This window comes from Aeromonas sp. s7(2024) (genome assembly GCF_040907825.1).
Classification (GTDB): Bacteria; Pseudomonadota; Gammaproteobacteria; order Enterobacterales; family Aeromonadaceae; genus Aeromonas; species Aeromonas veronii.
Genome location: NZ_JBFOCM010000015.1, coordinates 1 through 42,495 on the forward strand (window position 1 = coordinate 1; position 42,495 = coordinate 42,495).

General features: G+C 60.6%; 43 protein-coding genes. 25 read left to right on the forward strand and 18 right to left on the reverse strand.

The window, feature by feature from the left end; translation table 11 throughout:
* Positions 1-316 precede the first annotated feature (316 nt).
* Positions 317-2,899: a bifunctional acetate--CoA ligase family protein/GNAT family N-acetyltransferase gene (locus tag AB5Y73_RS04860; protein ID WP_107683386.1), complete on the reverse strand. Its 2,583-nt coding sequence runs from the start codon at positions 2,897-2,899 to the stop codon at positions 317-319.
* 73 nt (positions 2,900-2,972) lie between these two features.
* A complete protein-coding gene (locus tag AB5Y73_RS04865; RefSeq protein WP_005339486.1) occupies positions 2,973-3,164 on the reverse strand; it encodes a hypothetical protein in 192 nt (63 codons plus the stop codon).
* Between the two features lie 192 nt (positions 3,165-3,356).
* On the opposite strand from AB5Y73_RS04865, the gene AB5Y73_RS04870 reads away from it, so the two are divergent.
* A complete protein-coding gene (locus AB5Y73_RS04870; protein ID WP_107683388.1) occupies positions 3,357-4,217 on the forward strand; it encodes an ABC transporter substrate-binding protein in 861 nt (286 codons plus the stop codon).
* Here AB5Y73_RS04870 and ilvY read toward each other — a convergent pair.
* A complete protein-coding gene (gene ilvY / locus AB5Y73_RS04875) occupies positions 4,206-5,099 on the reverse strand; it encodes an HTH-type transcriptional activator IlvY (RefSeq protein ID WP_107683385.1) in 894 nt (297 codons plus the stop codon). The genes AB5Y73_RS04870 and ilvY overlap by 12 nt on opposite strands.
* A gap of 255 nt (positions 5,100-5,354) precedes the next feature.
* Here ilvY and ilvC point away from each other — a divergent pair, with 255 nt between their 5' ends.
* Complete coding sequence (gene ilvC, locus AB5Y73_RS04880) at positions 5,355-6,836, forward strand: ketol-acid reductoisomerase (protein ID WP_041210772.1); 1,482 nt, start codon at positions 5,355-5,357, stop codon at positions 6,834-6,836.
* Positions 6,837-6,992: 156 nt separating this feature from the next.
* Here ilvC and pgi read toward each other — a convergent pair whose 3' ends face one another.
* The 5 genes from pgi to coaBC form a co-directional block, all read right to left on the reverse strand.
* Positions 6,993-8,642, reverse strand: a complete 1,650-nt coding sequence (pgi, locus tag AB5Y73_RS04885) for a glucose-6-phosphate isomerase (RefSeq protein ID WP_005339491.1) — start codon at positions 8,640-8,642, stop codon at positions 6,993-6,995.
* Positions 8,643-8,989: 347 nt separating this feature from the next.
* Positions 8,990-9,826 carry a mechanosensitive ion channel domain-containing protein gene (locus AB5Y73_RS04890; RefSeq protein ID WP_005339493.1) on the reverse strand — a complete coding sequence of 279 codons (837 nt, stop codon included), beginning with the start codon at positions 9,824-9,826 and terminating at the stop codon, positions 8,990-8,992.
* Positions 9,827-9,991: 165 nt separating this feature from the next.
* Entirely contained in the window at positions 9,992-10,588 is a 597-nt protein-coding gene (gene slmA / locus AB5Y73_RS04895) for a nucleoid occlusion factor SlmA (RefSeq protein ID WP_005339495.1), read from the reverse strand.
* 68 nt (positions 10,589-10,656) lie between these two features.
* A complete protein-coding gene (dut, locus tag AB5Y73_RS04900) occupies positions 10,657-11,115 on the reverse strand; it encodes a dUTP diphosphatase (RefSeq protein WP_005339498.1) in 459 nt (152 codons plus the stop codon).
* 80 nt (positions 11,116-11,195) lie between these two features.
* Positions 11,196-12,398 carry a bifunctional phosphopantothenoylcysteine decarboxylase/phosphopantothenate--cysteine ligase CoaBC gene (coaBC, locus tag AB5Y73_RS04905; protein ID WP_107683356.1) on the reverse strand — a complete coding sequence of 401 codons (1,203 nt, stop codon included), beginning with the start codon at positions 12,396-12,398 and terminating at the stop codon, positions 11,196-11,198.
* A gap of 147 nt (positions 12,399-12,545) precedes the next feature.
* Here coaBC and radC point away from each other — a divergent pair, with 147 nt between their 5' ends.
* The 6 genes from radC to AB5Y73_RS04935 all read left to right on the forward strand — a co-directional run bounded on the left by radC (position 12,546) and on the right by AB5Y73_RS04935 (position 16,208).
* The gene (gene radC, locus AB5Y73_RS04910; protein WP_005339502.1) at positions 12,546-13,220 is read left to right on the forward strand and encodes a DNA repair protein RadC; all 675 of its coding nucleotides are present in this window, start codon (positions 12,546-12,548) and stop codon (positions 13,218-13,220) included.
* Between the two features lie 136 nt (positions 13,221-13,356).
* Positions 13,357-13,593 (forward strand): 50S ribosomal protein L28, encoded by a 237-nt coding sequence (gene rpmB / locus AB5Y73_RS04915; protein ID WP_005307492.1) that lies wholly within the window; start codon positions 13,357-13,359, stop codon positions 13,591-13,593.
* Positions 13,594-13,604: 11 nt separating this feature from the next.
* Positions 13,605-13,772: a 50S ribosomal protein L33 gene (gene rpmG, locus AB5Y73_RS04920; protein ID WP_005307500.1), complete on the forward strand. Its 168-nt coding sequence runs from the start codon at positions 13,605-13,607 to the stop codon at positions 13,770-13,772.
* Between the two features lie 93 nt (positions 13,773-13,865).
* Positions 13,866-14,321, forward strand: a complete 456-nt coding sequence (locus AB5Y73_RS04925; protein ID WP_107683355.1) for a hypothetical protein — start codon at positions 13,866-13,868, stop codon at positions 14,319-14,321.
* 24 nt (positions 14,322-14,345) lie between these two features.
* Entirely contained in the window at positions 14,346-15,158 is an 813-nt protein-coding gene (gene mutM / locus AB5Y73_RS04930; protein ID WP_005357390.1) for a bifunctional DNA-formamidopyrimidine glycosylase/DNA-(apurinic or apyrimidinic site) lyase, read from the forward strand.
* 177 nt (positions 15,159-15,335) lie between these two features.
* Positions 15,336-16,208 carry a VirK/YbjX family protein gene (locus tag AB5Y73_RS04935; RefSeq protein ID WP_058057065.1) on the forward strand — a complete coding sequence of 291 codons (873 nt, stop codon included), beginning with the start codon at positions 15,336-15,338 and terminating at the stop codon, positions 16,206-16,208.
* A 92-nt stretch (positions 16,209-16,300) separates the two neighbouring features.
* Here the strand turns inward: AB5Y73_RS04935 and coaD are convergent, their stop codons facing one another.
* Positions 16,301-16,786 carry a pantetheine-phosphate adenylyltransferase gene (coaD, locus tag AB5Y73_RS04940; RefSeq protein WP_107683354.1) on the reverse strand — a complete coding sequence of 162 codons (486 nt, stop codon included), beginning with the start codon at positions 16,784-16,786 and terminating at the stop codon, positions 16,301-16,303.
* Between the two features lie 134 nt (positions 16,787-16,920).
* Between coaD and AB5Y73_RS04945 the strand changes: the two genes are divergently transcribed.
* Positions 16,921-17,958, forward strand: a complete 1,038-nt coding sequence (locus tag AB5Y73_RS04945; RefSeq protein WP_005357394.1) for a glycosyltransferase family 9 protein — start codon at positions 16,921-16,923, stop codon at positions 17,956-17,958.
* 51 nt (positions 17,959-18,009) lie between these two features.
* Here AB5Y73_RS04945 and AB5Y73_RS04950 read toward each other — a convergent pair whose 3' ends face one another.
* Complete coding sequence (locus AB5Y73_RS04950; protein WP_005357395.1) at positions 18,010-18,786, reverse strand: glycosyltransferase family 2 protein; 777 nt, start codon at positions 18,784-18,786, stop codon at positions 18,010-18,012.
* A 276-nt stretch (positions 18,787-19,062) separates the two neighbouring features.
* Here AB5Y73_RS04950 and waaF point away from each other — a divergent pair, with 276 nt between their 5' ends.
* The 5 genes from waaF (at position 19,063) to AB5Y73_RS04975 (ending at position 23,108) form a co-directional block, all read left to right on the forward strand.
* The gene (gene waaF, locus AB5Y73_RS04955) at positions 19,063-20,097 is read left to right on the forward strand and encodes a lipopolysaccharide heptosyltransferase II (protein ID WP_111901320.1); all 1,035 of its coding nucleotides are present in this window, start codon (positions 19,063-19,065) and stop codon (positions 20,095-20,097) included.
* Between the two features lies 1 nt (position 20,098).
* Positions 20,099-21,364: a lipid IV(A) 3-deoxy-D-manno-octulosonic acid transferase gene (waaA, locus tag AB5Y73_RS04960; protein WP_107683352.1), complete on the forward strand. Its 1,266-nt coding sequence runs from the start codon at positions 20,099-20,101 to the stop codon at positions 21,362-21,364.
* A gap of 93 nt (positions 21,365-21,457) precedes the next feature.
* On the forward strand, positions 21,458-22,438 hold the full coding sequence (locus tag AB5Y73_RS04965; protein WP_181497686.1) for an MDR family oxidoreductase: 981 nt from the start codon (positions 21,458-21,460) through the stop codon (positions 22,436-22,438).
* Between the two features lie 74 nt (positions 22,439-22,512).
* Positions 22,513-22,638, forward strand: coding sequence for a hypothetical protein (locus AB5Y73_RS04970; protein ID WP_005339521.1), 126 nt, complete (start codon positions 22,513-22,515; stop codon positions 22,636-22,638).
* A 137-nt stretch (positions 22,639-22,775) separates the two neighbouring features.
* Positions 22,776-23,108, forward strand: coding sequence for a DUF2799 domain-containing protein (locus AB5Y73_RS04975; protein ID WP_064335097.1), 333 nt, complete (start codon positions 22,776-22,778; stop codon positions 23,106-23,108).
* A gap of 20 nt (positions 23,109-23,128) precedes the next feature.
* On the opposite strand, the gene AB5Y73_RS04980 is transcribed toward AB5Y73_RS04975, so the two are convergent.
* Positions 23,129-23,293 carry a hypothetical protein gene (locus AB5Y73_RS04980; protein ID WP_005339525.1) on the reverse strand — a complete coding sequence of 55 codons (165 nt, stop codon included), beginning with the start codon at positions 23,291-23,293 and terminating at the stop codon, positions 23,129-23,131.
* Positions 23,294-23,405: 112 nt separating this feature from the next.
* On the reverse strand, positions 23,406-23,840 hold the full coding sequence (locus AB5Y73_RS04985; protein WP_005339527.1) for a flagellar basal body-associated protein FliL: 435 nt from the start codon (positions 23,838-23,840) through the stop codon (positions 23,406-23,408).
* A 145-nt stretch (positions 23,841-23,985) separates the two neighbouring features.
* Here AB5Y73_RS04985 and AB5Y73_RS04990 point away from each other — a divergent pair, with 145 nt between their 5' ends.
* Positions 23,986-24,522: a chorismate lyase gene (locus AB5Y73_RS04990; RefSeq protein WP_005339534.1), complete on the forward strand. Its 537-nt coding sequence runs from the start codon at positions 23,986-23,988 to the stop codon at positions 24,520-24,522.
* Positions 24,519-25,388 (forward strand): 4-hydroxybenzoate octaprenyltransferase, encoded by an 870-nt coding sequence (gene ubiA / locus AB5Y73_RS04995; protein ID WP_005339536.1) that lies wholly within the window; start codon positions 24,519-24,521, stop codon positions 25,386-25,388. Before AB5Y73_RS04990 ends, ubiA begins: the two co-directional genes overlap by 4 nt.
* Before the next feature lie 68 nt (positions 25,389-25,456).
* On the opposite strand, the gene plsB is transcribed toward ubiA, so the two are convergent.
* Complete coding sequence (gene plsB, locus AB5Y73_RS05000) at positions 25,457-27,880, reverse strand: glycerol-3-phosphate 1-O-acyltransferase PlsB (RefSeq protein ID WP_181497685.1); 2,424 nt, start codon at positions 27,878-27,880, stop codon at positions 25,457-25,459.
* A gap of 204 nt (positions 27,881-28,084) precedes the next feature.
* Here plsB and lexA point away from each other — a divergent pair, with 204 nt between their 5' ends.
* The 4 genes from lexA to dinF all read left to right on the forward strand — a co-directional run bounded on the left by lexA (position 28,085) and on the right by dinF (position 31,609).
* Positions 28,085-28,708, forward strand: coding sequence for a transcriptional repressor LexA (lexA, locus tag AB5Y73_RS05005; protein WP_005339540.1), 624 nt, complete (start codon positions 28,085-28,087; stop codon positions 28,706-28,708).
* A 484-nt stretch (positions 28,709-29,192) separates the two neighbouring features.
* Complete coding sequence (locus AB5Y73_RS05010; protein ID WP_019446524.1) at positions 29,193-29,408, forward strand: hypothetical protein; 216 nt, start codon at positions 29,193-29,195, stop codon at positions 29,406-29,408.
* A 210-nt stretch (positions 29,409-29,618) separates the two neighbouring features.
* Positions 29,619-30,245: an SCO family protein gene (locus tag AB5Y73_RS05015; protein ID WP_107683347.1), complete on the forward strand. Its 627-nt coding sequence runs from the start codon at positions 29,619-29,621 to the stop codon at positions 30,243-30,245.
* Between the two features lie 2 nt (positions 30,246-30,247).
* Complete coding sequence (gene dinF, locus AB5Y73_RS05020) at positions 30,248-31,609, forward strand: MATE family efflux transporter DinF (RefSeq protein ID WP_107683346.1); 1,362 nt, start codon at positions 30,248-30,250, stop codon at positions 31,607-31,609.
* Between the two features lie 13 nt (positions 31,610-31,622).
* Here dinF and trmL read toward each other — a convergent pair whose 3' ends face one another.
* From trmL to AB5Y73_RS05035, 3 genes are all read right to left on the reverse strand, one after another.
* Complete coding sequence (trmL, locus tag AB5Y73_RS05025) at positions 31,623-32,087, reverse strand: tRNA (uridine(34)/cytosine(34)/5-carboxymethylaminomethyluridine(34)-2'-O)-methyltransferase TrmL (protein WP_005339545.1); 465 nt, start codon at positions 32,085-32,087, stop codon at positions 31,623-31,625.
* Between the two features lie 74 nt (positions 32,088-32,161).
* A complete protein-coding gene (locus AB5Y73_RS05030; RefSeq protein ID WP_205422032.1) occupies positions 32,162-33,532 on the reverse strand; it encodes an ATP-binding protein in 1,371 nt (456 codons plus the stop codon).
* Positions 33,514-34,209: a response regulator gene (locus AB5Y73_RS05035; protein ID WP_005339549.1), complete on the reverse strand. Its 696-nt coding sequence runs from the start codon at positions 34,207-34,209 to the stop codon at positions 33,514-33,516. Before AB5Y73_RS05035 ends, AB5Y73_RS05030 begins: the two co-directional genes overlap by 19 nt.
* 85 nt (positions 34,210-34,294) lie before the next feature.
* Between AB5Y73_RS05035 and AB5Y73_RS05040 the strand changes: the two genes are divergently transcribed.
* The 4 genes from AB5Y73_RS05040 (at position 34,295) to AB5Y73_RS05055 (ending at position 37,751) form a co-directional block, all read left to right on the forward strand.
* Positions 34,295-35,206, forward strand: coding sequence for a cation diffusion facilitator family transporter (locus AB5Y73_RS05040; protein ID WP_107683344.1), 912 nt, complete (start codon positions 34,295-34,297; stop codon positions 35,204-35,206).
* Between the two features lie 8 nt (positions 35,207-35,214).
* Positions 35,215-35,994: a serine O-acetyltransferase gene (cysE, locus tag AB5Y73_RS05045; RefSeq protein ID WP_005339552.1), complete on the forward strand. Its 780-nt coding sequence runs from the start codon at positions 35,215-35,217 to the stop codon at positions 35,992-35,994.
* A 20-nt stretch (positions 35,995-36,014) separates the two neighbouring features.
* Positions 36,015-37,295, forward strand: coding sequence for a hypothetical protein (locus AB5Y73_RS05050; protein ID WP_058059070.1), 1,281 nt, complete (start codon positions 36,015-36,017; stop codon positions 37,293-37,295).
* A 246-nt stretch (positions 37,296-37,541) separates the two neighbouring features.
* Complete coding sequence (locus tag AB5Y73_RS05055) at positions 37,542-37,751, forward strand: cell division protein ZapB (protein WP_005339554.1); 210 nt, start codon at positions 37,542-37,544, stop codon at positions 37,749-37,751.
* Positions 37,752-37,823: 72 nt separating this feature from the next.
* Here the strand turns inward: AB5Y73_RS05055 and elbB are convergent, their stop codons facing one another.
* Positions 37,824-38,474 carry an isoprenoid biosynthesis glyoxalase ElbB gene (gene elbB, locus AB5Y73_RS05060; RefSeq protein WP_058059069.1) on the reverse strand — a complete coding sequence of 217 codons (651 nt, stop codon included), beginning with the start codon at positions 38,472-38,474 and terminating at the stop codon, positions 37,824-37,826.
* Positions 38,475-38,874: 400 nt separating this feature from the next.
* Between elbB and polA the strand changes: the two genes are divergently transcribed.
* Complete coding sequence (polA, locus tag AB5Y73_RS05065; RefSeq protein ID WP_058059068.1) at positions 38,875-41,640, forward strand: DNA polymerase I; 2,766 nt, start codon at positions 38,875-38,877, stop codon at positions 41,638-41,640.
* Positions 41,641-41,728: 88 nt separating this feature from the next.
* On the opposite strand, the gene AB5Y73_RS05070 is transcribed toward polA, so the two are convergent.
* Positions 41,729-42,268, reverse strand: coding sequence for a gamma carbonic anhydrase family protein (locus tag AB5Y73_RS05070; RefSeq protein WP_058057072.1), 540 nt, complete (start codon positions 42,266-42,268; stop codon positions 41,729-41,731).
* Between the last annotated feature and the right edge of the window lie 227 nt (positions 42,269-42,495).

Consider the following 42,495-nt stretch of genomic DNA (forward strand, 5'->3'; position numbering starts at 1 on the left):
GGCCTGTCACGCCGGGGGTCGCGGGTTCGAGTCCCGTCCGCTCCGCCACTAATTTGAAGGCCTTCCCGATTGGGAAGGCCTTTTTGCTATGGGCGTTTTTGTCCATAAGACCCACAGGTTTGCATACCAGAACGAATACAAAAGCCCGGCTTCACGACCGGGCTTTTGTATTTTTAGCGCCTTAAACCACCAATATCTGGCTTTTCCCTGCCAAGTAAGAGTGCCAGATAGCCGGTTATTTCTACCATTTTCTGGCTATATCAGAGTCTTATCAGTTTCATTCACAGCAATTTGAACGACTCTGCAGGTGGTCAAATCAGGCTTCTGTCGCTTGCTGGCTACAGAGCAGTTCCATATTGACCACCCCCTCTTCCATTTGCACATCGATCTTGAAGCCAAGCCGTTTGGCAAGGTTGACCATGCCACGATTGCTGGGCATGGTCATGCCGGATAACTGGCCAATCCCCTGCTCTTTGGCGTAACGGATGATCTTCTCCATCATCAATTTGCCGAGCCCCACCCCTTTCAAGTCCGATCGCACCAGAATGGCAAACTCGGCATCGCTCAGGTCCGGGGTCGAGATAGCGCGTACCACGCCGAGGATTTGATCCTGCAGCTCGCCATCTTGCCCCACAGCCACGAAGGCCATCTCCCGGTCGTAATCGATCTGGGTCATGCGAGCCAGCTCTTCATGGCCCAGCTCGCCTACATCGGCGAAGAAGCGTTTGTACCTGTCTTCATCGGAGACCTGCAGCACGAACTGCTTGTGAGCAGGTTCATCTTCCGGCCGGATTGGGCGCAGCAGGATATGGCGCTGATCTTTAAGCCAGGCACCCTCCTCCAGTTCGGTAGGATAGGGGCGGATCGCCAGTCGGTTGCTGGTCGGGATGGCGGGGTCAGCCAGTGTGAGGCTGGCATCCAGCACCACCATCTCTGCGCCGAACGCTTGCAGCGGGTGCAGGTCCAGCTCCTGAATCTCAGGAAAGGCGAGCAATAGCTCGGAGAGCTGGCAGAGCACTTGACCGAGGGCATCGATATCCAGTCGTTCCGGTGTGGCCTGCTCACGGATCTTGCGGCTCTTGAGGGCTCCTATGATCTGGTAACGAGCCAGCGCCTGATTGAGCGGTGGCAAGGCTGCCACCATCTCCTGCGGTTCTGCGCCTGATTCCCCCAGCAGAATGACGGGGCCAAAGATGGCGTCTTGCTGGATACGTACCCTCAACTCCAGGCCGCCGCTGCGGCGAGCCATCCGCTGCACCAGCAAGCCTTCGATGCGGGCGCCCGGATCATGCTGTTTGACCCTGTCCAGAATGGCATCTGCAGCTTGCGCCACTTCGGCCGAGGTGCGCAGATTGAGCACCACCCCGTGTACGGCAGACTTGTGCAGGATATCGGGCGAGCGCAGTTTTACCGCCACCGGATAGCCGATCTGCTCGGCGGTCAGGGTCGCCTCGATGGCGTCGGTGACGATCCAGGTTGGCAGGGTCGAGAGACCTGCGGCTTGTAAAATCGGGTGCACCAGATGGGTATCCAATCTTAGCTGTTTGCGCTCCTGTGCTTGGCGGATCAGCTGCTGGCACAGCTCGCCATTGAGCTGGTTGCCATGCAGGGATGCCGGGGTCTCCATCAACTGCTTCTGGTTGCGGCGGTATTCCACCATGTGCATGAAGGCGGCCATGGCGCTTTCCGGCGTGCGGTAGGTCGGGAAACCCGCCTCGGTAAAGAGTTTTCGCCCCTCCTGCGCCGAGTATTCGCCCGCCCAGTTGGTGAGGATATTGAAACGGCGCGCTCTGGGATGCTGTTTCAGATGGGCGATTAGATGGCTGGCCAGCGGCGCGCTCGGTGCCGTGAGCGAGGGGGCGTGGATGATCAGGATGGCGTCGATGCCATCCTCCTGCAACACGTTGTCCAGCGCTTCCTGATAGGTGGTGATGGTGGCATCGCTGCCGATATCGAGCGGCGGACGAGCCAGCTTGCCGCCCCGCTCCAGCAGTACATCCACTGCCATATTAGCCAGCCCGCGACCGTTGGAGATGATGGCAAGCCGCTCCCCCTTGAGGGTCATGGAGTGGCTGAGGGTTTCCACCGCGGCAAACAGTTCGTGGGTATCCCGTACCCGCAGCATGCCGGCACGGCGGATGGCCGCATCGTAGACATTGTCGAGACCGTGGGCCGGTTCGTGGCGCCCGCTTTTCAGCACCAGGATCGGCTTGTTGCGCGAGGCTGCCCGCGCAGCCGAGAGAAAGTGGCGGGCGTCGTGCAGCTTGTCCATGTAGATCAAGATGGCGCGGGTGACGCTGTCGCGGGAGAGTTGATCCAGCAGCTGGCCGAAGTCGATATCGCAGTGATCACCAAGGGAGATGAAGGCGGAGAAGCCCAGCTCATGCTGCTTGGCCCAATCCAGAATAGTGGTGCTGACGGCGGCGGATTGCGAGAGAAAGGCGACCTGCCCCGGCTTGGCAGCAATGGGGGAAAAGCTGGCGTTGATCCCCTGGCCGGGCAGCAGCATCCCCATGCTGTTGGGACCGAGCAGGCGAATGCCGTATTGTTGGCAGACCCGTTTCAGCTCCAGCCGCTCCTCGGGGGAAAAGTCGGCGGCCAGTATGATGGCCGCCCCCGCACCCTTCTGGCCGAGCGCTTCCAACAACGGCAAGACCCGCTCCCGCCTGGTGCAGATGATGGCGAGATCCGGGGTTAGCGGCAGGCTGCTGATATCGGGATAGGCCAGCACGCCGGCGATGGCTTTGTTGCGCGGGGTTACCGGGAGGATAGGCCCTTTGAACTGGCCCGCCAGCAGGTGGCGCACGATTACGTGACCCGCCTTGAGCGGGTCGGTCGAGGCGCCGATCACGGCGATTGAGTGGGGTTTGAACAGCCGATCCAGACCGCTTGCTTTCATGGGCACTCCCGACAAAAGGGGGAAGATACCAGTCTAATACGCCTTTGCTGCGGGTTCTGTGACCGGATCCTGATCACCGTTTGTTCAGGGCATTGGCACGCAGATAAAAGCGCAGTTCGCCTTGCACCCGGCGAATGGCTCCCAGGTGGCGTTCCTGCAGATAGATATCCTGCTCCCGGTCAAGCGCCGTGCTGGGCACGCCCATGCTTTGCAGATACTCGTCAAACAGGGTTGAACCCTTGATCTCTACCAGATGCTGTTTCATGGCTCTCCTCCCTGCGCCTTGGCGTGTGTTGATGAACGCCCAGTCTGCGATGACCTGCCGGGTTTGCCTATTGTCACTTTTGACACGAGATTTGACACGAGAGCGCTCACACATCTTTCAGAGAGGGCGCCGTTGAGGTGCTGGCTGACGTTATAGTATGGCGAGGAGCATTAGGCACGGATGGTGCACGGGATGATCAGAGTCTGGTGGTGGTGCATGGCATTGTGGGCGGTTGGCGTACCGGCGGCCGAGCAGCCTATCCGCGCCTGGAATCTGTTGCTGGATCATCCCAACCCCGCCGTCGTCCAGTTGCTGCGCCTCTCCCTCGATCTCACCGCGCCCGAATATGGCCCCTACCAGCTGGTCTCCAGCCCGCAGATGGAGCAGGGGCGGGCGGTGAAGGAGCTGCGCAGCGGCGAGCTGGTTCAGGTCGGTGTCTTTGCCCCGGATGGTCAGCGAGAACGGGAGTTGCTGGCAATCCACATTCCGCTGGCCAAGGGGCTGCTGGGGTGGCGGGTGTGTCTGGTTCGGCGGGGGGATGAGGGGCGTTTTGCCGCGATCGGGTCGTTGGCGGACTGGCATCGCGCCGGGCTTTCCATCGGTCAGCACAGATCCTGGCCAGACACCCAGTTGCTGCGGGCTAACGGCCTCAAGGTGACGGTGGGCAATCTTTATGAGGCGCTCTTCAACATGCTGCGCAAGAAGCGCTTTGACTGCTTCCTGCGCTCGGTCATCGAGGTCGAGGATGAACTAAGGCAGCATCCGGATCTCGCCATCGAGCCCCGTCTGGTATTTCGCTATCCGCTGGCGCTGCTCTTCTTTGTCTCGCCAAAATATCCGGAGCTGGCCCAGCGCATCGAGCTTGGCCTGCTGCGGGCGCGGCAGTCTGGTGCTTTTGACCGGGTCTTTGAAGAGGGATTTGGCAGCACCATTCGGCGGCTGAAACTGGATGAGCGGGTGCGCCTCGAGCTGCACAACCCCGACTTGCCGCTGCCCAGCCGCATCATGATGGCCGATCCGGCCCTTATCTATAATCCGGTGTCAGCGCAGTGAACCCTGATTCTGCGCGGTATCCCAGAAGGCGCGGATCAGCGGTTCCTCCAGCCGCTTCTTGAGCACCCCGATCCCCACATCAAATGGCTTGAAGGCGGGTTTGAGGTCGATGATCCGCACCTTGTCACCGAGCGGGCTATGGTCGATTACCGCCGCCGGCACCAGCCCCACGCCGCAACCGAGCGCCACCATGGCGACGATTCCCTCGTTGCCCGCCACTTCGGCATAGATGTTGGGCGCTATCCCCTTGTTGCGAAACCACTGATCGCTGCGTTTGCGGGCCAGTCCCTGCTCGGAGAGGATGACTGGCAGCTGATCCCAGTCCGGCTCGCCCTGGCGGAACCACTGGTTCAGCTGTGGGGCATTGCGCGGCGCAATAAAGACCAGCGGCACCAGCTGCAGGCTGGCGAACTCCAGCTTGGCGGGCAGAGCATCGGGGCGGGCGGCGATGGCGAGATCGGCTTCGTCGGCCAGGATCTTGTCCACTGCCAGCGCCGGGTCGCCGGTCTCCAGCTTGATCTCCAGCTGGGGGTAGCGGCGGCGAAAGCGCTCCAGCACCTCGGGCAGCAGAAAGTAACTGGCGGTGACCGAGCAGAAGACCCGCAGCCGTCCCTGCAGCGGTTCATCGCTGCGTTTGAGCTCCTGTTTGAGCTGACGCCACTCCTGCAACAGGCCGCCGCCGAATTCGCGCAGCTTCTCGCCGGCGGGGGTGAGCCGTACCGAGCGGTTGTCCCGCTCGAACAGGATGCAGCCGGTCTCCTGCTCCAGTCGCTGGATGGCGCGACTCAGGGTGGAAGGGCTGACCGCCATGGCATCGGCGCTTTTGCCGAAATGAAGGGAGTCGGCGAGGTGGAGAAACAGCTCGAGATTGCGAAGGTCCATTGATCACTTCCTGCTGCAGTCAGGGCATAAATTCATGTCGTACCGTCCGGTTCCGGCAACCGCATCCCCGCACAATTCAGCGGCAATATTGTCGAAACGGGGGGGCGTGCATGGGGCGCAATTGCCAAGAATCATCTTTCAATTATTGCAACGTACTGTTTCGAATATATCAGTTCAGGCAATAAGTGTCCCGCGCTATAGTGGTTCAGACAACGCCGCTATCCGGCATGGAATCAATCGAACGGAGCAATCACCATGGCTAACTATTTCAACACCTTGAACCTGCGTCAGCAGTTGGCCCAACTGGGCAAGTGTCGTTTCATGCAGCGCGAAGAGTTCGCGGACGGCTGCAACGTGCTGAAGGGCAAGAAGGTGGTGATTGTGGGCTGTGGTGCCCAGGGTCTGAACCAGGGTCTGAACATGCGTGACTCCGGGCTGGATATCTCCTACGCCCTGCGCAAGGCCGCCATCACCGAGAAGCGCGCCTCCTGGCAGAAAGCCACCGACAACGGCTTCGCGGTCGGTACCTATGAAGAGCTGATCCCGACCGCCGATCTGGTGCTGAACCTGACTCCGGACAAGCAGCACTCCGACGTGGTGAAAACCGTGATGCCGCTGATGAAGCAGGGCGCTGCGCTGGGCTACTCCCACGGCTTCAACGTGGTGGAAGAGGGTCAGCAGATCCGTTCCGACATCACGGTCGTGATGGTGGCGCCCAAGTGCCCGGGTACCGAAGTGCGTGAAGAGTACAAGCGTGGCTTTGGTGTACCGACCCTGATCGCCGTTCACCCGGAAAATGACCCGAAAGGTGAAGGCATGGCCATCGCCAAGGCGTGGGCCTCTGCCACCGGCGGCGACCGTGCTGGCGTGCTGGAGTCCTCCTTTGTGGCGGAAGTGAAATCCGACCTGATGGGCGAGCAGACCATCCTCTGCGGCATGCTGCAGGCCGGTTCTCTGCTCTGCTACGACAAGCTGGTTGCCGAAGGCACAGACCCGGCCTATGCCGGCAAGCTGATCCAGTTCGGCTGGGAGACCATCACCGAAGCCCTGAAACAGGGTGGCATCAGCCTGATGATGGATCGCCTCTCCAACCCGGCCAAGCTGCGCGCCTTCGAGCTCTCCGAGCAGCTCAAGACCCTGATGCGCCCGCTTTTCGAGAAGCATATGGACGACATCATCGCTGGTGAGTTCTCCCGCGGCATGATGGCCGACTGGGCCGAAGACGATGCCAAGCTGTTCGGCTGGCGCGAAGAGACCGGCAAATCTGCCTTCGAAAACGCCCCGGCGTTCGCTGGCAAGATTGCCGAGCAGGAGTACTTCGACAATGGCGTGGTGATGGTGGCCATGGTCAAGGCGGGTGTCGAGCTGGCATTCGAGACCATGGTGGCCTCCGGTATCTACGAGGAGTCCGCCTACTACGAATCCCTGCACGAGCTGCCGCTGATCGCCAACACCGTTGCTCGCAAGCGTCTGTACGAGATGAACGTGGTCATCTCCGATACCGCCGAGTACGGTAACTACCTGTTCGCCAACGCTGCAGTGCCGTTGCTGCGCGAGCACTTCATGCCGACCCTGAAAGCGGGCGATCTGGGTGCCAGCAAGGCGGAAGGGCAGAGCGTGGATAACCTGGCGCTGCTGGCGGCCAACGAAGCGACCCGTAACCACCCGATCGAGAAAATCGGCCAGGTACTGCGTGGTTATATGAAAGACATGAAACGCATCGCCGTTGGCGGTTAAGCCCGCATCGGGCTGGATGATGAAGGGGCGTGGATGACGATCCCCGTCGCCGGTCGGACTGGACACCCGCTCGGCCAGCCAGAAAACTCAGCCTGACAGTCATAAAAAAGCCCCGCTCATCGAGCGGGGCTTTTGCATTCAGAAAGGCTGGATAAATCAGGCTTTCCACGCTTTCCAGGTGTTGATCAGACCGTTGGTGGAGCAGTCGTGGCTGGTGACAGCCTCGTTGTTGCCCAGCTCCGGCAGGATCTTGTTGGCCAGCTGTTTGCCCAGCTCGACACCCCACTGGTCGAAGCTGAAGATGTTCCAGATTGCGCCCTGTACGAAGATCTTGTGTTCGTACATGGCGATCAGGGCACCCAGGGTTTTCGGGGTCAGGCTCTTGAACAGGATGGAGTTGGTCGGGCGGTTGCCTTCGAACACCTTGAACGGCACCAGATCCTTGACCTGCTCCAGGGTTTTGCCAGCCGCCAGGAACTCGGCTTCAACCTCTTCCTTGCTCTTGCCGAAGGCCAGCGCCTCGGTCTGGGCGAAGAAGTTGGCCAGCAGTTTCGGATGGTGGTCACCGATCGGGTTGTGGCTGATGGCTGGCGCCAGGAAGTCACAGGGGATCAGCTTGGTGCCCTGATGGATCAGCTGGTAGAAGGCGTGCTGGCCGTTGGTACCAGGCTCGCCCCAGATGATGGGGCCGGTCTGGTAGTCAACCGGCTTGCCGTTGCGATCCACGTACTTGCCGTTGGATTCCATGTTGCCTTGCTGGAAGTAGGCAGGGAAGCGGTGCATGTACTGGTCGTACGGCAGAATGGCTTCGGACTCGGCACCGTAGAAGTTGTTGTACCACAGGCCGATCAGCGCCAGCAGCACCGGCACGTTCTGCTCATAGGAGGCAGTGGCGAAGTGCATGTCCATCTCGAAGGCGCCTTGCAGCAGGGCTTCGAAGTTCTCGAAACCGACAGACAGGGCGATGGGCATGCCGATGGCAGACCAGGAGGAGTAGCGGCCGCCAACCCAGTCCCAGAACTCGAACATGTTGTTGGTGTCGATGCCGAACTCGGCCACGGCCTTGCCGTTGGTGGAGAGGGCAGCGAAGTGCTTGGCAACGTGGGCCTTGTCACCGGCGATATTGATAAACCAGTCGCGGGCGGTCAGGGCGTTGGTCATGGTCTCCTGGGTGGTGAAGGTCTTGGAGGCCACCAGGAACAGGGTGGTTTCCGGATCGATCTTCTTCAGGGTCTCGGCGATGTGGGTGCCATCGACGTTGGAGACGAAGTGCATCTGCAGGTGGTTTTTGTAGGGACGCAGTGCCTCGGTGATCATTACCGGGCCCAGATCTGAGCCACCGATACCGATATTGACCACGTGCTGGATCGCTTTACCGGTGTAGCCTTTCCACTCGCCGGAGATGATTTTCTCGCAGAAGCCTTTCATCTTGGCCAGTACGGCGTTCACTTCCGGCATCACGTCCTTACCGTCGCACTCGATGGGGCGGTCGGAGCGGTTGCGCAGGGCCACGTGCAGTACGGAGCGCCCTTCGGTCATGTTGATCTTGTCGCCATTGAACATGGCATCGATCGCGCTGCGAAGATCGGTCTCTTTGGCCAGATCAACCAGCAACTTGAGGGTTTCTTCGGTGATCAGGTTCTTCGAGTAATCAACCAGGATGTCGCCGCCGAAGGTAAGGGAAAACTTGTCAAAGCGCTTCGGGTCCTGCGCGAACAGATCCTTGAGTCGGGTCTCTTTGTTTGCTGCAAAGTGGGCTTCCAGTGCCTGCCAGGCCTGGGTTTGGGTTGGATTGATATTTTTCATAGGATTCCTGAAATGCCAAGTTGTGTTTGAACCTTGCAGGCAAGGTCCCGCCAAACCTTATTATTCGAGCATTATAGCGAGCCGAACGGGCGGCCCGTGTAACAGATTTTTACCGATTGTCTTTTACCGCAATGGGTCACTGCCGGGAGCATACAACCAGAACATTGGGATTATGTGTCACGAAAGCAAGGCGGATCTTGCGCTTGCTCATGATTGGGGCCACCCCGATAGCCTGAAATTGTTTTCATCCGGTTGGCGTGGTTATACACCGACATGACCATGGGCTGGGGCCAGAAACGACAATGCCAGCCCGAAGGCTGGCATTGTCTGTTGCAGCAGAACCGCGATCACGCCTGCGGTTTTTGCATGTGCATCACCATCTGCGGGAAGGGGATCTCGATGCCTTCAGCATCAAAGGTCAGTTTCACCTTCTCGTGGAAGTCGAACCAGACACCCCAATAGTCAGCGGTTTTCACCCAGGGGCGCACCACGATATTGACCGAGGAGTCGGCCAGCGCGGCAACGGCGATGGTAGCGGCCGGATCTTTCAGGATGCGCGGCTCTTCGCTTACCAGACGCTCGAGGATCTGTTTGGCCTTGCGCAGGTCAGAGCCGTAGCCGATGCCAAAGGTCATGTCGACGCGGCGGGTATCCATGCGCGAGTAGTTGACGATGGTGCCGTTGAGGATGGCGGAGTTCGGTACTACCACCATCTTGTTGTCACCGGAGGTGAGGGTAGTGGTAAAGAGCTGAACGGACTGCACCACACCCGCGGTGCCAGCCACTTCGATAAACTCGCCCGCCTTGATGGGGCGGAAGATGATCAGCAGGAAGCCGGCAGCGAAGTTGGAGAGCGAGCCTTGCAGCGCCAGACCGATGGCCAGACCGGCGGCACCGATAATGGCGACGAAGGAGGCGGTCTGCACCCCGACACGGCCCAGCGCGGCGATCACTACGAACACCAGAATGGCGTATTTGAGGATGCTGCCGACGAAGTGGGTGACTGTGGTGTCCAGCTTGCGGGCCTGCATCACCTTGACCACGCCACCGCTGATGAGGTTGGCGGCGATATAGCCGACCAGCAGGGTCAGCAGGGCGGCGGCGATATTGACGCCGTATTCGATCAGCAGTCCCTGATTATTGACCAGCCAGGTCTGCGCTTCGGTAATGATTTCGGGTTCCATAGGATGTCCTGTCAGGTTCTAAAAGGTTTATGGTGGATAAATCTAACACCGCAGCGCGACAGTACGGGTCGCATCTGGTACTTCTTTTCTGCCATAAAAACCTGACACAAAAAAGAAGGGAGGCCAAAGCCTCCCTTCTTTTTGCTGGATGATGCGAAAAAACCATCAGCTCTGCAGCAGCTGGCTGCGGATAAATTGCCACTGATCTTCAAAACCGGCGGTCGGCTTGAGCTTGAACTCGGAGCGCACGAACTGGCTGATGCGGCCTTCGGTGTAGGCCAGCAGCAGATTGGCCAGCATGGTCTCGTCGAGCTGGAAGCCTTGCCCCTCACGCAGCCGCTTCTCGCGCAGCACCTGTTTGATCTGGGTCTCCAGCTTGTCGAACAGGATGCTGATGCGATCCCGCAGCCGATCGTGCTCACCCAGCAGGGCGTCGCCGTTGAGGATGCGGGTGATGCCGGGATTGCGCTCGGCGAACACCAGCAGCAGCTGCAGGATATGGTGACAGCGCGCCATGGTGTCCTTCTCTTCCGCCATGATCAGATTGACCCGTGACAGCAGGGAATCCTCGATAAAGTCGATCAGCCCCTCGAACATCCGCGCCTTGCTGGGAAAATGTCGATAGAGGGCTGCTTCAGAGACGCCGACCTCGGCCGCCAGACGGGCCGTGGTGATGCGCTGACCCGGACTGGTTTCCAGCATATGGGCGAGCGCCTGCAGGATCTGATCGCGCCGACTCTGTTTCTGATTACTGCTTGCCATGGATTCCCCTAAAAAAACAATGGCTTGATTCTATTATTAGGCACCGCCCATCGGGTTGGTGTGGTCTGTTATTGGCGACCAGAAGAACCAAAACCGCCTTCACCCCGTTCGCTCTGATTGAACTCATCGACCAGTTGGAAGCTGGCCTGAACTACCGGCATGATCACCAGCTGGGCGATGCGCTCGCCGGGTTGCATGGTGAACTCATCCTTGCCGCGGTTCCAGACCGAAACCATCAGCTGACCCTGATAATCGGAATCGATCAGACCGACCAGGTTGCCCAGCACGATGCCGTGCTTATGGCCGAGGCCGGAGCGGGGCAGGATGGTGGCACACAGACCCGGATCCTGGATGTGAATGGCCAGACCGGTCGGCACCAGGGTGGTATCACCCGGAGCCAGAGTCAGCGGCGCATCCAGCAGTGCGCGCAGATCCATGCCGGCAGAGCCGGGAGTGGCGTAGGCGGGCAGTGGGTACTCGGTACCGATACGGGCATCCAGAATCTTCAGTTCAATTTGTGTAGTCATGAATCGCTTTTTCAGTTGGATCTTGTATTGGCGTCCCTCTTGGCAGGCGGGGCGCCGTGAGTCTTGTTCTTTCGGGACGCTCAGTGCCGGTAGTGGCGTGCAATCAGGGCGATCAGGTGACGGGCCAGCGTCAGCTTGTCGGCCAGCGGCAGCGGGGCCTGGCCCCCTTGCCAGAACACGGTCAGGGCGTTGTCATCGGCGTTGAAGCCTTGCCCCTCGCGGGACACATCGTTGGCGGCGATCATGTCCAGCCGCTTACGCTGCAACTTGTCGAGGGCGTATTGTTCCACATCCACGGTTTCGGCGGCAAATCCGACGGTGAAGGGTTTGTCTGAAAGGGCACCAACGGCCGCGATGATGTCGGGGTTTTTCACCAGCTTCACCACCATCTGGTCGTTGTCGCCGGTCTTCTTGATCTTCTGGCTGGCCACCTGTTCGGGGCGGTAGTCGGCCACTGCCGCGCAACCGATGAAGAGGTCGCACTCGCCCACCCGGCTCATCACAGCCTGATGCATCTGCTCGGCGCTCTCGACATCGATGCGGGTAACGCCCGCAGGCGTCGCCAGCGTCACCGGCCCGCTCACCAGCGTCACTTCGGCACCCGCTTCACGGGCAGCTCGGGCGATGGCGTAGCCCATCTTGCCGGAGCTGTGGTTGCTGATGTAGCGCACCGGATCGAGCGCCTCGCGGGTTGGACCTGCGGTGAGCAGCAGCTTGACGCCCGCCAGCAAGGGCTCTGCGGCCAGCTGCTGGCAGCAGCGATCCACCAGTTCGAGGGGATCCAGCATCCGGCCCGGGCCCACATCGCCACAGGCCTGACTGCCGGCATCCGGCCCCCACAGCAGAATGCCGCGGCTGGCCAGGGTCTTGAGGTTGGCTTGGGTCGCGGCGTTGAGATACATCTGCTGATTCATTGCTGGTGCCAGCGCGATGGGCGCCGGAGTGGCCAGACAGAGGGTGGTCAGCAGTTCGTCGGCCATGCCTGCAGCCATCCGCGCCATCAGGTTGGCGCTGGCGGGGGAGATCAGTACCAGATCGGCCCACTTGGCCAGCTCGATATGGCCCATGCCCGCTTCGGCAGAGGGGTCCAGCAGGCTGTAGGCCACCGGATGACCGGAGACCGCCTGCAGGGTCAGCGGGGTGATGAACTCCTTGGCGGAGCGGGTCATCACCACCCGCACTTCGGCGCCCTGATCTTTCAGGCGGCGTACCAGCTCGGCACTCTTGTAGGCGGCGATCCCGCCACTGACACCCAACAGGATGCGTTTATCGGCCAATCTCATCTGCTGTTTCTCTATCCGGCTCATTCTGACTGGTCGGCTAAGATACCACAGGCAATGGATGACGACAGGGGTTGGCATCAAGGGGTGTGGTCGGGCGCGCGCAATTTTTTGCTATGTTTTTTCTCAACAGGGATGAGGGAGAGACAAATGAGCATCAAAGAGTGGCCGGAAGATGAACGCCCCAGAGAGAAGCTGCTGCGTCAGGGGCCCGCGGCGCTCTCCGATGCCGAGCTGCTCGCCATCTTTCTGCGCACTGGCGTCAATGGCCTGAGTGCAGTGGATCTTTCACGTAATCTATTGAATCAATTCGGCTCTTTGCGCAGCTTGCTGGGGGCGGATCAACGGGCATTCTGCGAGGCGCACGGCCTTGGCCCGGCCAAATATGCCCAGTTGCAGGCGGTGCTGGAGATGGCCAGACGCCATCTGGCCGAGCAGCTGCAACGGGGTGATGCGCTCACCTCGCCCCAGCTGACCCGCGACTATCTGCAGGCCCAACTGCGGGATCGGCCGAGGGAAGTGTTTGCCCTGCTGTTGCTCGACAATCAGCACAGAGTCATTCAATTTGTTGAGCTTTTTTTCGGCACAATCGATTCGGCGAGCGTCTGGCCAAGAGAAATCGTGCAGATCGCGCTCAAACATAATGCAGCCGCGGTGATTCTGGCGCATAATCACCCGTCCGGCGTCGCCGAGCCCAGTAGGGCCGACCGCCAGATCACGGATCGGATCACGGCCGCCTTGGCCCTGATCGATATCAGAGTGCTGGATCACTTGGTGATCGGTGATGGCATCACGGTTTCTTTTGCCGAGCGCGGTTGGCTATAACTGTGCTCTGGCACCGTATTAGTTGATCTTTGATCACGGATGCTGTATAAAATGCCGCCTTCTGTTTGCCCCGCAATCGAAGGCCAGCGGGGCAGATATTTGCTCGAGCAATGAAGTAAGATTTGGAGAGACTGACATGTCTAGAGTATGCCAAGTAACCGGCAAGCGCCCGGCAGTTGGTAACAACCGTTCGCACGCTAACAACGCCACCAAGCGTCGTTTCCTGCCGAACCTGCACACTCACCGTTTCTGGGTTGAGAGTGAAAAACGCTTCGTAAGCCTGCGCGTATCCGCAAAAGGCATGCGTATTATCGACAAGCGTGGCGTTGAAGTGGTTCTGGCTGAACTGCGCGCCAGCGGTGTTAAGGTATAAGGAATTAGATCATGGCTAAAGGTATTCGCGAGAAAATTCGCCTGAACTCCAGCGCCGGTACTGGTCACTTCTATACCACTACCAAAAACAAGCGCACCATGCCCGAAAAAATGGAGATCAAAAAGTTTGATCCCGTTGTTCGTCAGCATGTGATCTACAAGGAAGGCAAAATCAAGTAATTACTTGATGCTGCATTCCCAAAAACCCGGCTTCGTGCCGGGTTTTTTTATGCGCCGAATTCAGTACACTGCCGGTTCAAAGGGAGGCTTGCCATGTTCAAATTGAGCCGCAAAGGCTGGAATAACGTGATCATTGTGGTGGTGCTGATCGTGATCACCCTGTTGCATCGTATGGAGACTGCCCAGCAGGAGAACAGCGCCAAGCGGGCTCGCCCCTTGCTGCCGGATGCGGCCGTGGTGCTCACTTGGCAGGGGCCGAGCTGGCAGATTGAGCGGATTGGTCAGGGCTGGCGCAGCGTGCCGGATCTGGGGCTCGACACGGCTCAGCTGGATGCCCGTCTGGCGCGCTGGCAGAGCTGGTTGCTGCCCCCCGGCGAGGTGGTGCGCGGCACCTCGGTGCCCATCAAGGTGTGGATTGCCGGCCAGAACGATCCGGTCGAGATCGGCCTCTATCAGAACAGCGGCCAATATGGCGCTCAGCTGCCCTCCGGTCTCTGGCTCGCCCTCACTGCCGAGCAGTATCGCGATCTGCTGCGTCCTGCCCCCTGAGTTCCTTTTCCTTGCGAGGTGCCCATGCCTGAATTGCCAGAAGTTGAAGTCAGTCGTCAGGGGATCTCCCCCTGGCTCACCGGTATCAAGGTGACGCGTGTAGTGGTGCGGGATGGCCGCCTGCGCTGGCCGATCCCCGGTGAGATTCAGGAGCTGGTGGATCTCACCATACATCGGGTGCGTCGCCGTGCCAAATACCTGCTGCTGGAGACCGATTTCGGCACCGCCATCCTTCATCTGGGGATGTCCGGCAGCCTGCGGGTGCTGGATATCGGCACCCCGGCCGAGAAGCACGACCACGTGGATATCGAGCTGGAGAATGGCAAGCTGCTGCGGCTCAACGATCCGCGCCGCTTCGGCGCCCTGTTGTGGACTCGGGAACCGGCCGAAGCCCACGCGCTGCTCGCCAAGCTGGGGCCCGAGCCTCTCACCGATGCCTTCAGTGCTGATTACCTGCAGGGGCGCGCCAAGGGGCGCAGCACCGCCATCAAACAGTTCCTGATGGACAATCAGGTGGTGGTCGGGGTGGGCAACATCTACGCGAACGAGGCGCTCTATGCTGCCGGCATTCACCCCAAACGGGCGGCGGGCAATATCAGTGCCGAGCGGCTGGGAACCCTGGTGGCCGAGATCAAGCGGGTGTTGGCCGAGGCGATTCGCCAGGGCGGCACTACTCTCAAGGATTTCACCAGCGCCGATGGCAAGCCGGGCTATTTCGTGCAGCAGTTGCAGGTTTATGGCCGTGGCGGTCAGCCCTGTTTCCACTGTCACACCCTGCTGACCGAGACAAGAATGGGCCAGCGCACCACGGTTTTTTGCAGTCATTGCCAGCGCTGAGCGCACTTTTTGCCCCGATCCGGGGGAAGTTGTAACAGCGTATTTCCACTCTGTTGAAGATTTGCACAGCTGTCACTAGTATCCCGACCGTTCAGGCGGTTTGAGAATATAAAAATGACAGTTAAATCAATAGACTGGGAATATTTATCCCGGCAGGAGCGCTATTGCGCAAAATCCATGGCCCGCTTCCTCTACCCCGAGGGATGTGACCGGAAAACCTTCAATCGCGGCAAGTTCGTGCTGCGCAGCCTGCTCTATCGCAAGTCGCTGAGCCGGGTCTTCAGCCTGTTTCAGTGCGACTCGCTCAAGGCGCTGCCGGCGGTCTATCCCGAGCTGCTCGACAAGCCGATGCGCCCCTATCGCTTCGCCTGTGCCAGCGCCCGTGAGCGGGCCGAGATGCTGGAAAATCACTACCGTTTGCTGCTGGAGTGCTACCCGCAGCTGATCGACCCCCTCTATCTGGGCGAGGGGATCGAACTTGGGCACTATCCCCAGAGCGGCTGCCGCATTCTGTTGCGCCACGATGGCACCTTCCGCCGCGAGGCCGAGCTGGCGCTCTCCATCGTCAACGGCGAGGGGCAGCGCCTCTACAGTTGCGCCTTTTCGCTGGCAGGTAGCGTGGATCGTTTGATTCTGATGATCGGCTCCATGCAGGGGCCGGAGCCTGCGGTCGACAATGCTCAGGATCGGGTGCGCGAGCTGACCAAAGAGGGACACGGCCTGCGGCCCAAATCCCTGCTGGTGCAACTGGTGCTGCAACTGGCGCAGAGCATGGGAGCGGCGGAGGTGCTGGCGGTGCGCAAGCGGGCCCACGTGTTTCAGGCCAAGCGCTACAGCAGCAAGCAGAAAGCCAATTTGCAGGCCGATTATGACGAGCTGTGGCAGGAGTTCGACGCCCGGGATGTGGATGCCAACTTCGTCGCCCTGCAAGCCCAGCCACGCAAGCCGCTGGAGGAGATCGCCTCCAAGAAGCGGGCCATGTATCGGCGCCGCTACGAGTGGCTCGATCAGCTGGTGCAGGAGATGAATGAGCGGTTTGCCCGTCAGTAACCGGCAAGCAGGCTGACCTCCCCATGCGAGAGAGATACAACAAGGGCTACCCGCGGGTAGCCCTTGTTCGTTTCTGCCAATCAGGGGAGGGATTAGCGCTGTTGCTGTTTGGCTGCGATGGCCTGGGCCACCACGGGATCGACAAACTGACGAATGTCGCCACCGTGCAGCGCCACCTCTTTCACCAGAGTGGAGGAGATAAAGGAGTTCTCCTCGGCTGGGGTGAGAAAGACGCTCTCAAGCGTGGGCATCAGGCGACGGTTCATATTGGCCAGCTGAAACTCGTACTCGAAGTCGGAGACGGCGCGCAGGCCGCGGATCAGCACGTTGGCTTGATGCTCTTTGGCGAAATCGACCAGCAGCCCGGAGAAGCCCACCACCTTGACGTTGGGAAGCGTGCTGGTCACTTGCTGGACAAGCTGGACACGTTCTGCCAGATCGAACAGCGGGCGCTTGCTCGGGCTGTTGGCGACCCCGACCACCACCTCGTCAAACAGCTTGGCGGCGCGGCCGATGAGATCGGCGTGGCCATTGGTAACGGGATCAAATGTCCCGGGATAAATCACCCTGGTAGTCATCTTTGTGGTCCTGCAACCTGGAAATTTGGTCGCATTATAAGGTCGTCGCTTGAGAATAGCAGTGCATCAGGCAAGAATACGCCATCGCGCATCAAGCCTCCTTGCATTGGTGACAGGGAGCAAAGGGATTTTTTATGAAACGTATTCTGGTCGTTCGCAATGACAAGATTGGTGACTTCATGCTGGCGTGGCCTAGCTTCGCCATGCTCAAAGGCTCCATGGAGTGTCATGTGACTGCCCTGGTTCCGGCCTACACGGCGCCGCTGGCCAGGCTCTGCCCCTGGATTGACGAGGTGATCATCGATCCGGGCGTGCGTGCCGACAAGGAGCAACAGCGGGCGCTGCTGGCGCGGATCAAGGCGGCTGCGTTCGACGCGTCCATCTGCCTCTTCTCCAACTCCCGCAACGCCATGCTGGTGTGGAAGGCGCACATCCCTTACCGGCTGGCCCCGGCGACCAAGCTGGCGCAGGTGCTCTACAACCAGCGACTGGTGCAGCGTCGCTCCCGTTCCCAGAAGCCGGAGTCCGAGTACAACCTGGAGCTGATCCGCCGCTTCCTGGCCGATCAACAGGTGGCCGTGGTGGAGCCCCAGACCCCCTTCCTGCGGTTCGATGACGAGACCCTGCTACAGGTGCGCGAACAACTGGCACTCAAGCTCAAGCTCGATGCCAGCCGCCCCTGGCTGATGGTGCATGCCGGTAGCGGCGGTTCGGCCAACAACCTCTCCATCGAGCAGTACGCCCGCATCATCATCAAGCTCAATCAGGCCTGCCCCGAGCTGCAGTGCGTGCTGACCGCAGGCCCGGGCGAGGAGAAGATGGCCGAACAGCTGGCGGCCGAGTTGCTGGCCCACGGCGGCAACGGCTGGATCTACCGCTCCAGCGATGGTCTGCCGATGTTCTGTCAGGTGCTGGCCAACGCAGCCCTGTTTATCGCTGGCAGTACCGGCCCGCTCCATATCGCCGGTGCGCTCGATGTGCCGACCATCGGCTTCTTCCCGATGCGCCGCTCCGCCACTCCGCTGCGCTGGAAGCCCCTCAACAGCGAAGGGCGCCACCTCGCCTTCAGCCCGCCTGAGGATAGCGACCATCCTGAGGATATGAGCCAGCTCGATCCCAAGACCATGGTGCCGGTGATGGCCCGCTGGGCGGCGCCTTTCTGGCGCAAATAACGTATGCAGCAATGCAAACAGGGCCCCGCGGGGCCCTGTTTCGTATGACGGTTATTCCGGCTGCTGCGGTTGCTGGCGCACCCAGAGGTCGGCGTATTTGACGAAGGTGGAGTGGGCGGAGAGGATCGCCAGCAGCAGCCCCTGCTTGCCATCGAGGAAGCCCGCTTTGAGCAGGTACATCTTGAGGAAGCAGCCGACCGCGTGGATCAGCCCCTGACTGAGGGAGCCCTTCTTGCCGCGGGCGGTGCGCTGATCGGCCCAGGCGCGGGCATAACCGGCGGATTTCACCAGATAGTGCTCCAGATCCCGATAGGTGAAGTGGAGCAGGTCGCCATGAATATTGACGATCTTCATGTTGGCCCGCACTTCCACCTTTTCGTGCACCAGCGCCTCGTTGTAGCTGGTGAGCGCCTTGGGATAGAGGCGCAGCACCCGATCCGGATACCAGCCACTGTGGCGGATAAAGCGGCCAAAGACCCAGGAGAGGCGCGGGATCGAGTAGATGGTATCGCTGGCCGGATTGGCCATCACCTCGGCGATGGCGGTTTTCAGCTCGGGGGTGAGCCGCTCGTCGGCATCCAGCCACAGCACCCAGTCGGACTGCACGTGGGACTGGGCCAGTCGGCGCTGTTTGCCAAAGCCCGGCCACTTGGCGTTGACGAAGAAGCGGGCGCCAAATTCGGCGGCAATGGCCGGGGTCTCGTCCTGACTGCCTGAGTCCAGAATGACGATCTCGTCCACCAGTCCGTCGAGGGAGGCGAGGCACTTGCGCAGGTTGTCGGCTTCATTCTTGACGATCAGAACGGCAGCCAGAGTCGGTTTTTTCACGAAATGGGGCTCACGGTTATTGCCCGGCTGGCGGGTCGAATGCGTATTGATGGGCCATTCTAACGGAAAAACGGGTCAAAGAGAGAGCCGCCATTGCCCGTTTCTATCAGCTGTCTGCCTGTCTCGTCTCGTCCGGTTGGAAGAGGGCCACTGCTGGAAAAATGGGGTGGCAGCAGCGTTTGGCAAGGATCTTCTGTTATTTATCCAGTCATTCTTGGGGCATAATCTCGCCCAGTGATGATTAACAGCCGGGCCAGTCCCGAGAGAAGACGCGTGATGAAAATATTGGTGATCGGCCCCTCCTGGGTCGGCGATATGGTGATGTCCCAGAGTCTCTACAAGGCGATCAAGGCCAACCATCCCGAGTGCGAGCTGCACGTGATGGCCCCCGCCTGGTGCTGCGCCCTGCTGGAGCGGATGCCGGAGGTGGACAAGGCGATCACCATGCCCCTCGGCCACGGTGACTTCAAACTGGTGGCGCGCCGCCGCCTCGGCAAGCAGCTGGCCGCCGAGAAGTACGATCAGGCCATCGTCCAGCCCAACTCCATGAAGTCGGCGCTGATCCCCTGGTTTGCCCGCATTCCGGTGCGTACCGGCTGGAAGGGTGAGAGCCGCTATGGCCTGCTCAACGACCTGCGCAGCAACAAGTCCGCCTTCCCGCTGATGGTGGAGGGCTATCTGGCGCTCGCCTATCCCAAGGCGCAGATGAAGAGCCGGGCCGATATTCCGACCATTCCGCACCCTTCTCTGCACGTCGACCTGATCAACCAGAGCAAGGCGCTGGAGCGACTGGGGCTGGATCGCGCCCGCCCGGTGCTGGTGCTCTGCCCCGGTGCCGAGTTCGGCCCGGCCAAGCGCTGGCCGGAGGGGCACTACGCCGTGGTGGCCCAACAGCATCTGGACGAGGGGTGGCAGGTGTGGATCTTCGGTTCCAACAAGGATGTGCCGGTGGCCAATACCATCCGGGATCGGGTCAATCTGCTGACTCGCCCCAACTGCCACGTGCTGGCGGGCAAGACCAGCCTGCACGAGGCGATCGATCTGATGGCGCTGGCCAGCCGGGTCATCTCCAACGACTCCGGCCTGATGCACATCGCCGCCGCCCTCAACCGGCCGTTGGTGGGTGTCTATGGCTCCACTTCGCCGCTCTACACCCCGCCGCTGGCGGATCGGGTCGAGATCGTCCACACCGACATCGAGTGTCGCCCCTGCTTCAAGCGCACCTGCAAGTTCGGCCATCTCAAGTGCTTGATCGATCTGGCGCCGGAGCAGGTGGTCGATGCCTGCAAGAAGCTGGAGCAGAGTCAGTAAGATGCCCTACCGTCTGCTCTACAACCTGCTGATCCATCTGGGATTGCCGCTGGCGCTGCTGGCGCTTTACAAGCCGAAGAAGGGCAAGCCCGGCTTTGGCGAGCGCTGGGCCGAGCATCTCGGGCGGCTGCCCGCCACCGGACAGGAGGCGCCGCTCTGGATCCATGCGGTGAGCGTGGGGGAGACGCTGGCCATCACGCCGCTCATTCGCGCCCTCAAGGCGGAGCGGCCCGATCTGCCGATCCTGCTCACCACCACCACCCGCACCGGCGCCGATCAGGCTGCCAGGCTGGGGGATCTGGTGATCCATCGCTACGCGCCGCTCGACTACCCCTGGGCCATTGCCGCCTTTCTCGACACCTTCAAGCCGCGTGCGCTCTGGGTGATGGAGACCGAATTGTGGCCGAACTGGCTGGCCGCCTGTGAGGCGCGCCACCTGCCGGTGACCATCATCAACGCCCGCCTCTCCGAGCGTTCCTGCCAGCGTTATGCCCGCTTCCACGGCGCCTTCGATGCCCTGAGCCGGCCGCTGACCCATCTGCTCTGCCAGCATCAGGATGACGCCGACCGCTTCGCCCGCCTCGGTATCGAGCGTTCGCGGCTGGCGGTGACCGGCTCTATCAAGTTCGATATCCAGTTTGGTGACGAGGTGCAGGCAAAAGGGCGCGCCCTGCGCCAGCAGCTGGGGACAGATCGGCCGGTCTGGATCGCCGCCAGCACCCATCAAGGTGAGGACGAGCAGGTGCTGACCGCCTTCGATCTGCTGCTCAAACGCCATCCCGATGCGCTGCTCATTCTGGTGCCGCGCCACCCCGAGCGGTTCGACCGGGTGGCCGAACTGTGCGCCCCTTACGGCTGCGTGCGGCGCACTGATGGTGCTGAGGTGAGTGCGGAGGATAAGGTCTATCTCGGCGATACCATGGGTGAGCTGCCGCTGATGCTGGCGGCGGCCGATGTGGCCTTTGTCGGTGGCAGTCTGGTGAAGATCGGCGGTCACAACCTGCTGGAGCCGGCAGCCCTCGGCAAGCCTTGCCTGACTGGGCCCGCCTACTTCAACTTCAGCGACATCACCCGCCAGCTGGTGGCTCAGGGTGGCGCCGCCATCGTGGCCGATGCCGCCGAGCTGGGCGAGCGGGTGAGCCAGCTGTTTGCCGACGGCAACGCCCGCCGCGAGATGGGCGAGCAGGCTCGCGCCGTGGTGCTGCGCAATCAGGGTGCGCTGGCGCGTACCCTCTCGCACTGCCTCACTGCGTTGGAGAACGACTGAACCCATGATGAGCACCGCTCTGGCTCTCGATTTTCAACTGCAAAAGCGTCAAAGCAGCTGATCCCCGTTTCACACGTCATCAAAGAGGCAACCATGTTCAAGGCTCTGTTACTGGAAAACCAAGACGGCAAGACTGTTCCGACCCTGACCCGGCTGGCCGAGAGCCAGTTGCCGGAAGGTGAAGTGCGGGTAGCGGTCGCTTACAGCTCCATCAACTACAAGGACGGGTTGGCCATCACCGGCAAGGGCAAGATAGTGCGCCAGTGGCCGCTGGTGCCCGGCATCGACTTTGCCGGTACCGTGCTTGAGTCTGCCGACAGCCGCTATCAGACCGGCGACAAGGTGGTGCTGACCGGTTGGGGCGTCGGCGAAGGGCACTGGGGCGGCATGGCCGAACAGGCGCGGGTCAAGGGGGACTGGCTGGTGCCGTTGCCCGCCGGGCTGGATGAGCGCCAGGCCATGTGCATCGGTACTGCCGGTCTTACCGCCATGCTCTGCGTGCTGGCACTGGAAGAGGCGGGTATTACTCCCGAAAGCGGCGAGGTGCTGGTCACCGGCGCGGCTGGCGGTGTGGGGGCCACCTCGGTCGCCCTGCTGGCAGCCCTTGGCTATCAGGTGGCGGCGCTGACCGGTCGTCCCGAAGAGCAGGGCGCCATGCTGACCGCACTGGGTGCCAGCCGCATCGTGCCGCGCAGCGAACTGCTGGTGCCTGCCAAGCCGCTGGAGAAGCAGCTGTGGGCCGGTGCTATCGACACCGTCGGCAGTCAGGTGCTGGCCAAGCTGCTGGCCCAGATGAACTATGGCGGCGCTGTGGCGGCCTGCGGGTTGGCGGGCGGTTTCGATCTGCCGACCAGTGTGATGCCCTTTATCCTGCGCAATGTGCGGTTGCAGGGGGTCGATTCGGTGATGTGCCCGTTTGAACGTCGTCAACTGGCGTGGCAGCGACTGGCACGGGATCTGCCCGCCAGCTTCTTTGAACAGGCGGTTACCGAGATTGGGCTGGAGCAGGTAGTGGAGGCCGCCGAGGCCATCACGCAAGGCCAGATCGCCGGTCGCACTCTGGTCAAACTTTGAACTCCCTCTGACTGGCGAGCCCGACAATTCCGGATAAAATTGGAGTGCGGGTGAACTATCCAAGGAGAGTGAAGATGGGTGGACACAAGCCGGATTACGACTCCTCTGATGATGACTGGGAGCCGGATTCCTGGGAAGAAGAGCTGGATCAGTGGGAAGATGAAAGCTGGCAGGATGATGACACTTTCGATGACCAGTGAACCACGGCATTGAACGAACAGGCGGGCTTTGGGCCCGCCTGATTTTTTTGCCGCGCTCACATGGCTGAGCGTTCGTCCTTGGTCAGGGGCGGGCCGCTGGGTAGAATGAACTGCCCAAATGACGCTCAAGGATGACTATGCGACTCTTCATCATATTGTTGGCTGCCCTGCTGGGTGGCTGTGTCTCCAACGATGATCCCTGCGAGAAGGTATGGAGTGAGGTTGGGGAGGCGGATGGCAAGCTGGGCTTCACCACCGAGCGGATCGAGTTCCATCAGGGCCAGTGTGGCAAGAAGGTGGATGCCGAACTGTGGAAGCAGGGACATCAGAAGGGATTGGCATGGTATTGCCGCCCCGAGCATCTCTATCTGGCTGGCCGCTCAGGCGAGGAGTATCGCGGCGTTTGCCCGAATGATACCCAGGCACGCAGATTGTTCGAACAGGGGCGTCAGGGGTGGACCGATCAATAACGCCCTGACAGGGAGGGGCGTTACTCCTCTTTCAAACGCAGCGGCTGGCAGAGGTAACCCTTGTCATTGGCACTGCGGGCGCACTTGCTGCAGACAAACTTGGGTTTGCGGACTATCTTGCGCAACGCCTTGAGATCGGTGGGGATCTCGTGGCGGCGCCATTCACACAGGGTTTTGCTGCCCATAACGACTACCTCTACGACTTGACGGCCGTATTGTAATCGATTTTCATTTCGAATAAACCGGCAAACCTCGCTTATTGGCCGATATGCCAATAAGCGATTGTTTCGGGAGGGATTACTGGTAGAGGAACTTGGTGAAGATAAGCTCGCGCACCGCTTTCTTGCCGGTCTCTTTCACCAGCAGTTCGTTGACGGTTGTCTCGCACTCCTTGCGCAGCTCTTCTCGGTTGGTCAGGGACTTCACTTGATCGGCATTTTTGCTGCCAATCAGGCGGATGATGGCATCGCGGATCAGCGGGTCATGCTGCTCCAGCAGCTTGAGATCGGCCTCGTTTTCCGCCATCAGCTCTACCGTGACCCGGATATAACCGAGGGTTTTGCTATCACTCAGGTAGTTGGTGATGATGTCGGGATCGAGCGCGTGGTAGGAGAAACCAGGCTTGGCAGCCCCCTCTGCGCCCTCGGCGGGCGGCTCATCTTCAGCCAGAGCTTGCTGCTGCAGGGCGCCACAGCTCAGTAACAACACCAGCAGAATTTTGAAGATCTTCATATAGATGGCTCATCAGCAAGAGATAACCCATTTTTGATGTTGCCATCGGGGCCGTCAAGCACGGATGTTCTTACATTTCGCTATTGATTTACGGATAATAAACCGGATTTTAACCTGAACACGGAAATCTCTGGATGGTGAAGCTGTGAAGTCCGAGTTGACTGTTCCCCTCACGCCGTTAAGCGGGTGGCTCGCTCCCGAATGTTGTGAATTGCCTGCCAGTTTGCGCCCCTGGCTGCTGGAGCCCGGCTCCATGACCCGGCGGCTGCGTCAGCACAATCGCCACTTTTCGGTGGAGTGGCTGGGCAATCACCCGGTCGCCCTTACTGCCGATGAGCAGTGGCTGGTGGATTCGGCCTCGCCGGCCGGCACCTGCCGCGAGGTGATCCTGCACGGGGATCGTGGGCCCGCCGTGCTGGGCTGGACCCTGTTTGCCGATGACGCATTGCAAGGGAGCGGCATTGCCGAGCTTGGCGAGCAGCCGCTGGGTGAGCGGGTATTTGGCCATGAGCCTGCCCGCCGCGATCATCTGCAACTGGCCCGTTTCGATATTGCCGCCAATCCCCGTTGCCCGGCCGCCACTGTCTGGGGGCGTCGTTCCCGTCTGTTTCTGGGGCAGTGGCCACTGCTGGTGCACGAGCTGTTTCTGCCCTCTCTCGTCTGTGACAAGGAGCTGGAGTGAATCTGTTAACCAAGGAGCGGGGACTTGCCTATATGCAGTTGGCCCGCGTCGACAAACCCATAGGTACTCTGCTGCTGCTGTGGCCAACCCTGTGGGCGCTCTGGCTGGCCGCTGGTGGCCTGCCCAATCTCTGGGTGCTGACCGTGTTTGTGGTCGGCGTCTTTCTGATGCGCTCGGCAGGGTGCGTGATCAACGACTATGCGGATCGCAACTTCGACGGCCATGTCAAACGCACCGCCGGTCGCCCCTTGCCCACGGGCAGAGTCAAACCGTGGGAGGTGCTGGCTCTCTTCTTCGTGCTGGCGCTTATCTCGTTTGGTCTGGTGCTGACCATGAATCCGCTCACCATCGGTCTGTCGTTTGTCGCCCTGCTGCTGGCGGTGAGTTACCCCTTCATGAAGCGCTTTATCTCGAATCCCCAGCTGGTGCTCGGGATGGCCTTCTCCTGGTCGATCCCGATGGCCTATGCTGCGCAGGCGGATGCCCTGCCGCTGGTGGCCTGGTTGCTCTTCTTTGCCAATCTGCTCTGGACGGTGGCTTACGACACCCAGTACGCCATGGTGGATCGGGATGACGACCTCAAGATCGGCCTCAAATCCAGCGCCATCCTGTTTGGTCGTTACGACAAACGGATCATCGGCGCATTGCAACTCTCGACTTTGCTGCTGCTGTTGGCGGTCGGGCAGCTGATGACGCTGGGGGGCTGGTATTACTGGGGATTGCTGGGGGCGGCGGTGCTGTTTGTCTATCAGCAGCGGCTTATTCGTGAGCGGCAGCGAGAAGCCTGCTTCCAGGCGTTTCTCAACAACAACTATGTGGGGGCGCTGGTGTTTGCCGGTCTGGTGCTCGACTACCTGCTGGCGTGATTGCGCTCCGAGTAAAACTGGATAAAAAGAAGGCCGCATGATGCGGCCTTCTTTGTTTGCGTTGCAGATTAGAGCTGATTGCCTGCCTGAATGGTGCGGCGGATCTTGTTGCTCAGCAGCGGCACTATGTTGTCGGCCAGCGCCTGGAAGCGGCCGAGATCCGGCTTGCACTCTGGGGAGAGGTAACCCTCTTTGCGCAAGGTGTGGATCAGGGTGCTGAACAGCTTCTGGTCGAAGAACTCGGGGGCGTTGATGCCGTGCAGGGTGCCGAGGCGCTCTGCCATCATCAGGCCGTCCGCCTCCAGTTGCTCCGCCTCGATGTGAGGCTGGGCCAACACCCGGGTCAGCACGATGGCGTAGCGTTGCAGGGTCTCCTGAATGCTCTCCGCCAGCAGCAGCAGGCGCATCTGGTTGGCCGGATTGACCCAGTAGCCGTCATCGCGGGTCTCGATCAGTTGCTGGGTCAGCAGGGCGTCTAGCAGGCTGTCGACCAGCGCCGGCAGCTCCTCCTCTTCATAACGCAGGAACAGCTCGGTCTTGAGCAGCGGATAGATGTCGATGCAACGGGCCATGATCTCGCTGCGGGAGATCCCTTCGCACCGTTCGATCAATGCCGCCACCAGAGAGGGCATGGCGAACAGGTGGAGGATGTTGTTGCGGTAGTAGGTCAGCAGGATCGCCTGATAGCGGTCCAGACTGATGATCTGCCCCAGTTTGTCCTCGCTCACCTCGAACTTGTTGAGCTCCATCGCCTGATCCAGCAGGGTCTTGGCATCCTCATCCGGAATGGTGCTCTGCGGGCTGTAAGGCACCGCCTTGAGCAGATCCAGATAGGTGTTGAGCTGGGCCTGCAACTCGTCGCGGGTTAGGGCGTGGCGCTCGGCGGCCAGCAGCGCCAGCGCACTCAGGGTCAGGCCGTTGACCGCGGCAGCGCCGTTGATGCGGGTCATCAGCAGTTCGGCCAGATTGTTGACGGTGCCCGCCATCCACTCCGGACGCTCCTCTTCCCCGATGTGCTTTTTCCAGTCGGGGATGTGTTCGCTCAGGTAGCTGTTGAGAGTCAGCGGCTCGCCGAAGTTGACGAAACCACGGCCGTAGTTGCGCAGCTTGCGCAGGATGCCGAGCACCTGCAGGAAGCTCTCTTTCTCCTTGCGGCTCCCCTTGAGCTCGTTGTGGTAGGTGTTCACCTCCATCACGTGCTCGTAACCCAGATAGACGGGCACCAGAGTGACCGGCCTGTCCAGCCCGCGCATCATTGCCTGCAGGGTCATCGCCAGCATGCCGGTCTTGGGCGGTAGCAGACGGCCGGTACGGGAGCGACCACCTTCGGTGAAGAACTCTACCGAGTAACCCTTGGCAAACAGCAGGTTGAGGTATTCCCGGAATACCGTGCTGTAGAGCGGGTTGCCCTTGAAGGTGCGGCGAATGAAGAAGGCGCCGCCGTGGCGGAAGATGGGGCCCGCCGGCCAGAAGTTGAGGTTGATGCCTGCCGCGATATGGGGCGGCACCATCCCCTGGTGGTAGATGACGTAGGAGAGCAGCAGGTAGTCCATGTGGCTGCGGTGGCAGGGAACGTAGACGATCTCGTGCCCTTCCTGCGCCAGTTGGCGCACCTTCTCGGCGCCATTGACCGACAAACCGCGGTAGAGCTTGTTCCACAGCCAGCCGAGGAAGCTCTCGCCCAGGCGGATCAGCCGGTAGGAGAAGTTGGAGGCGATCTCGTCCATGTAGCCATGGGCACGCTTTTGCGCCTTCTCGAGGCTGATCCCCTCGCGCTGGGCCTCCTCTTCAATCGCCTGCTGGATCACCGCGGAGTCGAGCAGCTGCTTGAACAGCAGGTTGCGGTTCGGCAGTTTCGGGCCGGTGGCAGCCAGCTGCTGACGGCTGAAGTGGGTACGGGCCACTCGTGCCAGCTTGTGGGCGATCGCCTCGTCAGTGCCGTGCTTGTCCGCCATATAGCGCAGGGAGAGGGGCGGCGAGAAGCGCACCAGATTCTCGCGACCCTTGAGGATCACGATAAGCGCCTTCTTCAGCCGGTTCGGCGCCAGGCTGCTGATGATGTTGAGGCCGGAGGCTTCTTCCCCTTCCCGACCCGGAGCGCGGCCCCAGAACAGGGTGACGGGCACCACCTGGATATCCAGCTCGGGATCCTGCTTGTGCAGATCCAACAGCTGGTGGAACTCCTGCAGGAAGGGGAGCGGTTTGCTGCGTTTGCCAAACAGGGGAGGCGGACGATCCAGACAGACATAGCGCGGCAGCAGCTGGCCGTTCAGTTCCAGCGGCGTGAAGGGACCGGGCAGACCGAGATCCTCGCAGCACTGCTGCAGGGTCATCAGGTCGGTGATCGAACTGGTTTTCAGGGCATAGACGATGGGTCTGGCCGGATCCAGATTGAGTTCTGTGATGGGATTTTCCGGCAGGCTCTTGTGATTGACCAAGCCGCTGACCGGCCATTGCAAGATGGCTCTGGAAATCTTCTGTCCTATGGACATGTGCGTCTGCTCTCCAAAAAAATGCGGCGTGAGCATAGCAAATCGACAGCCCCTTGTCGCCGAGAGGTACGATGAGTCGGCTGCGCAGGATCAAAACAGTAGTAAAGGAGGGGTTGGTCGCGACAAATGTCAGCTGCGCCTTGCCTTGGCCACTGCACTGTATATACTGCCAGTGTGCTGTATAAAAAGACAGGTGCCAATTCTATGAAACCCCTTACCCCCCGCCAGGCCGAAGTGCTGGAGCTGATCAAGGTGAACATGAGCGAGACCGGTATGCCGCCGACTCGTGCCGAGATTGCCCAGAAGCTTGGTTTCAAGTCGGCCAATGCGGCCGAAGAACATCTGAAGGCCCTGGCCAAAAAAGGGGTCATCGAGATCATGCCGGGCACGTCCCGCGGCATTCGCCTGTTGCTCGAAGAGGAAGAGGTGCTGGAAGAGAGCGGCTTGCCGCTCATCGGCAAGGTCGCTGCCGGTGAACCCATCCTAGCTCAGGAGCATATCGAGAGCCACTATCAGGTTGATCCCGCCCTGTTCCATCCGCGCGCAGATTTTCTGCTGCGGGTGCAGGGGATGAGCATGAAGAACATCGGCATTCTGGATGGCGATCTGCTGGCGGTGCACAAGACCCAGGAGGTGCGCAACGGTCAGGTGGTGGTCGCCCGTCTCGATGAGGATGTCACCGTCAAGCGCTTCCAGCGCAAGGGCAGTCAGGTATGGCTGCTGCCGGAAAATGAAGAGCTCTCCCCTATCGAGGTGGATCTCTCTTGCCAGCAGCTCACCATCGAGGGGCTGGCGGTCGGGGTGATCCGCAACGCCGACTGGATGTAATCCTCCCCGCCAACTGCGTTTGCCACACGGCCTCCTTCGGGAGGCTGTGCTGTTTCTGGCGCACTTTCCCTGTCATATCAAACAGATCATCGGTGGTGGCATTTTTGTCCTGCGCGACCGGCTACCAATCATCCATTTCAGATATATGCTCAGATCAGTGCCCTGTCGCCGAGACAGGCCTTGGCACCTCCCTCTGACCATCACAATGCGTCGGTACGGAAGGGCCGGTAACAACGAGAATCGGGCAGTACACCTTCACGGGATATGAAGGGGGAGTGGGGAGATCCCGAGCCTTGTCAGGCAAAGGGGACCACTCGTAATGGTTGCAGATAGTCGTGACGGGCCTGTTCCCAGTTCAGGCCGACGAAGCAACATGACCTGTCGGTCAAGGAGGACTGGTATGGCATCAAGATCGCCATGGGATTCAGAGGCTGGGGCTGCGCCAGCGGAATCGTCAATCACCCGTTTTGTCAAAGGTAGCCGGATGACCTGGTTTTACGGTCTCTGGCTGCACCATCGTGGTTCGCACTGGACGCTCTGGCTGGGATGTCCGAAAGAGAAGGTGGTGCGTCTGGTGCTGCTGTTCAAACGGGGTCACGGTGATCGCCAGGGGGAAGAGGGCTGGCTGGCCCCCGTGATTCCCATCGGCGTGCGGGCCATCGGCAAGATGTTGCAGCAGGGGCGTAACGCTCGCCCCTGAGCAGAAGAGACCAACAAATCCATCCATAACCGGCACCCGAGGGGGCCGGTTTTTTTATGGCCGCAACTGGTGATTAATTATGCCAAATGGTCGACTCCTGACAGGGCGTTGCACAAGGTTGAACCACCTTGGCGGCTCGCTGGGGTACAATGCCCCCCTCTTGTCCGGTCACTGCTGGCCATCTGCCTCGAACTGAAAGGGTCTCTTGTTATGATGAAGCTCCGCTATCCCCTGCTCTTTCTGCTGCTGACAGCCTGCCTGATCCTGGTGTTCTACGCCACGCAGCCAGAGCAGCCGGAACAGGCCGACTACTATCCGGCGGGGCGGGACATCAATGATTTCGCCTTTACCGATGCGGACAACCAGCCGTTCACTCCTGCCAACCTGAAGGGGCACTGGACCTTCCTGTTTGTCGGTTACACCTTCTGCCCCGATATCTGCCCCACCACCCTGGCAGATATGCGTTCCGTCTATGACCAACTGAAGAAGATGGCGCCCGACAGTCAGGTGGTGTTTATCTCGGCGGATCCCCAGCGTGATGATATTCCACGTCTCAAGACCTATACCGCCTTCTTCAATCCCGAGTTCAAGGCGGCCACTGCCCCCCACGACAAGCTGTTCCCGTTCGTGCGCAATCTGGGGCTCATCTACTCCATCGCCAATCAGGGGGAGAAGGATTACCTGATCGATCACTCCGCCTCCATCGTGCTCATCAATCCCAAGGGCAAGCTGCAGGCGGTATTCCGCCCGCAGGTGGCGCCGGATCAGGTGCCCAGGGTGCAGATGGCCACCATGCTCTCTGACTTCTCCCGCATCCTGAAGCTGACAGGCCACTGAACGTGACCCCAGCTGTTGCCCCCTGGTGGCGAGATCCCTCTCGCCACCGAGCCGTCTTTGCGCTCGCCCTGCCCATGGTTTTCTCCAATATCACCACCCCCTTGCTGGGGCTGGTGGACACCTGGGTGATCGGTCATCTCGGTCAGGCCTGGTTTCTGGGGGGCGTCTCGGTCGGTGCAACCCTGATCAACCTCATTTTCTGGCTGCTCGGCTTCTTGCGGATGTCGACCACCGGCCTGACGGCGCAGGCGCACGGCGCAGCTGATGGTCGTGCCCAGCTCGATACCCTGCTGCGGGCGCTGGGGTTGGCCATTGCTCTTGGCCTGGCGCTGCTGTTGTTGCTCTTCCCCCTGTTGCCACGACTGATCGCCCTGAGTGGCGGCTCGCCCGAGGTGCAGCTCTATGCGGGCCAATATGTGGCGGTGCGGATCTGGAGCGCCCCGGCGGCGCTCTGCAATCTGGTGATCATGGGTTGGCTGTTGGGGATGCAGGATGCCCGCAGCCCCATGGTAATGCTGATCCTCACCAATCTGGTCAATATGGCGCTCGACGCCCTGTTTGTGCTCGGGCTCGGCTGGCAGGTGCGGGGTGTGGCGGCAGCCTCGGTCATGGCGGACTACTGCGCGCTGGCCGTCGGCATCTGGCTGGTACGCCGTCAGCTGGGGCAACTGGCGCCGACGGTGTGGCAGGATGGCTGGCAGCGCTGGCGGCAGCTTGCGCCCATGGTGCGGTTGCTCGGCCTCAACCGCGATATCTTTCTGCGCTCCCTCTGTTTGCAGCTCTGTTTCGCCTTCATGACTCTGCAAGGGGCACGACTGGGGGATGTGGCGGTGGCCGCCAATGCGGTGCTGCTCAACTTCCTGATGCTCATCTCCTACGGGCTCGATGGTTTTGCCTATGCGGTGGAGGCCATGGTAGGACGAGCCATCGGTCAGCGGGATCGGCAGAAACTGCGGGAGGCCATCGTGCTCAATCTGGGCTGGGCCGCCCTCATCGCCAGTGGTTTTACCCTGGTGTTTGCCCTCTTTGGTGCCCACCTTATCGGCTATATCACCGACATTCCGGCTGTGGTGGCGGAGGCAAATCGTCAGCTTCCCTGGCTGATCGCCATGCCTTTGCTGGCGGTCTGGTGCTTCCTGCTGGATGGCGTATTTATCGGGGCGACTCGGGCGCGGGAGATGCGCAACAGCATGTTGCTGGCCGCGTTTGGCGGCTTCTTCCCGATCTGGTGGCTCTGTCAGTCGTGGGGCGTGGCCGCGCTATGGGCGGCGATGGCGGCGCTGATGGTGGGGCGCGGTCTGTCGCTGGGGGTCACTTGCTGGCGGCTGGAGCGCAGCGGGCATCTGCTCGACGCCCGCCACTGATCATCGGTGGCGCTTACATGGCACCGTCGTAGCCGAGCTGGCGCCAGCTCTCGTAGACAAATACAGATACCGCGTTGGAGAGGTTCATGCTGCGGCTCTGGGGCACCATAGGGATGCGTAGCCGCTGCTCGAATGGCAGACTCTCGATGATCTCGATGGGTAGGCCGCGACTCTCCGGGCCAAACAGCAGGGCGTCGCCAAGGGCATATTGTGCTGCCGAGTGCGCGGTGCGCCCCTTGGTGGTGCAGGCAAACACCCGCTTGGGCGCCACGGCGGCCAGAAAAGCCTCATAGCTCGGCCAGCGCTTCACCTCGGCAAACTCGTGATAGTCGAGTCCCGCCCGCTTTACCCGCTTGTCATCCCACTCAAATCCCAGCGGCTCGATCAGATGGAGCCGGTAACCGGTATTGGCGCAAAGCCGGATGATATTGCCGGTGTTGGGCGGAATTTCCGGCTGGTAGAGGACGATATCGAGCATGACGAGCTCCTGCAAAGAGATGTAAAGCCAAGAAGGGGCGCCAGCATACCCAGCGCCCGTCCGGATGAAAAGGATCAGGCGATGGGCAAGCGGATGGTGATGGTCAGCCCGGTCGGGTGATTGTTGCTGGCCGAAATGGTACCGCCGTGGCGCTGGATTGCCTCCGAGGCGATGGCCAGCCCCAGCCCGGTGCCGCCAGTCTTGGCGTTGCGGGCGTCATCGACCCGGAAGAAGGGTTGGAACAGCAGCGCCTGCTGCTCGTCTGGCACCCCGGGGCCGTCATCCCGAATGGTCATCACCCACTCCAGTCCCTCCCGATACCAGTCCACCTTGATGAACTCGCGGGCATATTTGAGGGCGTTGCGCAGGGGGTTCTCCACGGCCCGGGCCAGCAGCTCGGGCCACATCTGGATCGACTCTGCGGGCAGCGGCGGCAGTCTGAGCTGTTTGCCGCTCTGGTTTGCCTCGAACATGGCATCTTCGAGGATGGGTTCCAGCAGGTCGGCCAGCGGGTGTACCACCGGCGCCTCTACATGCTGCTGCACTCGCGACAGATCCAGCAGATCGCCGATCAGCTTGTCCAGCCGCCCGATCTCCGATTCGATCCGCGCCAGCTCGGCGCTGTCACCCTGCTTGCGGCGGATCAGTGCCTGCGCCAGTTGCATCCGGGTGAGGGGGCTGCGCAGCTCGTGGGAGATATCGGAAAGCAGCTGTTTCTGCTTCTGGATCATGCTCTTGAGCGTCTCCACCATGCGGCTGACGTTGTCCGCCAGCTGGCCGATCTCGTCGCCCCGTCCCAGGTTGGGGATCTGTACCTCCAGATTGCCGGCCGCCAGTTGGGAGACCGATTTCTGCAACTGCAGGATGGGGCGGGTCAGCCGCCAGGCGAGCAGCAGGCAGAGCGGGGTGCTGACCAGCATCGAGATGCCCAGAATGCGGATCGGGTGATCCAGCACCTGAATGAACAGGAACAGATAGGGGTTCTCGGCATTGAGGCCGAAATAGACGTGATAGCGATGACCGTGGTGCTCCATCAGGAAGGGGCCGGCGATCGCCTTGCGATCCTCGTTGCCCAGCATGGGATTGGCCGGGTCATCGGCATCCACCATAAAGCGCACCACGAACTTGCGCGGATGGGTGGTGGACTGGATCTGCCCCTTCTCGTCGCGCAGGTAGACGTTGTCCACCGGCAGCATGGCGATCTTGTCCATCGCCTTGGCCAGATCGAAATCCTGATCCGGCTCGGCGGCGTTGAGCAGGGCCTGCACGTTGTTCTGCATCCGCGCGACTTCGTGGGTCGGCAGCGGGATCTGGTTGCGGGGATCCAGGGTCGGCAGGCTAATCACGGCGGCCAGCATCACCAGCAGCATGAACCAGAACCAGAGGAAGATGTGGGTCGAGATCCCGTTGAGGGAGTTGATGCGCTCTATTCTTGCTCTAGCCACAGGTACCCGCGCCCCCGTACGGTTTTGAAGCGGGGCTGGCCATCGGTGCGGTCCGGCAGCTTCTTGCGCAGGTTGCTCAGGTGCATGTCGATGGCCCGATCGAAGGGTTCCAGCTTCTTGCCCAGCACCTGCTCGGAAAGGTGGCTCTTGCTGACGATCTGGCCGGGATTACGCAGCAGGCACTCCAGCAGCCCGAATTCGGTGGCGGTCAGCTCCAGCAGTTGTTCGCCGCAGCGGGCCTGCTGCAGGCCGGGTTGCAGCACGATATCCATGAAGTGCACTTCGTCGGAGGAGTTGCCGCGCTGGGGCGGGGCGCTCTGGGTACGGCGCAGGATGGCGCGTACCCGGGCCAGCAGCTCCCTGTCATCGAACGGCTTGGCCAGATAGTCGTCGGCACCCGCTTCCAGACCGTTGACCCGATCCTGGCTGTCACCGCGGGCGGTCAGCATCAGCACCGGGGTATCGTGGGTCTTGCGCAGCTTGGTCAGCATGGCAAAGCCGTTGAGTTTGGGCATCATTACATCCAGCAACACCAGATCGAAGCTCTGCTCCGCCAGCCGTTGCAGCCCCTCTTCACCATCCTCGGCGACCGTGACCTGAAATCCCTCCAGGGTCAGAATTTCGGTGAGCAGTTGGGTCAATTCAAGATCGTCGTCGACCAGGAGTATTCTGTTCATCTGGTGTTATTCCGCAGATTTTCGCGCCAAACTGACGCCGGGGTCAGGGTATAATAAGTTTTTCATCGCCAGAGGAAAGCCGGTTTTGAGCCATCAACAATATTCCCGTTGGGTGACCTTTGCCAGCATAGCGGCGGTCACCACCGCTACCTTGCTGATCATCGGCAAACTGATCGCCTGGCTGATGACCGACTCGTCGACCCTGCTGGCGTCGCTGACCGACTCCTTCATGGATGTGAGTGCCTCCATCATCAACCTGTTGGCCATTCGCTATGCGCTTGCCCCCGCCGATGACGAACACCGCTTCGGTCACGGCAAGGCGGAGTCGCTGGCGGGCCTCATCCAGTCAGCCTTTATCTCCGGCTCCGCCCTGCTGCTGGTGATGCACGGAATTTCATCCCTGCTCAATCAGGCGCCTATCCTGCGGCTGGAAGCGGGTCTCTGGGTCAGCGGCGGATCCATCGTGCTGACCCTGCTGCTGGTCAGCTTCCAGAGTTTCGTTATTCGCAAGACCAACAGTGTGGCCATCAAGGCCGACATGCTGCACTACCGTTCCGATCTGCTGCTTAATGCCGGTGTCTTGCTGGCGCTGGTGCTGGCGGGGCAGGGGTGGTACTGGGCCGACGGCCTGTTTGCCATCCTGATCGGGCTGTTCCTGTTGTGGGGGGCGGGACACATCGGCTACGAGTCGGTGCAGGCGCTGCTCGATCGTCAGTTGCCAGCGGAAGAACAAGCGAGAATAATGGCGCTCTGCTGTGCCGTAGAAGGTGTACACGGCGTACATGACCTGCGCACCCGTCAATCCGGGCCGACCCGATTCGTACAGTTGCATCTTGAACTGGATGATCAGATCCCCCTGGTCAAGGCCCATCAAATCGCCGATGAAGCCGAGATGGCGGTACGCCAGGCATTCGAGCGGATGGATGTCATCATCCACATGGACCCCATCTCGGTGCTGACAAAAGAACAACAGAGCCCTCACCCAGAACAACAGTAGGCTGCAACATGGATGAACTGGTTGCCAAAACCTGGCACAAAATTCAGCAAGAAGCGGAGTGCATGGCGGCCCAGGAGCCGATGCTGGCCAGCTTCTTCCACTCCACCATTCTCAATCACAAGAACCTGCGTTCGGCCCTCAGCTTCCAGCTGGCCAACAAACTCGACAGCGCCACCATGCCGGCCATCGCACTGCGCGAGGTGATCGAGCTGGCCCTGCGCAGCGAGCCCGAGCTGCTGACGGTAGTGGCGGCCGACATCTGCGCCGTGCAGGAGCGGGATCCGGCGGTCGACCTCTTCTCCACCCCGCTGCTCTATCTCAAGGGGTTCCATGCCCTGCAGGGCTATCGGGTCGCCAACTGGCTGTGGCGTCAGGGGCGCCGCTCGCTGGCCCTTTATCTGCAAAACCAGATCTCGGTGGTGTTCGGGGTAGATGTGCACCCGGCCGCCCGTATCGGCAAGGGGATCATGTTCGACCACGCCACCGGCATAGTAGTCGGCGAGACGGCGGTGATTGAAGATGATGTCTCCATCCTGCAGAGCGTGACCCTCGGTGGTACCGGCAAGGAGAGCGGCGATCGCCATCCCAAGATCCGCGAAGGGGTGATGATAGGGGCGGGCGCCAAGGTGCTCGGCAATATCGAAGTGGGCGTGGGTGCCAAAATTGGCGCGGGCAGCGTGGTGATCAACCCGGTGCCGCCTCATACCACGGTCGCTGGCGTACCCGCCAAGATCGTCGGCCGTCCGGAGTGTGACAAGCCTTCACTGGATATGGATCAGTGTCTCTGATCTCCCGGCCGGAGTAGTCGATGGCCAAACGCTGGTCGGGTTATCTGATTTTGGGGATGTGGCTGCTCAACTTGCTGCATCTCTATCTGGGACTCTCCCCCTGGCCAGCGGCCATTGCGGCCTGGGGGGCGTCGCTGCTCACCTGGCCCTGGCTGGTGGGAGCCGCCAAGCGGCAGGCGCTGGCCTTGTATGGCGCGGCGCTGTTGCTGCTCATCTTTTCCTGGTGGCAGGGCGCGCCCCTCACCGCCGGTGACTGGCTGCTGCCCAACATCAATATGCTCACCATGTTTGCCGCGGTGAGCACCCTCAACCTCGCCACCTCGGGTCTCTTGACCGGCACCACCTCCTGGACCGGGCGAAAGGGGCTGTGGAGCACCATGGCCAGCCTCAATCTGCTGGGGGCGGTCATCAACCTCTCGGTGTTGTTTATCATCGGCGATCGACTGGAGCGCAATGGCACCCTGGAGCGGCGTCAGGTGATGGTGCTGAGCCGGATCTTCTGTGCCGCTGCCTTCTGGTCACCCTTCTTTGTCGCCATGGCGGTGGCGCTCACCTATGCGCCGGGCTTGCAGCTCTCCCATATTTTGCCGTTCGGGATCCTCGCCGCCTTGCTGGCGATGGGACTGACCGCCTGGCAGGTGGAGCGGATCGGGGTGGCCGACTTTGCCGGTTATCCGCTGCGGTTGCAGACTCTGGGGCTGCCGGTCACGCTGGCGTTGCTGGTACTGCTCATCAAGCAGGTCTGGCCCCAGCTCGGCATTCTGGCGGTGATCGCGCTGGTGGCCCCGCTGCTGGCGCTGCTCTTTATGCCGAGGGTCGGGCGCAAGGCGGCCCTCAAGCGGCAGGTGGTGGAGCGCTTTCCCGCCATCGGCGGTCAGCTGGTGCTGTTTCTGGGGGCCGGTTTGCTGGCAGCAGGCATCAACAGTGCGTTGTCGGTCATCGATCTCGGCTCCGGTCACGGTCTGCCGCTGTTCAACCACTTTGGCTGGCTTGAGGCATCCCTCACTCTGCTGCTGATCCTGCTGGTGGCCATCGTCGGGGTACATCCGCTCATCAGTATCTCCGGGCTGGCGCCGCTGCTCTGGCCGCTGGCGCCGGATCCCAGCCTGCTCGGCATGTGTTTCCTGCTGGGATGGGGGCTTGCCACCGGCACCAGTCCGCTCTCCGGATCCAATCTGGCGCTGGCCTCCCGCTACAACCTCAGTGCCGGGCTGATCCTGCGCTGGAACCTGCTCTACGGCCTGCTGATGTATGTCGTCGCCTGTCTGTTGCTGGGGGCTTATATCGCCTTGCATGGATAACGGCGGCGCCGTCAGGAGGGTGCCAATGATGCGCGGGTGGCGGGGCTTTTTACGCACGCTTCAGTGTGTTGTCGCGGCTCGGGCGCAGGATGCGAGAAAAATAGACGCATATTTAGACAATACATCTATGGAAGGCGCATTTTACAGCGCACTGGCTTGTTTGTGCCGATGCGCTCGGGGTATGCTGGCTTCACGCGCTTGAATCGCCCTCTGTGGGGCATCGCAATTGAACAAACAGGTATGCATATGTCACTAGAAGTCCTTGAGCAACTCGAATCCAAAGTACAATCCGCCGTCGACAACATCTCCTTGCTGAAGATGGAGCTGGACGAGCTGAAAGAGCAGAACAGCAAGCTGCAAGACGAGAACCATCAACTGCGCAACGAGCACACTGCATGGCAGGAGCGTCTGCGTGCCCTGCTGGGTAAAATGGATCAGATGGGCGAAACCATCTAATTCATTGCCTTTAGGCAGAATTGACAACGGGCCGCTCCATGAGCGGCCCGTCTGTTTTTGGCAGGGTGAGGATTATAGCGCCAGCAGTTGCTTGACCGTCTTCTCGATGCCGTCCGCCGCTTCGACTATGTTGCTGGCCAGCATGTAGGCGGGGGTGGAGATCACCTTGCGCTCCTGATCCACCACGAACTCGTTGACTGGGCAGTTGAGATGGCTGCCACCCATCGCCTCGATGGCGTTGGCGGTGCCTTCGTCATGGCCGATGGTCGCCAGCGTCCCGGCACCATAGATCAGCGGGATCATGGCGGGCGCGATGCAGATATAGGCGGCCGGTTTGTTGGCTTTGGCAAAGCTCTGGCACGCTTTCAGCACATCGGGCTGGATCTGGCACTCGGCTCCTTTGATAGCGAAGTTGCACAGGTTTTTGGCCGCGCCAAAGCCGCCGGGCACCAGCAGCGCGTCGTAATCGGCCGCATCCAGCTCGGCCACATCCTTTATCTGGCCACGGCAGATGCGGGCCGCTTCGACCAGCACATTGCGGCTCTCTCCCTCGCTCACTTCACCGGTCAGGTGGTTGATGACATGGAGCTGCGCCACGTTCGGGGCGAAGCACTGGACGGCGGCTCCCTGACGGGCCAGCGCCAGCAGGCTGATGACGGCCTCGTGGATTTCGGCCCCGTCAAAGACACCGCAGCCACTCAAAATCACGGCCACTTTTTTCATGGCAAACTCCTCGTTGTTGAAAATGTGAGCCAGGATGGATTGTTGTACTTTTGTATGGTTATCGCTCGCCCTCCGCTGGTCAAGTCATCTTGCTGTGCTAGGATTGTTTCGCTTTGGATCCTGCCGTACCTACTCCCTTAAATCTTTTTCCACATTGATCGAGATCATTCTAACTGTCTCACGATCGGTTTTTACGATCTCAATGCATTGTTTTTAATGGCTTTTTATATTCTTATACACAGTTTTATAACTGTGTGCTCTGATGCGTCCCATTTTTGAACACAGAGTTATCCACAGACTGAGTCCCTTAATCAGGCGCTGTGTGCTGTTGCTGCGCCCCTTGGTGTGAGGGGGGCCCTGTGGCATCCTAGCGGCTGTTTATCTCTGGCAGGACGATTTCATGGCCCCTAGCAACCCCCTTATTCTGGTCGACGGCTCCTCTTATCTTTACCGCGCCTTCTTCGCCTCCCAGCAGGCTGATCTGCGCACATCGACCGGTTTGCCGAGCGGCGCCGTCCGTGTCATGGCCAACATGATGCGCAGCCTGCGCAAGCAATATCCTGACTGTCATGTGGCCGTGGTGTTTGATGCCAAGGGCAAGACCTTCCGCGACGACATCTATCCCCAGTACAAGGCGACCCGCGCCAGCATGCCGGACGATCTGCGCAGCCAGGTTGCCCCTATCCACCAGATGATCAAGGCGATGGGTTTCCCCTTCCTGATGGTGGAAGGGGTTGAAGCCGACGACGTGATCGGCACCCTGGCCCGCCAGGCGACCGAGAAGCAGCTGCCGGTACTGATCAGCACCGGTGACAAGGATATGGCACAGCTGGTCTCCGACCATGTCACCCTGATCGACACCATGAAAGATGTGAAGACCGATCGGGAAGGGGTGATCGAGAAGTTTGGCGTACCGCCCGAGCTCATCATCGACTATCTGGCCCTGATGGGTGACAAGGTCGACAACATTCCCGGTATGACCGGTGTCGGCGAGAAGACCGCACTGGCTCTGCTGCAGGGGATTGGCAGCATCGACGAGATTGCCGCCAACCTCGACAAGGTAGCTGCGCTCGGTTTCCGTGGCTCCAAGGCCTTTGCCGACAAGTTCCGCGAGCAGGAGGAGCAGGTTCGTCTCTCCTATCGACTGGCGACCATCAAGACCGATGTCGAGCTGGAACAGAGTCTGGAAGAGCTGTTGCTCAAGCCGGTCGACAAGGAGTCCCTGCTGGCGGTCTATCGCGAATACGAGCTGCGCAACCTGATCAAGGAGCTGGAATCCGGTGGTGAAGAGGGGAGCGAGAGCGCCGGACAGGACGAAGCTGGCGATGAGAGCGCTGCTCCGGTTGCCGCCATCGAAACCGACTACCGCTGCATTCTGGACGAAGCCGAGTTTGACGGCTGGCTGGAACAGTTGAAATCGGCACCGCTGTTTGCCTTCGATACCGAAACCACCAGTCTCGACTATATGGAGGCACGGATTGTTGGCGTCTCCTTCGCGGTTGAGCCGGGCAAGGCTGCTTATGTGCCGTTTGGCCACGACTATCTGGGGGCCCCGGTACAGCTGAGCGAGGCCGTGGTGTTGGGCAAGCTCAAGCCGCTGCTGGAAGATCCGACCCATCTCAAGGTGGGGCAGAACCTCAAGTACGACCGCAACGTGCTGCTCAACCATGACATCGACCTGCAGGGTATCGCCTACGACACCATGCTCGAGTCCTACGTGCTCAACTCCACCGCCAGTCGTCACGATATGGATTCGTTGGCCAAGCGTTACCTCGGGGTCGAGACCACCGCCTTTGAAGATATCGCGGGCAAAGGAGTGAAACAGCTCACCTTCAACCAGATCGAGCTGGAGCAGGCGGCCCCCTATGCGGCGGAAGATGCCGATATCACCCTGCGTCTGCATCAGGCGCTGTGGGGTCAGCTGGAGGCCGTGCCGGGTCTCGCCAAGGTATTCAGTGAGATTGAGCTGCCGCTGTTGCCTGTACTGGCGCGGATGGAGTTGCTCGGCACCACTATCGATCCCAAGTTGCTGCACCAGCAGAGTCAGGAGATCGAGCTGCGGTTGGCAGAGCTGGAGAAACAGGCTCACGAGCTGGCCGGGCAGGAGTTCAACCTCTCCTCGCCCAAGCAGTTGGGGGAGATCCTCTTCACCAAGCTGGGGCTGCCGATCATCAAAAAGACTCCGAAGGGGGCACCGTCCACCGCAGAAGAGGTGCTGGCCGAGCTGGCGGAGACCTACGAGCTGCCGCAACTGCTGATGGAGCATCGTGGGCTGGCCAAGCTCAAGTCCACCTACACCGACAAGTTGCCGCTGATGATCAAGCCCCGGACCGGGCGGGTACACACCTCCTATCATCAGGCGGTAGCGGCTACGGGCCGCTTGTCATCATCTGATCCCAACCTGCAGAACATCCCGGTGCGCAATGAGCAAGGGCGCCGGATCCGTCAGGCCTTCATCCCTAGCGCCGGTTACAAGCTGGTGGCGGCGGACTACTCCCAGATCGAGCTGCGCATCATGGCGCACCTCTCCGGTGACAAGGGGCTGCTGACCGCCTTTGCCGAGGGCAAGGACATCCACAAGGCGACTGCCGCCGAGGTGTTCGGCGTGGCGCTCGATGCGGTCACCACCGACATGCGCCGCAGCGCCAAGGCGATCAACTTCGGCCTTATCTACGGCATGAGTGCCTTCGGTCTGGCCAAGCAGCTGGGGATCGGTCGTGCCGAAGCGCAGAAGTACATGGATCTCTACTTCGAACGCTACCCGGGCGTGCTGGAGTATATGGAGCGCACCCGTCAGCAGGCGGAAGCCCAGGGGTATGTCGAGACCCTGTTTGGTCGTCGCCTCTATCTGCCGGATATCAAGTCCCGCAACGCCGGTCTGCGCAAGGCTGCCGAACGGGCCGCCATCAACGCCCCGATGCAGGGCACGGCCGCCGATATCATCAAGCGCGCCATGATCAACGTGGACAGCTGGATCCGCGGTATCGAGGATGAGTCGATCCGCATGCTGATGCAGGTACACGATGAACTGGTGTTCGAGATCCGCGAAGAGAAGCTGGAGGAATACACCGCCATCATCAAGGAGAAGATGTCGGCCGCTGCCGAACTGCATGTGCCGCTGCTGGTTGAAGCGGGTACCGGTGACAACTGGGATCAGGCCCACTGATTTCCGGTCAGCCGTTCTGCACGGCTATATAGCTATATAAGAAGCGAAGCCCGGCATTATGCCGGGCTTCCTGTTTCTGCCAGCCCTATCAGGTCTCTTGCAGATATTCATCCTTGAGCAGGACATAGTTGTCGGCCGAGGTCTTGAGGAAGGCGATCTCGGCGGGTTTGAGCGGGCGAGCCTGTTTGACGGGATTACCTATATATAGAAAGCCCGATTCGAGTCGCTTGCCCGGTGGCACCAGCGAACCTGCGCCGATCATCACATCATCTTCAACCACGACGCCATCAAGCAGAATGGCACCCATGCCGACCAGCACCCGGTTGCCTATGGTGCAGCCGTGCAGCATCGCCTTGTGACCCACAGTGACATCTTCACCGATAAGCAGCGGATAGCCGGTCGGATTGCTGACGCTCTTGCGGGTCAGATGCAATACGGTGCCATCCTGAATGTTGCTGCGGGCGCCGATGCGGATATGGTTCACATCCCCCCGTGCCGCCACCATGGGCCAGATGCTGGCGTCGTCGGCCAGTTCGATATCGCCCACCAGTGTCGCGCAGGGATCTACATACACCCGTTTGCCCAGTTGCGGGCGTTTTCCCTTATAGGGTCTCAGTCGCAAGTCCATCTTGGCCTCCTTGTTTTCGGCCATTCTAGCAATCTGGAACCAGTTTCTGTGGATAAGTTTGTATAAAAGCTGTGGTTGGAAATGAATAACTAAAAAAGTGCGGTTTTTTGCAATTTTATTGCAGATAAGGGGTTGCCAGAAAGAATCTGTTCCCTATAATGCGCCTCCATCGACAGGGCAAGCGGCAACGCAAACAACCTCGTCGGTAACCTCGAAAAGCCTTTGAA

What these genes read in the sequence shown, in the direction of transcription:
- AB5Y73_RS04860 (WP_107683386.1), bottom strand. Translation starts at nt 2,899, where the DNA reads ATGAAAGCAAGCGGTCTGGATCGGCTGTTCAAACCCCACTCAATCGCC.
- AB5Y73_RS04865 (WP_005339486.1), bottom strand. Translation starts at nt 3,164, where the DNA reads ATGAAACAGCATCTGGTAGAGATCAAGGGTTCAACCCTGTTTGACGAG.
- AB5Y73_RS04870 (WP_107683388.1), top strand. Translation starts at nt 3,357, where the DNA reads ATGATCAGAGTCTGGTGGTGGTGCATGGCATTGTGGGCGGTTGGCGTA.
- ilvY (WP_107683385.1), bottom strand. Translation starts at nt 5,099, where the DNA reads ATGGACCTTCGCAATCTCGAGCTGTTTCTCCACCTCGCCGACTCCCTT.
- ilvC (WP_041210772.1), top strand. Translation starts at nt 5,355, where the DNA reads ATGGCTAACTATTTCAACACCTTGAACCTGCGTCAGCAGTTGGCCCAA.
- pgi (WP_005339491.1), bottom strand. Translation starts at nt 8,642, where the DNA reads ATGAAAAATATCAATCCAACCCAAACCCAGGCCTGGCAGGCACTGGAA.
- AB5Y73_RS04890 (WP_005339493.1), bottom strand. Translation starts at nt 9,826, where the DNA reads ATGGAACCCGAAATCATTACCGAAGCGCAGACCTGGCTGGTCAATAAT.
- slmA (WP_005339495.1), bottom strand. Translation starts at nt 10,588, where the DNA reads ATGGCAAGCAGTAATCAGAAACAGAGTCGGCGCGATCAGATCCTGCAG.
- dut (WP_005339498.1), bottom strand. Translation starts at nt 11,115, where the DNA reads ATGACTACACAAATTGAACTGAAGATTCTGGATGCCCGTATCGGTACC.
- coaBC (WP_107683356.1), bottom strand. Translation starts at nt 12,398, where the DNA reads ATGAGATTGGCCGATAAACGCATCCTGTTGGGTGTCAGTGGCGGGATC.
- radC (WP_005339502.1), top strand. Translation starts at nt 12,546, where the DNA reads ATGAGCATCAAAGAGTGGCCGGAAGATGAACGCCCCAGAGAGAAGCTG.
- rpmB (WP_005307492.1), top strand. Translation starts at nt 13,357, where the DNA reads ATGTCTAGAGTATGCCAAGTAACCGGCAAGCGCCCGGCAGTTGGTAAC.
- rpmG (WP_005307500.1), top strand. Translation starts at nt 13,605, where the DNA reads ATGGCTAAAGGTATTCGCGAGAAAATTCGCCTGAACTCCAGCGCCGGT.
- AB5Y73_RS04925 (WP_107683355.1), top strand. Translation starts at nt 13,866, where the DNA reads ATGTTCAAATTGAGCCGCAAAGGCTGGAATAACGTGATCATTGTGGTG.
- mutM (WP_005357390.1), top strand. Translation starts at nt 14,346, where the DNA reads ATGCCTGAATTGCCAGAAGTTGAAGTCAGTCGTCAGGGGATCTCCCCC.
- AB5Y73_RS04935 (WP_058057065.1), top strand. Translation starts at nt 15,336, where the DNA reads ATGGCCCGCTTCCTCTACCCCGAGGGATGTGACCGGAAAACCTTCAAT.
- coaD (WP_107683354.1), bottom strand. Translation starts at nt 16,786, where the DNA reads ATGACTACCAGGGTGATTTATCCCGGGACATTTGATCCCGTTACCAAT.
- AB5Y73_RS04945 (WP_005357394.1), top strand. Translation starts at nt 16,921, where the DNA reads ATGAAACGTATTCTGGTCGTTCGCAATGACAAGATTGGTGACTTCATG.
- waaF (WP_111901320.1), top strand. Translation starts at nt 19,063, where the DNA reads ATGAAAATATTGGTGATCGGCCCCTCCTGGGTCGGCGATATGGTGATG.
- waaA (WP_107683352.1), top strand. Translation starts at nt 20,099, where the DNA reads ATGCCCTACCGTCTGCTCTACAACCTGCTGATCCATCTGGGATTGCCG.
- AB5Y73_RS04965 (WP_181497686.1), top strand. Translation starts at nt 21,458, where the DNA reads ATGTTCAAGGCTCTGTTACTGGAAAACCAAGACGGCAAGACTGTTCCG.
- AB5Y73_RS04970 (WP_005339521.1), top strand. Translation starts at nt 22,513, where the DNA reads ATGGGTGGACACAAGCCGGATTACGACTCCTCTGATGATGACTGGGAG.
- AB5Y73_RS04975 (WP_064335097.1), top strand. Translation starts at nt 22,776, where the DNA reads ATGCGACTCTTCATCATATTGTTGGCTGCCCTGCTGGGTGGCTGTGTC.
- AB5Y73_RS04980 (WP_005339525.1), bottom strand. Translation starts at nt 23,293, where the DNA reads ATGGGCAGCAAAACCCTGTGTGAATGGCGCCGCCACGAGATCCCCACC.
- AB5Y73_RS04985 (WP_005339527.1), bottom strand. Translation starts at nt 23,840, where the DNA reads ATGAAGATCTTCAAAATTCTGCTGGTGTTGTTACTGAGCTGTGGCGCC.
- plsB (WP_181497685.1), bottom strand. Translation starts at nt 27,880, where the DNA reads ATGTCCATAGGACAGAAGATTTCCAGAGCCATCTTGCAATGGCCGGTC.
- lexA (WP_005339540.1), top strand. Translation starts at nt 28,085, where the DNA reads ATGAAACCCCTTACCCCCCGCCAGGCCGAAGTGCTGGAGCTGATCAAG.
- AB5Y73_RS05010 (WP_019446524.1), top strand. Translation starts at nt 29,193, where the DNA reads ATGACCTGGTTTTACGGTCTCTGGCTGCACCATCGTGGTTCGCACTGG.
- AB5Y73_RS05015 (WP_107683347.1), top strand. Translation starts at nt 29,619, where the DNA reads ATGATGAAGCTCCGCTATCCCCTGCTCTTTCTGCTGCTGACAGCCTGC.
- trmL (WP_005339545.1), bottom strand. Translation starts at nt 32,087, where the DNA reads ATGCTCGATATCGTCCTCTACCAGCCGGAAATTCCGCCCAACACCGGC.
- AB5Y73_RS05035 (WP_005339549.1), bottom strand. Translation starts at nt 34,209, where the DNA reads ATGAACAGAATACTCCTGGTCGACGACGATCTTGAATTGACCCAACTG.
- cysE (WP_005339552.1), top strand. Translation starts at nt 35,215, where the DNA reads ATGGATGAACTGGTTGCCAAAACCTGGCACAAAATTCAGCAAGAAGCG.
- AB5Y73_RS05050 (WP_058059070.1), top strand. Translation starts at nt 36,015, where the DNA reads ATGGCCAAACGCTGGTCGGGTTATCTGATTTTGGGGATGTGGCTGCTC.
- AB5Y73_RS05055 (WP_005339554.1), top strand. Translation starts at nt 37,542, where the DNA reads ATGTCACTAGAAGTCCTTGAGCAACTCGAATCCAAAGTACAATCCGCC.
- elbB (WP_058059069.1), bottom strand. Translation starts at nt 38,474, where the DNA reads ATGAAAAAAGTGGCCGTGATTTTGAGTGGCTGCGGTGTCTTTGACGGG.
- polA (WP_058059068.1), top strand. Translation starts at nt 38,875, where the DNA reads ATGGCCCCTAGCAACCCCCTTATTCTGGTCGACGGCTCCTCTTATCTT.
- AB5Y73_RS05070 (WP_058057072.1), bottom strand. Translation starts at nt 42,268, where the DNA reads ATGGACTTGCGACTGAGACCCTATAAGGGAAAACGCCCGCAACTGGGC.